Origin of the sequence: Nonomuraea recticatena, from assembly GCF_039533245.1 — a bacterium.
GTDB classification, from domain to species: domain Bacteria; phylum Actinomycetota; class Actinomycetes; order Streptosporangiales; family Streptosporangiaceae; genus Nonomuraea; species Nonomuraea roseola.
Genome location: NZ_BAAATE010000011.1, coordinates 115,344 through 170,212 on the forward strand (window position 1 = coordinate 115,344; position 54,869 = coordinate 170,212).

Here is a 54,869-nt window from a genome sequence, read left to right on the forward strand (position 1 = left end):
GCGGCGGCGGGCGCCGACGGCGTGATCCCCGGCAGCTTCGTCTACGGCGCCCCCGACCCCGCCGCCCGCCTGGCCTGGCTGCACGGCCTCCGCTGAGCCGCGCCCCTGCCGCCCGCTCGGGGCTCAGGCCGAGTCGCGGATCACGAGGTGGGTGTCGAGGATCACCACGGGCTGCTCGAGCCGTTCGCCGTTGATGCGGGAGACGAGGAGATGGGCCATCTGGCGGCCCATCGCCTCCGAGGGGTTGTGGACGGTGGTGAGCGCGGGCGAGGAGTGCGCCCCCGCGGGGGAGTCGTCGAAGCCGATCACCGCCACGTCTCCCGGCACGTCCTTGCCGCTCTCCTTGAGCACCCTGATCGCGCCCAGCGCCATGGGGTCGGAGGCGGTGAAGACGGCGTCGAGCTCGGGATGCTCGGCCAGCAGCGTGCGCATGGCCGTCATGCCGCTCTCCTCGCTGAAGTCGCTGCCGTAGATCACGATCTCCTGCAGCCCCGTGGCCAGCAGCGCGTCGCGGTAGCCGGCGAGGCGGTCCACGCCCACGCCCATGTCCTGAGGACCCGCGATCGTGGCGATCCTGCTGCGCCCCTTGGAGACGAGGTACTTCACCGCCTGCCTGGCCCCGCCCCTGTTGTCCATGTCGACGTAGCTGTAGGGAGCCAGGCCGACAGGCCGGCCGCCGAGCACGGTCGGCACGCCCAGCGCCTCGAGCCTGCCGGGCAGCGGATCGGCGCCGTGCAGCGAGATCAGCAGCGCCCCGTCGACGTGCTGCCCGGTGAGGTACTGCTCCAGGCGCTGGTGCTCCTCCTGGGTCTGGGCCATCGCCAGGATGAGCTGCAGCCCCGTCTCGGCCAGCGCCGAGCCGATGCCGCGGATCGTGCCGGCGAAGAACGGCTCGTCGAACAGCCGCTGCTGGGTCTCGGAGACCACCAGCGCGACGGTGTCGGTGCGGCGCGTCACCAGCGTGCGCGCCGCCCTGTTCGGCACGTAGCCCAGCTCCTCGATGGCCTGCAGGACGGCCGTCCTGGCCCTGTCGCTGACCTTCGGCGAGCCGTTGATCACCCGTGACACCGTGCCGCGGCCGACTCCTGCGAGTGCGGCGACCGCCTCCAGCGTTGGGCGCACTGCGGCGTGGCGGTCCCCGTTCATGGATGTCTTCCCCTGTCCCTGAGTGTCAGCGCCTATTCTGCCGGAACGCGCAAGCCACCGGCCTTGATGGTCTCGGCATACCAGAGCGCGCTGTCCTTGGGAATCCTCCGTAGCGTCTCCCTGTCGACGTAGACCAGGCCGAAGCGCTTGCCGTAGCCCCACGCCCACTCGAAGTTGTCCATGAGCGACCAGGCGAAGTAGCCGCGCAGCGGCACCCCCGCCATGATCGCGGCATGGCAGGCGCCCAGGTGGGCGTCGAAGTAGGCCAGCCGGTCCCCGTCGTGGACGGCGTCCTCGGCGGTGAGCTCGTCGTCGAAGGCGGCGCCGTTCTCCGAGATCACCATCGGGATGGCAGGGTACTCACGGGCCACCCAGGTGAGGATCTCCAGCAGGCCCGAGTCGTCGATCTCCCATCCCATCGAGGTGACAGGCCGTCCTGCGTTGACGAAGGAGACGTGCTCGCTGCCCACCCACGGCGAGCCGGAGTCGGTCGGCGCCGCGGCCGCCGAGGCAGCGCCGCCCGGCGTGCCCGACACGGTGAAGCGGCTGTAGTAGTTGACCAGCAGCAGGTCGAGCGGCGCCGAGATGGTCTCCATGTCGCCGTCCCTGATGAAGTCGAGCTCACCCACCGCCCGCAGGTCCTCCAGGACGTCCTGCGGGTAGCGGCCCTTGAGCAGCGCGTCCAGGAAGAAGCGGTTCTGCAGGCCGTCGATGCGGCGGGCGGCGTCCAGGTCGGCGGGCGAGCCGGTCTCCGGCGTGATCGCGTACAGGTTGACGCAGCCGCCGATCTGCGTGTCCTTGCCCTGCGCCCGCATCGCCCTCACGGCAAGGCCGTGCGCGAGGTTCAGGTGGTGCGCGGCGCGGACGGCCTGCGCGGGCTCGCGTCGCCCCGGCGCGTGCTCGCCCGAGGCGTACCCCAGGAACGCCGCGCACCACGGCTCGTTGACCGTGCTCCAGTGCCGTACGCGGTCGCCCAGCGCGTCGTGCATGGTGGCCGCGTAGTCAGCGAAGCGCAGCGCGGTGTCGCGGGAGGGCCAGCCGCCCGCGTCCTCCAGCGCCTGGGGCAGGTCCCAGTGGTAGAGCGTCAGCCACGGGTCGACGCCGTGGTCGAGCAGCTCGTCGGTCAGGCGGCGGTAGAAGTCGAGGCCGGACTGGTTGATGCGGCCCTTGCCGTCCGGCTGGATCCTCGGCCACGAGACGGAGAACCTGTAGGCCTTGAGCCCGAGCTCGGCCATCAGCTTCACGTCGTCGCGGTAGCGGTGGTAGTGGTCGACCGCCAGGTCGGCGTGCTCGCCGTTCAGCACCCGCCCCGGCCTGGAGACGAAGGTGTCCCAGATCGACGTGCCCCTGCCGTCGGCCGAGACCGCGCCCTCGATCTGGTAGGCCGAGGTGGCGGCTCCCCAGACGAAGCCGGTGGGGAAGTCCAGGATGGCCGGTCCGGCCGAGGTCTGAGTCTCCTGCGTGGTCACGCAGCCTCCTCCTTCGTCGGTCGCATGACCGAGCTTCTGTTCTGGTGTCGGACCGCGAGGCGCGGGTTCGGGCGAGCAGCCGCGGTGCCTGCCCCGCTCACGACTTGACCGCGCCGTCCATGAGGCCGCCGATGATCTGCCGGCCGAAGAAGACGAACACGAGCAGCAGCGGGATGATCGACAGGGCGGTGCCCGCGAAGACGAGCACGTAGTTGGTCGAGTACTTCTCGTTCAGCGCCCTGATCGCGACCTGCACGGTCGGGTTGTCGGCGCGCAGGATGATCAACGGCCACAGGAACTCGTTCCAGATCAGCATGAACGTCTGGATCGACAGGACGGCCATGCCAGGCCTCACGGCCGGCACGACGACGTTCCACCAGATGCGCAGCGTGCTCGCGCCGTCGACCCTGGCCGCCTCGATCAGCTCGCGCGGTACGGCCTGGCGGGTGTACTGGGTCATCAGGAAGACGCCGAACCCGTTGACCAGGAAGGGCAGGATCACCGCCTGCAGGGTGTTCGTCCAGCCCAGCGTGACCATCATCTGGTAGAGCGGCACGACGCCCATCTGCTGCAGCGGCACCATCATGGTCAGCACCACCGACAGCAGCAGCACGTTGCGCCCGCGGAACTGCAGCGACGCGAACGCGAACCCGGCCAGCGTGGAGATGAGCACCACGGCCGCCGTCACGCTCGCCGTGACGATCACGGAGTTGATGATGCCGGTCATGAAGTGGGCGTTCTCCGCCGCGAAGACCGCCCTGACGTTCTCCCCGAGGTTGCCGCCGGGCAGCAGCGGCGGCGGGATGCTGTGCACGTCGGCGTTCGACCGCGTCGCGATGATGATCATCCAGTAGATCGGGAAGATCGACAGGATCGCGGTGAAGCCGAGCATGACCTTGGTGAGCACCGTGGCCTTGAACACGTCGCCGGCCGCGGGCGTGGACGCCCTGCGGCGTCGTGCTCCCTGCCTGCTGTGCTGGAGGGTGGTCATCGTGATCTCCCAAGGCCCCGGGTGATGGCGAAGTTGATGAGCGCGGCGATGAGGATCAGCAGGAAGAGGATCCAGGCGGCCGCGGCGGCGTAGCCGTAGTCGAAGTCGCGGAAGGCCTCCTTGACGATGAACATCGCCACCGTCTGGAACTGGCCGACGGTGCCTCCCGTCATGCCGCCGCCACCGAAGATCACCGGCTCGGCGAAGAGCGTGAACCCGCCGATGGTCGACACGATCACGGTGAAGATGATCGTCGGCTTGAGCAGCGGAACCGTGATCGTCCAGAACTGGCGGCGGGGCGTGGCCCCGTCGATCGAGGCCGCCTCGTAGATGTCCTTGGAGATGGTCTGCATCCCGGCGAGGTAGATGATCGCGTTGTAGCCGGTCCAGCGCCAGTCGACCATGGTGGCGATGGCGATCCACGACGACCACTTCTGGTTCTGCCAGTGGATGGGCTCCACGCCCAGCGTGCCGAGCAGCCAGTTCACCAGGCCGTAGTCCCTGGCGTACAGCTGGGTGAAGATGACGCCCACCGCGACCACCGAGGTGACCAGCGGGATCAGCACGCTCAGTCGCAGCACCAGCCGGCCGCGCAGCCGCTTGTTCAGCGCGTTGGCCAGCAGGAGGGCGATCAGCAGCTGCGGCACGGTCGCCAGCACGAAGATGCCCACCGTGTTGCCCACGGCGTTCCAGAACTTGGTGTCGGCGAGCAGCTGGGTGTAGTTCTCCATGCCGATGAAGTCCCTGTCGCCGGCCAGCTGCCACTCGTGCAGCGACACCCAGAGGGTGAAGACCAGCGGGAACAGTCCGAACAGGGCGAACAGCACGAAGTACGGGGAGACGAACAGGTAGGGGGTGGCCCGCATGTCCAGCCACGACAGCAGGTGTCGCCTGCCGGACTGGCGGTGCCGATGCGGGCCTGGAGGCACCGGACGGAGCCTGGTGCGGCCCGCGTCAACGTCGAGGCTCATCGCTGTCCCTTTCGTGGGATGGCGGCTGTGATGGTTCGTGAATGGCTTGTGGTGGGGTCGCGGCTTCGGCGGACGGCTTCTCGTGGGATGTGGCGGCCTTCGGGGAAGAACGCTTCCGCGGGCTGACCGTGTCCGCGGCTTCCGATCAGGGACAGGCCCTGGCCGGGCGAGCGCTTTCGGGAAGCTCGCCTCCCGCGAGAGGTGCGCTTCTGCGGCAGGCCGGCGTCCGCAGGAGGTCGGTCGGCTGTGGAAAGACGTTTCGGGACAGGACTCCGCGAGGAGGCCGGTGCCTTTGAGAAAGGGCGCCTTCCGTAGGGGTGATCTCCGGGGGAGGGGCGCCTCGGGTTGTGCGGATGGCTGGTTGCCGTGGGAAGGGTCTCCGTAGGCGGCTGGTCTCCGTGGGAAGGCGGCCTCGCTTTGTGTGGATGGCTGGTTGCCGTGGGAGGGGTCTCCGTAGGGGTGATCTCCTGGGGAAGGCCGCCTCGCCCTCCACCGACGGCCGATTCCCACGGGAAGGGTCTCCGTTCGCGGGCGATCTCCGTAAGACGGGTGCCTCGCCCTCCACGGACGGCAGGTTCCCTTGTGGGCACCGTCCGCAGGCGGGCGGCTCCGTGCGTGGGAGGAGCGCCTTCGCCTTCATGGACGGCGGTTCCCGCGGGAAGGGTCTTCTCAGGAAGTCGCCTGTCAGGGATGGCTTCCCCGGGGGCTCTTCGTGGGAGGGCGGCCGGAGGCGGTGACCATGCCCGCTCCGGCCGCCCCGATCGGGGGGCGTGGGGCTGCCGGGTCAGCCGGCCGCCATCTGTCCCTCAGCCACGAACTTCGCCCAGGCCTCGCCCCACTTCACCGAGCCCTGGTCGGCGCCCAGCAGCACCTGCTCGACGGCCGCTCGGACCTGGGTGTGCTTCTCTCCGAAGAAGATCGGGCTCACCGACTGCGTCGACTCGGCGAAGATCTTGCCGCTCGGCGCCTTGCTGAAGTAGTCGTTGACCGCGTCGGCGACCACGGGGTCCTTCTGACCGGCGAGGGTGCTCGGCACGCCGCCCGCCTCCTTGAACGCGTGCAGCTGACCCTCCTTGCCCGTGAGGTAGTTCAGGACCTCAGCGGCCTCCTTGGGGTGCTTGCTCTGCGCGGGGATCGCCAGCCAGGAGCCGCCCCAGTTGCCCGCACCGCCGGGCACGGCCGCGACGTCCCACTTGCCGGCGTTCTCCTCGCCGGCGTTGCCCGAGATCACACCCAGCATCCAGCTCGGGCAGGCCATGGTGGCGAAGGAGCCGTTCTTCTGGCCCGCCGCCCACTCGTCGGTCCAGGCGGCGAGCTTGGCGCTCAGCCCGGCCTCGCTCAACTTCTTGGTGAATTCGAAGGCCGTCTTGACCGCGGGGTTCGACTCGACGACGAGGTTCTGCTCCTTGTCGAAGTAGGTCAGGTTGCCGGCCTTGCCCGCCTCCTGGACCATCAGCGTGTTGAAGATGGTGACGGGGCCGTCGACGAAGCTGGTCTTCGGCAGCTTGGCCTTGAGCTGCTGGCCGACCTTCAGGTAGGAGTCCCAGTCGGGCCAGAGCTTGGCGACCTCCTCACGGTCGGTCGGCAGCCCCGCCTTCTTGAACAGGTCGCTGCGGTAGCACATGGCCATGCCGCCGACGTCGGTGCCGAGGGCGAACAGCTTGCCGTCCTTGTTGACGCCGGTGTTCCACTTCCACTCGGGGAAGTCGGCCTTGCGGCTGTCGAGGCCGTACTGCGCGAGGTCGACGAAGTGCTGCGGACGGGCGGCCATCTGGCCCATGCCGCTCTCGTCGATGCCGATGATGTCGCCCGCGCCGCTTCCCGCCTCCAGCCACTGGTTGACCTGCGGAAGGTACTCGGACTCGAAGTTGCCCGCGAGGTTGTCGTACTTGATCTGGATGTTCGGGTGGCTCTTGTTCCACTCCGCGACCGCGGAGTCGTAGCCGAAGTTCTCACCGCTGCCGAAGGTCTGCACGGTGATGGTGACCTTCTCGGCGGGAGCGGACGCCGAGGACGTGGTGGCGGCGGTGCCGTCCCCCGTGGAGCCCGAGCCGCACGCGGCGGCGGTGACGGTCAGCACGCTCACGACGGCTGCGGCCGCGAGCGGCCTGCCGCGGTTCTTGCTGTTCAACATTCCGAACCCCTCATCCGAGTCATGGAAGGCGCGCCGCGATCGGTCCCCGATGCCACGATCAGGCCGCACTGTGTATTTGGGAGCGCTCCCACGAAGATTGGCGGAACTGTGCGAGAACGTCAATGTCCCGAGATGTAACCGTTACTGTTTCGGCGAGTTGTCGGCCCGAATCGCCACTGCCAGTAACAATCGGCGACGCGGGTTATTGGGAGCGCTCCCAGATCATGACCGTTCAGTGGACGGTCTCACGAGGCCCTGCCTGCGGTTTCACGGCGTGACGGCGGCGGCGCGCTGTTCGTCTCCACGAGGGCCGCCTGTCGCCGGTGGCCTTCGGGTGGTGTGGGTGCGGCGAATGGGGCCCGGGCATCGCCGAGGTGGGGCCGGTGACGGGGGCTGCGTTCGGTTGGGTCGGTCTGAGCGGGCCCTCGGATGGCGTGGCAGACCCGGTGAGGTGTGCACCGGGGTCGCCGTCGATTCCGGTGGCACGTAGATCGCGGTTGGGTGCTGGGGGTGGTCAGCTGGTTGTGGTGGGTCAGGCTGGGCGGATTTCGGTGGCGTGGCAGGCCCGGTGAGGGGTGCACCGGGTCTCCGTCGATTCGGGGCGGCACCTCAATCACCGCCGGGTGCCGGGCCTGCTCAGCCGGGGTAGTGGATCAGCCGGGACAGCCGTCCGGTCCAGGGGCAGCTGTTCAGCCGGGACAGCCGTCCGGTCCAGGGACAGTTGTTCAGCCGGGACAGCCTGTCAGCCGGGGTAGCCGTTGCGCTGGTTGGCCTTCACGGCGCCCTGGTAGGCGTCGATCAGTCCCCAGATCCACAAGGCGAAGGCGACGGGGAGCAGCAGGAATCCGACGATGACGAACGTGAGCAGGAAACCGAAGAACAGCGTCGCGAAGGAGCCCAGCAGGATGCCGACGCCCTTGCCCGTGTCGCCGTTGATCATCGAGCCGACGCCGGGGAAGAAGAACGACAGCAGCAAGGAGATCGCGGGCTCCTTGCGGGCGGCGCGTGGGACGGGCATCCCCCGGTGGCCGTAGGGGACGGCAGGGTGTCCGAACGGGCCGGGGATCTGCTGGCCATAGGGCACGGGCGCGCCGGACTGCGCCCCGTAGGCTCCCGACGCCTGCGAGCCGTATCCACTCGAGGGCTGGGGGCTGTAACCGCCTGCAGGGGTTGAGCCGTAACCCCCTGAAGGGGTCGCGCCGTAGCCCGCTGAGGGCGGCGATCCGTAGCCACCTGAGGACTGGGCTCCATGACCGCCTGAGGGTTGGGCTCCGTAGCCGCCTGAGGGCTGGGCTCCATGACTGCTCGAGGGCTGGGCTCCGTAACCGCCTGAAGGTTGGCCGTAGCCGTTCGCGGAGGGTGCGCTGTAGCCGCTGGCAGGCTGGGAGCCGTAACCGGATGACGAGGTCGCGCCGTAACCCCCGGAGGATTGCGCGCCGTAGCCTCCCTGTGCCGATGAGCCGTAACCGCTCGAGGGCTGTGCGCCGTATCCTCCCGGTGCGGGGGAGCCGTAGCCGCTCGACGGCTGCGCGCCGTAGCCTGCCGGAGGTTGGGCGCTACCGGATTGCGCGCCGTAACCGGATGCGGGCTGGGCTCCGGGCTGGGCTCCGTAACCTCCTGCGGGCTGAGCTCCGTAGCCCCCTGCGGGCTGGGAGCCGTAGTCGACCGGGGCCTGCGCGTCGTAGCCGCCGACGGGCTGCTGGCCGTAGCCGCTGGGAGGCTGCGCGCCGTATCCGCCCGGCTGGGAGGCGCCGTACGACCCGGAGGGCGCTTGCGTGCCGTACGGCTCCGCGGAGGCGCCCTGGGGATCAGGCGTGTGCGAAGGCGGTTCGCCGTACGGGTAGGACTGCTGGTCGGACAAGACGACCCCCGAGGAGGAGACGGATTTTTGTCCCAGACTATGCCCCCACCCAGCGAATCCACGGGAATCCCTGATCACCCTGGCCCTGTCCGTGGACTTCTGCTGCGGCTGTCGACGCTCGACGCGGGTGCCGAGAACGCGGTCAGCGGAGGAAGGCGCGACGCAGGGCGGTGATGCGGGCCGCTCCCGCCGCGCGGCTCACCTCCACGTCGGGAACCATCAGGTCGAACCCGTGGAAGGCGCCGGGGTAGAGGTGGAACTCGGTGGAGACGCCCGACTGGGCCAGGCGCTGGGCGTAGGTGAGACACTCGTCGCGGAACACCTCCAGCTCCCCGACGTCGATGAACGACGGCGGCAGCCCCGACAGGTCGTCGGCCCTGGCGGGAGCCGCGTAGGGCGAGACGTCGTCGCCGCCCCGCCTGTCGCCGAGCAGCGAGGTCCATCCGAAGACGTTGGCCGCCCTGTTCCACACCACGGCCGTCTCGAACTGCACCGTCGAGGGCGTGTTGTCGCGGTCGTCGAGCATGGGGCAGACCAGCAGCTGGAAGGCGAGGGCGGGGCCGCCCCTGTCCCTGGCCTGCAGCACCGTGCCCGCCGCCAGCCCGCCGCCCGCGCTGGCCCCGCCGACCGCTATGCGTATGGAGTCGATGCCCAGCTCGGCGGCGTTCTTGGCGGTCCAGAGCAGGCCCGCGTAGCAGTCTTCGATCGGCGCCGGGTCGGGGTGTTCAGGCGCGAGGCGGTAGTCGACCGACACCACCGCGCAGCCGACCTCCTTCACGAAGCGCCCGACGAAGGCGTCGTCGTATTCGGGGCTGCCGATGACCATGCCGCCGCCGTGGATCCAGTACAGGCAGGGCAGGGCGCTCCGATCGGACCCGGCGGGACGGTAGACGCGCAGCCGTACGTCGGGGGCGCCCTCGGGACCGGGCACCCTCAGGTCCTCGACGGTGACGAGCGGGTCGTCCACCGCGGACGCGGCGACCATGGCGGCGGCCTGGGCCCGCAGTGAGGGCAGGTCGGCGGGCGTCAGCGAGGCCGCGTCAGGCATCACCAGCTCCCCGATGGCGGCGGCGAGCTCGGGGTCGAGGTTGGGGTGGTGGGTCATTCGCGTGCAGCCTTCCGGTCGGGGACGTGCACCTCGATCGTGCGTGGCGGGGGCGTTCCTCACAACCGCAAGGCGGAGATGAACCGCCATCCGCCCCGCCGAATGGCGGGGAACCAGCAGGGAACCGCCATAGAACCGCCATGGAACCGGCATGGAGCCGCCATAGAGCCGACAGGGAGCTGCCATGGAGCCGGCCGCGGAGCGGCCCGAATGACCCGCACGGCCAGGCGTCGAAGGCCAGCGGGGGATCGGGCGGCGGTGAGCCGACGAGGCCCTGCCGGAGGTCAGGGGGAGCTGGTGATCACGGAGAACCTGGCGCCGAACGGGTCGGCGAGGGTGGCGAACCTGCCCACCCCCTGAACCGACTCCGCCGGCACCACGACCGTGCCGCCCAGCTGCTGGGTCATGGACACCGTGCCGTCGCAGTCGGAGACCTCGACGTACGGCCTCCAGTGCGGCCCCTCGTCCCCCATCAGCTCGACGAGCCCGCCGAAACTCGTGTCCTCGCTCTCACCCGTCGACAGCACCGTGTACGTCACGGGACCCATCGGCACCGCCTCGGCCCTCCATCCGAAGACCGCCTGGTAGAACGGCAGGACCGCCTCGGGATCCGCGACGTGGAGCTCGAGCCAGCCCAGCGAGCCCGGCTCGGTGACCAGGTCGAGGCCCACCAGGTCGCCGGCCTGCCACACCCCGAACTCCGCGCCCGCGGGGTCGGTGAAGAGGGCCAGCCGCCCTCTGGTGAAGACCTCGGACGGCGCGGCGCGCACCCTGCCGTCGTGCCGCTCGACCAGCTGCGCCGTGGCGTCGGCGTCGGGAGTGGCGAAGTAGGTGGTCCAGGCCGGCCTGGCGCCCTCCTCGGTGAGGGGCCCCATGGCCGCGACCGTCTTGCCCTCGTGTCGCAGGAAGCCGTAGTCGCCGCTGTAGGGGCCGGCGGGCTCGAACGACCAGCCGAAGACCCCCGAGTAGAAGGCGGCGGCCGCCTTCACGTCAGGCGTGCCGAGATCGAGCCAGTTCGGCGCTCCTGGAACGAACCGTGTGGTGAGCATGTCCCCAGCTTGACATCGCGCTCCGACAGATTGCGGGAGCGGCTAGGGACGCAGCGGGTCGTGCCCCACCGACATCAGGGCGTGGCGCCTGCGGTCGTCCTCGGCGGGTCCTTCGGTGTGGTCCTCGACGAACTCGATCGTGGTCCGCATGGTCGCCAGATCGTCGTCGGTGAGGTCGGCCTTGCGCTTGCCCAGCACGTGCAGCACCTTCCTGCCGAGCTCGGCCGCCCCGAGCGACGGGCCGGGCCGGAAAGCCTCCTCGTCGGAGGCGTCCGTCAGCAGCCAGACCCTCAGCTCCTCCGAGGTCATGTTGACGACCCGATGGAACTCCTCCCACAGCAGTTCACCGTCCGGGTCCACGCGTTCGCTCGTCATGTCCACCCGCTACCCGCGTTTTCCCGCCGAAACCGGGTAGGTGGTCGCGGTCAACGCCACCGCGAGCGGGGAGGATGACGATGCCGCTCATCGACAGTGAGTGCGTCAGGAAGCTTCTGGAGTCGGGAGACCCGGACGCCACGCTGGTGTTCGTACGAGGCGACTGCGTCGTCATGCCAGGCGGCGAGGTCGACGACGCCCACCGGGGCCTGGTCATCGCCAGGCGGTCCGATCTGAGGGAGTTCGTCCCCGGGGAGCACGCCACCGAGCAGGAGCTCCAGACGCTCGCCGATCGTCTCGACAACGTGGTGAGAGATCTGGGTGCATAGTCGCCACTGAATGTGGAACTTGCATGCGTAATACGCCATAGTATTGCGCATGCTGCAAGTGAAGATCGAGCGAGTGGACACCTTCGTGGTGAAGCTCGTGCCCCCCGAGGCGTACCTGGGAGCCCACCCAGGGGAGGCGGAAGGGGGCTACTTCCTGCGCCCGCCATGGCGCAGCCTCTACTCCTCCCGCTTCGAGACCGTGCTGACGAGGATCACCTGCTCCGACGGCTCGTACGGCTGGGGAGAGGGGCTGGCCCCCGTCGCGCCCGAGGTGCTCAAGGAGATCATCGACAGGCTGCTCGCGCCCGCCCTGCTCGGACAGGACCCTCGCAGGGTGCGTCCGCTGTGGACCAGGCTCGGCGGCCTCATGCGCGAGCGCGGCCACCTCGTCGGGCACCAGGCCGACGCCATGGCCGCCGTCGACATCGCGCTGTGGGACCTGGCGGGCAAGCTGCACGGCGCGCCCGTGCACGCCCTGCTCGGCGGCGCCTTCCGCGACGAGGTGCCGACCTACGTCTCGGGACTGCCGCGCCCCACCGACGCCGAGCGCGCCGCGCTGGCCGCCGAATGGGCGGGCCGCGGGGTCAGGGCCGTCAAGCTGCACCTGGGCAACGGCGTGAAGGAGGATCTGGCGACCTACGACGCGGTGGCGGCCGCGCACCCCGACCTCAGGATCGCCATCGACGCGCACTGGGCCTACGACCTGTCGCAGGCGCTGCGCCTGGGCAGGGCGCTCGACGAGCGCGGCGCCTGGTTCCTCGAGGCGCCGCTCGTCCCTGAGGACCTCGCCGCGCACCGCGAGCTCGCCGCCGCGCTGGCCACCCCCGTCGCCGTCGGCGAGGCGATGCGCAACCGCTACGAGTTCCGCGCCTGGCTGGAGGCCAGGGCCGTGGACCTGTGCCAGCCCGACGTCGGCCGCACCGGCATCACGGAGGCCATGGCCATCGCCGAGGTCGCCGCCGCCCACCACGTCCCCGTGGCCCCGCACCACTCGGTGGGGCTCGGCGTCATGGTCGCGGCGGGCGTGCACCTCGCCGCCGCCATCGAGGCGATGCCCGCCCTGGAGTACCAGCCGGGCACGATGGCCGTGGCCGACCGCGTCCTGACCGCCCCGACCGTGGGCGGCCCCGTCAGCTACGCCCTGTCCGACACCCCTGGCCTCGGCGTCGAGGTCGACCTCTCCCAGATCGAGGAGCACCAGTGAGCCGCGGACTGATCCCCGTCCTCGCCACCCCCTTCTACCCCGACGGCACGCTCGACCTGCCCTCGCTGCGCCGCCTGGTGGACTTCCAGCTCGAGTCGGGCGTGGACGGCATGGCGGTCTTCGGCTTCGCCAGCGAGGGTTTCGCCCTCACCGCGGCCGAGCGCGCCGAGATCCTCGGCGTCGTCGTGGGCAACGGCGTCCCGGTGGTCGCCGGCGTCGGCTCCACCGGCACGCTCGACGCGATCGAGCAGGTCAGGGCCGCGGCCGAGCACGGCGCCGACGTGGTGATGCTGCTCCCGCCGTACCTGGTCAAGCCCAGCGGCTCGCAGGTGATCGACTTCTTCGGCGCGGTGGCCGCCGAGGGCGGCCTGCCGGTGATGATCCAGGACGCGCCCGCGCAGACCGGCGTGCCGATGCCGGTCTCGCTGCTGGTGGAGCTGCTGAAGCTCGAGGGCGTCGAGTCGGTCAAGATCGAGACCCAGCCGACCGCCCCCAAGGTCGGCGCGCTCGCCGCCGACTTCGCCGTCCTCGGCGGGCAGAACGCCCTGTTCGTCCTGGAGGAGTACGCGCGCGGCGCCGTCGGCACCATGCCCGCCTGCGAATTCCCCGACCTGCTCGTTCCCGTCCTGCGCACCTGGTCGGAGGGTGACCGCGCGGGGGCGCGCGCGGCCTTCACCCGGCTGCTGCCGCTCATCAGGTACGGCCTGCAGCCCGGCATCGCCTGGTCGATCCACAAGCACGTGCTGGTCCGCAGAGGCATCATCGCCTCGGCCACGGTCAGGCCGCCCGCGCTCGACGCCGACGCCGCCACCCTGGCCTGGCTCGACGACATCCTGGACGACCTGGCATGAGAGGCGTGCTGGTGATCGGCTCCAGCTCGCCGATCGGCCGCGCCATCGGCAGGGCCTTCGCCGCCGACGGCGACACGGTCGTCGGCGTGGCGCTCGAGGAGGTCGACGAGCCCGCCTTCACCAGGAGCCTGGTGCTCGACTGCGCGAGCGCGGAAGGGGCCGAGGCGGCCGTCGACGCCGTGGCCGACGCCGCCGGCCGCCTGGACGTGGTCGTGCTCGCCGCCGCCGTCATGCCGGTCGCGCCGATCGCCGAGACCACCGACGAGCAGTGCCGCGCCGCGCTCGACGCCGTGCTCGGCACCGCCGTCGCGGTCAGCCGCGCCCCGCTCCCCCGGCTGGCCGCCGGCCGCCAGGCTGACGGCGGCGCGATCGTCGCCGTCAGCTCGGTCAACGCCTTCCTCGCCGCGCCGGGACTGCCCGCCTACGCGGCGGCCAAGGCCGGGCTCGAAGGGCTGGTCAGGCAGCTGGCCCTGGAGTACGGCCCGCACGGCGTCAGGGTCAACGCGGTGGCCCCCGGCATGATCGGCGGCGAGGACGTCCCCGACGCGGCGGCAGGCTATCCGCTGGGCCGTACCGGCACCGCCGAGGAGGTGGCGCAGGCCGTGCGCTTCCTCGCCGGCGCCGGATTCGTCACGGGGACGGTCCTGCCCGTCGACGGCGGGCTGTCCATCGCCTCGCCCGCCGCCTTCCTGCGCGAGGACCTGCGCGGACGCTGGCTCTGACGGCTGAGCGTCCCCGTCCCCTTCACCCGGGGGACGGGACAGGATCCGATGTATCATCCGTCATCTGGATGACTTTCCTACGCATGAGATCGGAGGCCGATGCCCAGGCCCAGCACCCGCGAGGTCGGCGGCGGCACCCAGAGCGTCGAGCGCGCACTGTCGCTGCTGCAAGCGTTCACGGCAGAGAGCCCCGAACGGAGGATCTCCGAGCTGGCCCAGCTCTCCGGCCTGGGCCAGTCCACGGTCTCGCGCCTGGTCGGCACCCTGGAGGCCCTCGGCTTCGTCACCCACGACGAGCGCAGCGGCCTCTACCGCCTCGGACCCACCGTCGTCGGGCTGGCAGGCGTCGCGCTCAACCAGTCGCCCGTGCACCGGCAGGCGCGCAGCCTCGCCCAGGAGCTGGCGGGGGAGCTGGGCCTCGGCGCCAACGTGGCCGAACGGCACGGCGACGCGCTGTTCTACCTGTGCCACTTCGAGGGCAGGCTGGCCCCCAGGGCGTACACGATGATCGGCAGCAAGGGGCCGCTGCACGCCACCGCGATGGGCAAGGCGCTGCTATCGGACCTCGGCGCGGACGACATCGAGGCCCTGATCGGCGCCGCCTACCCCGCCTACACCCCCAGGACCGTCCGCGACCTGCGGGCCCTGACGGCGGAGCTGGACGAGGTCAGGACCCGCGGCTACGCCACCGAGGTGGAGGAGCTGGCCTTCGGGAGGGCGTGCCTGGCGGCTCCGCTGCGCGACCGCTCGGGCAGGGTGGTCGCGGCGCTGTCGGTGTCGGGGCCGCTGTCGGCCGTGGACCTGCCCAACCGCCAGGACGAGCTGGCGCTGAAGGTGATCGAGCGGGCCGACCAGATCTCCACGGGGCTCGGTTACTCGGCCGTCTCGCCGATGCTCACCCGCTGAGCGCACGTTCGAAGGCGGCCAGCGCGTCCGCGCCGAACAGGACGAACCGCACCTCCTCCACCGAGGTGCTCGCCGCCCTGACCGTGGTGACGGCGACGCGGGCGGCGTCGTCCATCGGCCATCCGTAGATGCCTGCCGAGATCGCGGGGAAGGCCACCGTCGCCGCGCCCAGGGAGTCGGCGACCTTGAGCGACTCGCGGTAGCAGGAGGCCAGCAGCGCGCTGCGGTCCTCGTCGCGCGAGTGGACCGGGCCGACCGTGTGGATCACCCAGCGGGCCGGCAGGTTCCCCGCGGTCGTGGCGACGGCCTGGCCCGTCGGCAGGCCCCTGCCGTACCTGGAGGCTCTGAGAGCGCGGCACTCGTCGAGGATGGCAGGACCGCCGCGCCGGTGGATGGCGCCGTCGACCCCGCCGCCGCCCATCAGCGAGGAGTTGGCGGCGTTGACGACGGCGTCCACCTCCTGCTCGGTGATGTCCCCCTGCACCGTCGTGATCCTCATACGGCGACACTATCCCCCGCGGCGAACGGCGACCGGCTGCCACGGGCGGGAGATCCCGCCGCCACGGCCGAGCAGATCACTGCCGAGCAGATCACTGCCGAGGCGACGCGTCAGAGCCCGTACTCCTCCAGCAGGCGCAGCCAGATCTCGCTGACGGCGGGGAAGGCGGGAACGGCGTGCCACAGCGTCTCCAACGGCACCTCGGCCGTGACCGCGATGGTGGCCGCGTGCAGCAGCTCGGCGACCGCGGGCCCCGCGAAGGTGACGCCGAGCAGCACCCTGCGGCGCTCGTCGACGACCGCCTTCGCGCGGCCCTTGTACCCCTCGCCCATCAGCGAGGCGCCCGCCACGTTGCCCAGGTCGTACTCCACCACCCGTACCTCGAAGCCCTCGGCGCGGGCCGCCTCCTCCGTACGGCCGACCGCGCACACCTGCGGATCGGTGAACACGATCTGAGGAGCGCCGCGCCCGTCGGCGCTGTCGCGCAGCGAGGGGGCGTCGTCGGGGCGGCCGGCGGCGCGGGCGGCGATGACGTCGCCGCACACCCGCGCCTGGTACTTGCCCATGTGGGTGAGCAGGTTGCGGCCGTTGACGTCGCCCACGGCGTACAGCCAGTCGGAGCCGGGGACCCGCATGCTGTCGTCCACCTCGACGGCGCCGTCGAGGTCCAGGCCGAGGCCGTCGGTGGCGGGACGGCGGCCGGTGGCCACCAGCAGCTCGTCGGCCTCCACCTGCTCCCCACCCGCCAGATGGACCGTGACGGGCCCGCCGTCCGCCGCGCGCTCGACCCCCGTGACCTTCGCGCCCATGCGCACGTCGACGCCCGCCTCGCGCATCGAGTCGGCCAGCAGCTCCCCGGCGAAGCGCTCCATCCGCCCGAGCAGCCGGTCGCCGCGCACCAGCAGCGTCGTCTCGGTGGCACCGAGGGCGTGCAGGGCCTGGGCCATCTCGCAGGCCACCACCCCGCCGCCGAGGACCACCAGCCTGCCCGGCACCTCACTCACCGTCGTGGCGTCCCTGCTGAACCAGGGCCGCGCCGCCGCCAGCCCGGGAACGTCGGGGACGACGGGGACGCTGCCGGTCGCCAGGACCACCGCGTGCCTGGCGCGCAGCCGCGTCACCGTGCCGTCGTGGCCGCTCACCTCCACGAGCCGCTCGCCCGCCACGCGTCCCCTGCCGCGCACGAGGGTGGCAGGCAGGCCGGTGATCCAGCCGGCCTGGCCGCTGTCGTCGAGCCCGGCGACCGCCTTGTCCCTGGCGGCCAGGACGGCGGGCACGTCGATCGGGCCCTCCAGCCTCAGCCCGCGCACCCTGCCCACCTCGGCGGCCAGCTCCACGGGGCGCAGCAGCGCCTTGCTGGGGATGCAGGCGTAGTAGGAGCACTCACCACCCGCCAGATGATCCTCCACGACGGCGCACGACAGCCCGCCGCGCACCACCCGCCCTGCCACGTTCTCACCCGCGGGACCGGCGCCGATGACGACGACGTCCACGTCCGTGCTCTGTTCCGTCATGCCTTCGAAGGTACGGCCTCAGCAGCCGGAGGGTCAGACGAGGGTCCGTGGCCGTCGAGGTCCGCCCCCCGCGGGGGACAGCAGAAAGCCCCAGGTCGCTGACCTGGGGCTGCTCTGGTGGACGATACTGGGATTGAACCAGTGACCTCTTCCGTGTCAGGGAAGCGCTCTCCCGCTGAGCTAATCGTCCGAGGTGGAGACGGGATTTGAACCCGTGTGGACGGCTTTGCAGGCCGCTGCCTCGCCTCTCGGCCACTCCACCGAGCGAGGCCTACGATGTGGCCTCTCCGAGCGGAAGACGGGATTCGAACCCGCGACCCTCACCTTGGCAAGGTGATGCTCTACCACTGAGCCACTTCCGCGTTGCCGCACGTTCGCGGCGACAGAGAAAACTCTAGCGGAGTTTCCGAGCGGATGCGTCATCACTCGCCCCTGCGGAGCTGCCGTGCCACCATCCGCTCGGTCGACGGCAGGGTCAGGAAGATCTCCAGGATCCTGGTCAGGCGGTGCACCTCCATGCGGTGGAAGGCGGGCCCCTCCGAGCGGGCCAGCATGAGGGTGAGCGCCAGCGGGGGCAGGGGAGCGGCGATGATGTGCAGGCCCGACTCGAGCGTGGAGGCCACGGGCCTGGGCGGGACGGCCTCGGGCAGCGGCACGTCGGCAGGGGCGCGCCAGCTGGAGTAGACCAGGGAGCGGGGCTCCTTGTCGGTGCCCGCCGCCGCCCAGTCGGCGCTGAAAAGGACGGGCATGGAGTCGATCAGCGTGGACAGCGCCCTGTCGCCCGCGGTGGTGATGTACTTGAGGATCTCCAGCTCGGGATAGGTGCCGGGGGCCTCGCGGGTGGTCCACACGCCCTCGACGGTCACACCGGGCACGCTCAGCAGGCTCTTGGCCAGCGCCTCCTTCGAGGTGCCTTCGGGGCAGAAGAGCGTGAAGTCGTCGAGCGCCCTGCCGCCACCGCGTTCGAGCACGGTGACCTGGGTGATGTCGGTGCCTGCGACGCCCAGCACGCGGGTGATCTGACCGAGGGCCCCTGGCCTGTCGGGCAGCGCGATGCGCAGTCGCAGAAGCATCCATGGCCTCCGAATGTCGCTGGACGATCCCTGGCCACACCCTATCCGCGAATAACACTCACGGCTCGACGTGCGCTAGAACTTAACAGGTGAAGATTGGGCCCTTTGAGGTGTGGCCGCCGGTGGTGCTCGCGCCCATGGCGGGCATCACCAACGCGCCGTTCAGGGTGCTCTGCCGCGAGCAGGGCGCCGGGCTGTTCGTGTGCGAGATGATCACGACCAGGGCCCTGGTCGAGCGCAACCCCAAGACCATGCGCATGATCCGGTTCGCCGACTCCGAGCGCCCGAGGAGCATCCAGCTCTACGGCGTCGACCCCGACATCGTCGGCAGGGCGGCCAGGATGATCGCCGAAGAGGACCTCGCCGACCACATCGACCTCAACTTCGGCTGCCCGGTGCCCAAGGTGACGCGCAGGGGCGGCGGGTCGGCGCTGCCGTACAAGCGCAACCTGCTGCGGCGCATCCTGCGCGCGGCCGTCGCCAACGCCGGCGCGCTGCCCGTCACGATGAAGATGCGCAAGGGCATCGACGACGACCACCTCACCTACCTCGACGCGGGACGCATCGCGGTGGAGGAGGGCGTGGCGGCCATCGCGCTGCACGGCCGTACGGCCAGGCAGCACTACGGCGGCGTCGCCGACTGGGAGGCGATCAGGCGCCTGAAGGAGGCCGTCACCGAGATCCCCGTGCTCGGCAACGGCGACATCTGGAGCGCCGACGACGCGCTGCGCATGGTGGCCGAGACCGGCTGCGACGGCGTGGTGGTCGGGCGCGGCTGCCTGGGCAGGCCGTGGCTGTTCAGGGATCTGGAGAACGCCTTCAACGGCAGCGACGAGCGGGCCAGGCCCACTCTGGGCGAGGTGGCCGACACGATGGCCAGGCACGCCGAGGGCCTCACCGAGTGCTTCGACATCGAGCGCTACGCCATCGCCGACTTCCGCAAGCACGTCGGCTGGTACCTGAAGGGCTTCACCGTAGGCGCCGACCTGCGGCGCGAGCTGGCGACGGCCGAGTCGCTCGAAGGACTGCGCTCGAGCTTGGCCAAGCTCGAGCGCGACCAGCCGTGGCCGCCCAACACCGACACCCCTCGCGGCAAGTCCGGCGAGCGCGACAGGGTACACCTGCCCGACGGCTGGCTCGACGATCCCTACGACTGCGTCGTGCCCGAGGACGCCGAGTCCGACATCTCAGGCGGCTGAGCGCCCGGCGTGCCCGCCGGCAGACGATCTCTTGACTTACTGTCGGTTCACGTGGGTAACTTGCCCACCGTGAGCGCCTCTTCCACCGAGGACCTGATCGCCGAATACGACGCCGAACGGCCCGTGCGCAAGCTCGGCGGCCGGGTCTCCGCGCTCGTCACCGTCATCTCGCTCGGCCTGGCCCTCTACGTCCTGTGGTGGACGTTCTTCCCCGGCGCGATCCAGCCGTACAGGATCGGCTTCCTCGCCGTCGTGCTGCCGCTGGTGTTCGTGTGCTTCGGACGCGACAAGGAGCGGCCCTCGGTCCTCGACTGGCTGCTGGCGGCGCTGGCGCTGGCGGCCTGCCTCTACCCGCTCGTCGTCTTCGACGAGTTCATCAGGCGCGCCTTCGACCCGACCACGCTCGACATCGCGGCGGGGCTGGCGATCACCGTGCTGGTGCTCGAGGCGGCGCGCAGGACCGTCGGCTGGATCCTGCCCGCGGTCTGCCTGGCCTTCGTCGCCTACGCCTACTGGGGTGGCTGGATCCCCGTCGGCTGGTCGATCGGGCACAAGGGCTACGACCTCGACCGCATCGTCGTCGCCTTCACCATGGGCACCGAGGGCGTCTACGGCGTGCCGCTCGACGTGGCGGCCACCTACATCATCCTGTTCACCATCTACGGCGCGGTGCTCGACCACTCCGGCGCGGGCAAGTTCTTCGTGGACGTGTCGATGGCCGCCTTCCGCAGGTCGCGCTCCGCCCCCGGCCGTACGGTCACCCTGGCGGGCTTCCTGCTCGGCACGGTCAGCGGCTCGGGCGTGGCCACCACGGTGAGCGTCGGCAGCGTGGCCTGGCCGATTCTCAAGCGCGCCGGCTACCCGAGGGAGCAGGGCGGCGGCGTGCTGGCCGCCTCGGGCATCGGCGCGATCCTGTCGCCGCCCACACTGGGCGCCGCGGCGTTCATCATCGCCGAGTACCTCAGGGTCAGCTACCTGCAGGTGCTGCTCTACGCCACGATCCCGACCGTGCTCTACTACCTGGGCATCTTCCTGGCCATCGAGATGGACGCGAGGAAGTACGGCACGCGGGCCGTCCAGGTCGACGCGCCCCGGCTGTGGCCCCTGGTCAGGCGGTTCGGCTACCACTTCAGCTCGCTGTTCGTGATCGTCATCCTGATGGCGATGGGCCAGTCGCCCTTCCGCGCGGTGGTCTACGCGACGCTGCTGGCCTTCGCGCTGTCCTTCCTCGACCGCGAGCACGCGCTCACCCCGCGCAGGGCCGCCGAGGCCCTGGCGGCGGGGGTCAAGGGCGTGCTGCCCGTGGCGGCGACCTGCGCGGCGGCCGGCACGATCGTCGCGGTCGTCACGCTGACGGGGCTCGGCCTGAAGGTCAGCTCGCTCATCGTCGGCCTGTCGGGCGGCAACCTGATCGCCACGGCCGTGATGTGCGCGGTGGCGGTGCTGCTGCTCGGCCTCGCCGTGCCGGTGACCGCGTCGTTCGTCATCGCGGCCGTCATCATCGGGCCCGCGCTGACCAAGCTCGGGGTCAGCTTCCCCGAGGCGTACATGTTCATCTTCTACTACGCGGTGCTGTCGGAGGTGAGCCCGCCGACCGCGCTGTCGGCGTTCGCCGCCTCGGCGCTGACCGGTGGCAACGCCTACCGGACGATGATCGCGACGTGGAAGTACTCCCTGCCCGCCTTCCTGGTGCCCTTCGCGTTCGTGCTGACGCCGGCTGGAGGGGCGCTGCTGGGGCAGGGGACACCCTGGCAGATCGCCTGGACGTTCGCGGCCTCCGCGCTGGCGGTCGTGGTGCTCGCCGTGGCCACCGGCGGGCTCGCGGGCCCTGTCGAGCGGGTGCTGTGCGGGGTGGCCGCGCTGCTGCTGCTGGTCCTGTCGCCGGTGCCGATCGCGATCGGGTCGGGTCTCGCACTGCTGGCGCTGGCCGTCCATCTAGTGAGGAGACGCACATGAGGGTTCTGTCCATCGTGGTGGCGGCGGCGCTGGCCGCCGCCCTGACCGGCTGCGGCGGCGACCGAGGCGCCGAGAGGGCCGAGCAGAGCACCACCGGAGCGGGGAAGCGGCTGTCGATCGCCACCGGCAACACCACAGGCGTCTACTACATCCTCGGCGGCGGCCTGGCCGACCTGATCACCAAGCACCTGCCCGGCTACGAGGCCACCGCGGAGGCGACGGGCGCCTCGGTGGAGAACATCCAGCGCGTGGTGAAGGGCGACTCCGACATCGGTTTCTCCCTCGCCGACTCGGCCGCCGACGCCGTGCAGGGCAAGGGCGCCTTCACCTCGCCGCAGCCGATCAGGGCGATCGCCAGGCTCTACAACAACTACACGCAGGTCGTGGCCACCGCCGACTCGGGGATCAAGAGCATCGCCGACCTCAAGGGCAAGCGCGTCTCCACCGGCTCGCCCAACTCGGGCACCGAGGTGATCGCGCTGCGCCTGCTCAAGGCGGCGGGCCTCGACCCCGACAAGGACGTCACCAGGCAGGCGCTCGGCCTGCCCGAGAGCGTCGACGCCATGAAGTCGGGCGGCCTCGACGCGCTCATCTGGTCGGGCGGCCTGCCCACGCCGGGCATCACCGACCTGACCACCAGCCTGAAGGCCGAGGCGGTCTTCGTGCCGCTCGACGACGTGCTGCCCAAGCTCCAGGCCGAGCACGGTCAGGTCTACGCGGCCGGCAGCATCGGCAAGGACGTCTACCAGGCGCCCGCCGACGTGGCCACGATCGTGGTGCCCAACCTGCTGGTGGTCAACGAGTCGATGGACGCCGCGCTGGCCGAGAGCATCACCAAGCTCATCTTCGACCACCACGCCGACCTGGTCGCCGTCTCCAAGGCGGCCTCGGAGATCACCAAGGAGACCGCCGTCAAGACCGATCCCGTGCAGCTGCACGACGGCGCCAAGAAGTACCTCGGCGGTTAGGCGGCAGGCGGCGGCCGGGGCCCGCTACAGGTCCACGGGGCCGCCGCTGCGCCAGTAGACGTTGGCCTCCCTGGACAGCAGCTCTGACTCGACGAGGTAGCGGCGCAGGGCGGCGTGGTCGTCGTGGAAGGCGCGCAGCAGCACGTTGACGTCCTTCTCGGGGTAGCGGACGCCGGGCTCGAAGACCCTGGAGATGTGGCGCAGCACGACCATCCGCTTCTCCCACCTGGCGGGGATCTCCTTCAGCCGCCCGTCGACGAGGAAGGCCTCCAGCACCCGCTCCTCGCCGGTCAGCCTGCGCGCCGGCGGGGCGGCGGCCTTCAGCAGCTCGCGGAAGCGCTCGGGCCGCGCCCGCCAGCCGCCGTCCTCGTCCCTGACGGCGAGCCCGCCGCGGCCCAGCCGCTCCAGGCACTCCTCACCCTGCTCAGGGGGCTGGCCGAGCACCAGCGAGGCGAACGCCCTGAGCGTGTCGTCCTGGTGGAGGAGCCCGAGGACCCGCCGGATCTCTTCGTCGTTCATACCGCCATTTTGAACCATTCGACGACCTTGAACGTCTGACCCTGCGTGATGACCAACCTCCTGCTCGCCGGGGCGCTCGCGCTCACCGCCACTCCCTCGGCCACCATCCCCCAGGGCTTCCTGCTGTGGGAGAAGGCCGCGGCCACGAAGGACGACAACCCGGAGACCAACTGGGCCGTCAGCGGCCGCACGTCGGCGCGGCTGACCGTGAACCCCTGCGACAAGGCGAAGCTCGCCTCGGCGGGCAGGGTCGCGGCGCGGACGATCGTCTACACCTCCGTGCCCGACTTCCAGAGGTCCGAGCAGGTGATCCTCTTCTCCTCCGCCGACCTCGCCACGCAGGCGATGGCGGGGCTGCGCTCGGCGCTGCGGACGTGCGCCACGGTCAAGTCTCAAGGACCCGACTACCGGTACGCGGGCAAGAAGGCGGCGCTCGGGGACGAAGGGCTCGCGGTGACGGGCCAGAGCTACGACGGGCGCAGGGCGGCGATCGGCGGTGAGCGGGCGATCGTGACGCGCAGGGGGAACGCCCTGGTGCTCTACTCGCAGGCGGGGGAGTGGGGCAAGCCGGCGGCGAGCGACTTCGCGGCCCAGACCAAGGACGCCAGGAAGATGCTGGCGAAGATCTGCTCGATCGCCTCGTGCTGATTGTCACGACCTTGAGACGTGATCATGACACGAACGCAAGGTCTTGACGGCGACCCTTGAGGGAGACGTGTGCCGGAACGTCCTTGCCAGTCCGTTCCGGCACACGTTCACCGCCCTCTGAACCCCGCCGACGCCGGGGTCACAGCCGGTTCAGGCCCATGACGTGCAGGACGGCGCGGCCCTCCTCGTCGGAGGCGGCCAGGTCGACCTGCGCGTCGATGCCCCAGTCGCCGTCGCCCGCGGGGTCCTTGACGACCTGCCGCACCTTCCAGAGCTCCTTCTCCTCCGTGATGCGCAGCAGGCCAGGCCCGCGCGCGTCGGCGTCGGTGAGGATCTCCTCGTGCTCGTCGTAGTAGGCGTCGAGCGCGGCGCTCCAGTCGACATCGGGGGCGAGCTCGGCCAGCTCGGCCTCCTTCTCCACGGCGCACAGCTCGACCAGGCGGAACATCGCGTTCCTGACCAGGACCCTGAAGGCGCGGGGGTTGCCGGTGACCGGCCTGACCTTGGTCTCCAGCGCCTGCGACTCCTCCAGCGCGCTCTCGGGGTTGCTGAGCTTCTCCCACTCGTCGATCAGCGACGAGTCGACCTGACGCACCAGCTCGCCGAGCCACTCGATGAGGTCGACGAGGTCTTCGGTCTTCAGATGCTCGGGGATCGTACGGCTCAGCGTGCGGTAGGCGTCGGCCAGGTAGCGCAGCACCGCACCCTCCGACCTGGACAGGTCGTAGACCTGGATGTACTCGGTGAAGGTCATCGCCCGCTCGTACATGTCGCGCACCACCGACTTGGGGCTGACGGTGTAGTCGCCCACCCACGGGTGACCGCGCCTGTAGGTCTCGTAGGCGCCGAGCAGGAGCGTCTCGAGCGGCATCGGGTACATGACCTCCTGCAGCGCCTCCATCCGCTCCTCGTACTCGATGCCGTCGGCCTTCATCTCCGCGACGGCCTCACCCCTGGCCTTCTTGAGCTGGGCGGCGAGCACCTGGCGCGGGTCGTCGAGGATGGACTCCACGATCGAGACCATGTCGAGGGCGTAGCTGGGCGAGCCGGTGTCGAGCAGGTCGAAGGCGGCGAGGGCGAAGGTGGACAGCGCCTGGTTGAGCGCGAAGTCCTCCTGCAGGTCGATGGTGAGCCTGGCCCTCCTGCCCTGCTCGTCGGGCTCGGCCAGCTGCTCGACCACGCCGCCCGCCAGCAGCGAGCGGTAGATCGCGATGGCCTGGCTGATGTGCCGCCGCTGCCACTTGCGGTCCTCGTGGTTGTCGGTCAGCAGGTGCTTCATCGCGGCGAAGCAGTCGCCCGGCCTGTTGATGACGGCCAGCAGCATGGCGTTGCTGACCTTGAAGCGGGAGGCGAGCGGCTCAGGCTCGGCGGTCTGCAGCTTCTCGAAGGTCTCCTCGCTCCAGCCGACGAAGCCCTCCGGCGGCTTCTTGCGGGCGTAGCCGCGGCGGCGCTTGGGATCGTCGCCGATCTTGGCGAGCGCCTTGGCGTTCTCGATGTCGTGCTCGGGGGCCTGGCAGGCGACGTAGCCGATCGTGTCGAAGCCCGCGCGGCCCGCCCTGCCCGCGATCTGGTGGAACTCGCGGGCGCGCAGGCGGCGCACCTTGTTGCCGTCGTACTTCGACAGCGCGGTGAAAAGCACGGTCCTGATCGGCACGTTGACGCCGACGCCGAGGGTGTCGGTGCCGCAGATGACCTTCAGCAGCCCGGCCTGCGCCAGGCGTTCGACCAGGCGGCGGTACTTCGGCAGCATGCCGGCGTGGTGGACGCCGATGCCGTGGCGCACCAGCCGCGACAGGGCCTTGCCGAACCTCGTGGTGAAGCGGAAGCCGCCGATCATCGCGGCGATGGCCTCCTTCTCGGCCTTGGAGCACATGTTGATGGACATGAGCGCCTGGGCCCGCTCCATGGCGGAGGCCTGGGTGAAGTGCACCACGTAGACGGGGCCCTGCCCGGTGCTGAGCATCTCCTCGAGAGACTCGTGAAGAGGCGTCATCCGGTAGGAGTAGACGAGAGGGACGGGACGCTCGGTGTGCTTGACGACCGAGGTCTCCCTGCCGGTGCGGCGGGTGAGGTCGTCCTTGAACATCGTGACGTCGCCGAGCGTGGCCGACATCAGGACGAACTGCACATTGGGCAGCTCCAGCAGCGGCACCTGCCACGCCCAGCCCCTGTCGGGCTCGGCGTAGAAGTGGAACTCGTCCATGACGACCTGACCGATGTCGGCCGCCGCGCCGTCGCGGAGCGCGACGTTGGCGAGGATCTCGGCGGTGCAGCAGATGATCGGGGCGCCGGGGTTGACGCTGGCGTCGCCCGTCATCATGCCGACGTTCTCGGTGCCGAACAGCGACACCAGGTCGAAGAACTTCTCCGACACCAGCGCCTTGATCGGCGCGGTGTAGAAGGTGCGCTGGTCGCGGGTGAGCGCGGCGAAGTGGGCGCCGGCCGCCACCAGGCTCTTGCCCGACCCCGTCGGGGTGGAGAGGATCAGGTTGTTGCCGGAGACCACCTCGATGAGCGCCTCCTCCTGGGCGGGGTAGAGAGTGAGCCCCCGTTCGGAGTTCCACGCGACGAACGCGTCGAAGATGGCATCGGGATCGGCGTCGATCTCTTCGGGAAGGCGGTCTATGAGGCTCACCCTCTCCATCTTGCCAAGTTCAGCGGGCAACCGGTTAACGAGATCTTGTCAAGGGACACCCGGTGGACAGCCCAGCGTAACGATTTGATTCCATAGTGTGATGAGACCTCGACCGCTCGTGGCCGTCGTGCTGGCCGTCGTGCTCGCCGGGTGTGGAACCACGCAGCCCACGCGGGAGACCCCGGTCACCCCGACCGTCACGACCGCCGCGCCCGCCACGCCCACGCCCACGCCCAGTGCGACGGGCACGTTCGCATTCGTCCCCTCGTACGAGACGCCGCGGGACAAGGCGCTGCTCCCGACGGAGAAGAAGATGCGGGAGAACCGTCTGGTCGAGAAGTGGGCCGAGGCGGCCAACGACGGGTTCGTCCCGCCGCAGAACATCCCGGTGATCGCCAAGCAGTGCGACACGGCCAACGCCTTCTACGACGAGGAGGAACGGACGCTCACCATGTGCTACGAGATGGCCGACTACCTGGCGGAGCTGTTCTCCAAGCCCGCGAAGGGGGAGGAGAAGCCGACCGCGCAGGAGGTCGGCGAGCACGTGGTGGGCGCGCTCAACGGCATCTACTTCCACGAGCTCGGGCACGCCCTGATCGACCTCTACGACCTGCCGACCACGGGCAAGGAGGAGGACGCCGTCGACCAGCTGTCGGCGCTGGTGCTCATCACCGAGGCCGAGGACGACAAGGACTACGGCTCCATCATCAGCACGATCGAGGCGTGGGGGAGGATGTCGAAGGAGACGGAGACGGGGCCGCTGGAACAGGACGACTTCGCCGGCGACCACTCGCTGAGCGGCCAGCGCTACTACAACGTCATGTGCTATCTGTACGGCTCGAACCACAACGCCTTCCTGCCCCTGGTCGCCGACGGCTCCCTGCCGGTGGAACGGGCGATGCGCTGCGAGCAGGAGTACGCCAAGATGGCCAGGGCGTGGGCCACCCTCCTCGGGCCGCACCTGCGAGAGGAGCCGCCGTCCCTCACCCCCTCGGCGGTGCCCACCTCCACCCCCTCGGTGAGGCCCCCCGGTGAGGCTCAGAGCCGGGCGCGGGGAGCGGTGAGCAGCAGGCCGCCCGCGATGGCCAGCGTCGACAGGACGGGCGCGCCCCCCGGCGCGAAGCCGTAGACGGTCAGGCCCAGCAGACCGCCGCCCACCAGCGCCGCCGCCGCCAGCGACGTGCCCCACGTGGCCCTGCCGTACGGCAGGGCGGGCGGCTCCTCGAAGCGCGCGAAGCCGCGCAGCAGCGGCCAGAGCACCAGGCAGAGCGCGCCGAACCACGCCGGCCAGCCGAGCAGCCAGCCCACGCTCCCCGGCGAGGGGGTGTCGGCGCCCAGCGCCACGACCACCACTCCGGTCACCGCGAACAGCGCCGGCATGTGCCAGAGGTAGACGGTCATCATCCTCGGCCCCGCCCACGCCACCAGCCGGTCGGTACGCAGCCGGGTGATCCACGGCCGCAGCAGCGTGGCGAGACCCACCTGGCCGAGGGAGACGGCCAGCATGGCGAGCGTGGGCGGCGCCATGTTCGACATCTCGGCCCCCGGCAGGCCGATCATGCTGCCCGGGTAGGGGCCGAAGGCCACCAGGAGGGCCGCCGCGCCGAACCCCGCCACGGCCAGCAGCCCCGGGCGCGTGATGCGGCGGTCGGCGTAGAGGAAGCCGAGCTGGTGGACGGCGAGCCAGACGAACAGGATGTTGAGGTAGCCGATCGCGTCGAGGCCAGAGGTGAACCTGACCAGGTCGGTGACGACCGCGCCGCCGGCCAGGGCCAGGGGGGCGAGCAGGCCGTACCTGTCGTGCAGCCTCAGCATCAGCGGCGTCGCGGTGACGGCGATCACGTAGACGGCGAGGAACCACAGCAGCTGACCGGTCAGCCGCGAGCCCACCTCGAGCGGCTGCTCGGGCACCCCGAGCGTGGCCAGAACCTGGGGGAAGGGGATCCACACCGCCGCCAGCGGCAGCACGGGCCAGGCCAGCCGCCGCAGCCGTACCGCCAGCCACGCGGGCGCCGTGCCGTGGGCGCGGCGGAAGCTGATCGCGTTGGCCGCGCCGCCGGCGAAGAACACCAGGGGCATGACCTGACTGATCCAGGTGATCACCCACACGCCCGGCGTGGACAGCGCGTTGCCCGTGGTCAGGCGGACACCGTCGTAGGCCAGTACGGGGATCGTCCAGTGCTGGAGCACCACCAGGGCCATCCCGGCGATCCTCAGGACGTCGATGAAGGTGTCCCTGGACTTGACCGGTGTCGCCGGTCGTTCGAGCAGGACGGTCATGGGGGGCCTCGATTCGGAAGGTGATGTCCCAAGGCTTCCGTCTCGCGGCCGCGCGCACAGTGACGCCGTCCGCCTTCTTCACGTCAAGATCGCACTACCGGGGATGGTAGGGCTGGCACTACCCCCTGACGCCTGCCCGCAGGGTCGAGTCCACACCTGCGAGACTCGTAGCGTGATGCCATGCGCTCCCTGACGAGGCGTGTCCTGCTGGACACCCGCTACCTCCTGGTCGGCTTCCCCGCGGCCGTCATCGCCTTCATCCTCCTCGTGACGGGTTTCGCGGCCGGGCTCGGCACCGTGGTGGTGTGGCTCGGCGTGCCGATCCTGAGCGGCACGCTGCTCATCGCGAGGGGCTTCGCCGACGTGGAGCGCGGCTGGCTGTCCGACGTGCTCAACCGCCCCGCCGTACGGCCCCGCTACAAGGGCGCTCCCGAGGGCGCGGGACGCTTCCGCCGCTTCGTGCACCCGCTGACCATCGGCCAGTCGTGGCTGGACCTGCTGCACGGGATCGTCAACTTCCCCGTCGCCGTCGTGACCTTCGTGGTGACCGTGGTGTTCTGGGCGATCACGATCACCGGCCTCACCTCTCCGCTGTGGGTCGCGTTCACCTCGCAGATCCCCGGCAACATGGAGCTGCCCGAGCTCCTCGGCCTGGGCGACACCTATCTGATCAACGCCACCTTCTACCTCGCGATCGGCCTGCTCGGGCTGCTGCTCCTGCCGATCATGGTCAGGGGAGCCGCGCTGCTGCGCTCGGGCCTCGGCAGGGCGCTGCTGACCACCGTGGCCGAGCTGCAGGAGCGCATCGACGACCTGGCCCAGGGCCGCGCCGCCGCGGTCTCGGCCGAGGCCGACGCGCTGCGCAGGCTGGAGCGCGACATCCACGACGGTCCCCAGCAGCGCCTGGTCTCCCTCGCGATGGAGCTCTCCCGCGCCCAGCGGCAGCTGAGGAAGGACCCCGCCGCCGCGCACGACACGATCGCCGAGGCCATCGCCGCCACCCGCGAGACGCTCGACGAGCTGCGCGCGCTCTCGCGCGGCATCGCCCCTCCGATCCTGGCCGACCGCGGGCTGCCGTCCGCGCTGGCCGCGCTGGCGGGCCGCTGCACCGTCCCCGTCGAGCTCGACGTGCAGATCGCCGAGCGCTACACCGCCGCGGTGGAGAACACGGTCTACTACGTGGTGGCCGAGTCGCTGACCAACATCGCCAAGCACAGCCGCGCCACGACCTGCTCGGTCCAGCTCAGCCGTACGGGGAACGTGCTCATGCTGACGATCGGGGATGATGGTGTCGGCGGCGCACACGTCGCCAAGGGACACGGTCTGGCCGGGCTGGCCGACCGGCTGCGCGCGGTCGACGGCGAGCTGGTCGTGAACTCACCCATGGGCGGGCCGACAGTGATCGTGGCGGAGGTACCGTGCGGGTAGTCGTGGCCGATGACGCGGTCCTGATCAGGGAAGGCCTGATCAGGCTGCTGGAGGAGTTCGGCTGCGAGGTGGTGGCGGCGGTCGGCGACGGCGACGCTCTCGTCGAAGCCGTGGCCTCGTTGAAGCCGGACGTGTCGGTGGTCGACGTGCGGATGCCGCCGTCCTTCACCGACGAGGGCCTGCGCGCCGCCGTGACGGCGCGTGGCAGGGTGCCGGGGGCGCCGGTGCTGATCCTGTCGCAGTACGTGGAGGTCTCCTACGCCGACGACCTGCTGGCCGACGCCCGTGGCGCGGTCGGCTACCTGCTGAAGGACAGGGTCGTCGATGTCGAGGAGTTCATGGAGGGGCTGCGGCGCGTCGCCTCCGGCGGCACGGTCTTCGATCCGCAGGTGGTGGCCCAGCTCATGGTGCGCAGGCGCAAGGATGATCCGCTGGCCCAGCTGACCCCGCGCGAACGGGAGGTGCTGGAGCTGATGGCCGAGGGGAAGTCGAATCCCGCCATCGGCAGGCAGCTCGTGGTGAGCGACGGCGCGGTGGAGAAGCACATCCGCAGCATCTTCTCCAAGCTCGGCCTCTACGCCGACGACGGTGACCAGCACCGCAGGGTGCTGGCCGTACTCGCCTACCTGCGAAGCTGAGGCGCTGAGGCGCGCGGCCGGTCCGCGAGGACCGGCCGCGAGGGGATCAAGCCCCGAGCGCGTCCACCAGCTTCTTGCGCTGCTGGGCGCCCAGGCCGCCGAGACGGCGCTTCTCGTCGACGCCCGCCTCCTCCATGAGCGCGGTGGCCTTGGCCGGGCCGACGCCCTTGACGGCGCGGAGCGCCTGCGACACCTTGATCTTCTTGGCGATGTCGTCGTCACGCTCCAGCAGGTCGGCGAAGGTCAGCTCGCCGGCCTTGACCTTGGCGAGCAGTGCGGTGCGGGCGGCGCGGGCCTCGGCGGCCTTCTCCAGCGCCGCCTTGCGCTGCTCCGGGGTCAGAGTGGGAAGTGCCATCTCAATCTCTCCTCGGGGAGTAATGCTTCGGGACTTTGTTACCCGTGGTGTCGCGGCTAATCATGGCGGATGCCAGCGGCTTGTGTTGCGGAAAGCCGCCGCTCAACCGGTGCGCCAGACGGAAGCGGCCGCCTCGGCGCACGCCACGTCCTGTGCGACGGTGCCTCCGCTGACCCCCACACCGCCGACCACGCGTTCTCCCTCACCGTAGCCCGCCCACAAGGGGATGCCGCCTCCGAAGCACACGAAGCGGTCGCCCGCGAGGCCGTAGAGCTCCCCTCCTGGAGCGGCCAGCGGGGCCAGGTCGGCGGTCGTCATGCGGTGGGCCACCGAGGTGTAGGCCTTGCCGGGAGCCAGGACGGGACCTGCGATCTCGGCCCCTTCCATGCGCTGGAAGGTCACCAGGTGTCCACCTGCGTCGACGACCGCGACAGAGACGAGCGCGCCTTCTCTGGCCGCCTGCCTGATCGCCGCCTCGCACATGCGAAGCGCGATCTCCAACCCCACCGCGTCCCGAAATTTCATGAACTCATGGGTATCGTCCGAAGTGTCCCCGTTGCAAGATCATCGTGGTTTCTGTCACATTTCGTTCTTCGGGCGTGTCGCACGCCAGCATTCGACCCCCTCGCGGGTCAGGAAGGCGTCAAACACCGACTCCATCGCCCCGACAAGGGGGCCTCTGTCGCCCAGCGCCGAGGGCAGGATCGGCGGCGGACGATCTCTGCGCATCGCCATGAGCGCGCCGTGGCAGGCTCGCTGGAGCGTGTCGCCGGTCAGCGCGACGCCGAGCCCTGACAGCGTGACGGTCGCGGGGTCGAGGGCGTTGATCAGAGCGCCGATGCCCTTGCCGAGAGCTCCTGCGTTGCTCTCGACGGCCTTGACGGCCTCGGGCTCCCCTCCTGCCGCGGCCTCGATGATGCGCTCGGCCTCGTGACGGCCCCGCCCCCGCCCCGCGGGCAGGCCCAGGTGGCGCAGGAGCGCGTTGCGGCCCACCGCGAGGCTCAGGCACCCTCGCGCGCCGCAGGGGCAGGGGTCGTCGCCGCCGGTGAGTGGCATGTGGCCGAACTCGCCCGCCGTACCGCCCGCCCCTGTCAGCGGGGTGCCGCCGATCAGCAGCGTGCCGCCGGGATCGAAGTCGACGTGCAGGTGCAGTCCCACGCTGACCCCTCGCAGGTGGCCCCTGCGCGCCTCGGCCAGCCCCGCGAGCCTGGCGTCGTTGCCGATCCGCAGCGGGACGCCGCCCAGGCCGAGCGCCTCGGCCACGGGGACCTCACGCCAGCCCAGGTGTGAGATGTCCAGCAGGCCGTCCTCGCGCACGGGACCGGAGGCCGACAGGCCCACGCCGACCACGCGCGGCCCCAGATGCGCCCGCAGAGCCGCGCCCAGGTCGTTCAGCGCGGCGGGCGTGCCGTCGTGCCCGCTGGCGGCCAGGACGGTCGACCCGCCGCCCAGCTCGCACGCGGCGATCGTCCAGGAGTCCTCGCGCAGGTCGGCGGCGAGGGCGAGAGGGCCGCGCGGATGCGGGCCTGGGATCTGCGTCGGGCGCCCCCTGGCGTGCTCCCCGGCCGGCTTCTCCTGGAGCAGTTCGTCCTCGACCAGCCCTGCCACCAGCACCGAGGCCGTGCCGCGGGCCAGTTCGAGATCGCGCGTCAGCTGCGAACGCGTACGGCTGGCGCCGCCGTCGTGGACCTCGCGCAGCAGTCGCAGCCTGTTGAGCGCCCGCAGGTCTCCCACATCCATGGAAGACAGTTTATGCTCTAGCCGTGAACAAAAGAGCGCGTATCGGTGTATTCGGTTTCTTCTTCCTCAACGGCTTCGTCATGGGGATGTGGGCCGCGGGACTGCCCGGCCTCAACGAGCGGCTCGACCTCGGGCCGGCCAAGCTCGGCGTCGCGCTGCTGCTCGTCTCCTTCGGAGCGCTGGTGTCGATGCTGGTCGCGGGGCCCCTCGTGGACCGGTGGACGAGCCGCAGGGTGTGCTGGATCGCGGGGCCCGCGTCGGGTGTGGTGCTGCTCGGCCCCGCGCTGGCGCCGAACTACGCGATGCTCTGCGTCATGGCCGTCGTGTTCGGACTGGGCCTCGGCTGCGTCGAGGTGGCGATGAACGTCCACTCGGTCGAGGTGGAGCACGCCTACGGCAGGCCGATCATCTCGGCCTTCCACGGCACGTGGAGCCTGGGCGGCGCGAGCGCGGGCGCGCTGACCGCCCTCGGGCTGCGGCTGGGAGCCGACGGGCAGGTCCTGCTGGTGGTGGCGGCGGTGACGGTCCCGCTGCTGTTCCTGCCCGCCGCGCGGCTGCTGCTGCCAGGAAGGCCCGCCGCCGCGTCGGAGCAGGGCTCGGGCGGGGGTGGCATGGGGGCGATGAAGTGGGGGCTCGTCGCGCTCCTCGGCGTGGTCGCCTTCGCGGGGCACCTGAGCGAGGGCGCGGCGATCGACTGGGCCGCCCTGCACGCGCGCTGGGTGCTCGACGCCGATCCCGCGGCGGCGCCGCTGGCGTACACGGTCTTCGCCGTGGCGATGACCTCGATCAGGCTGCTCGGCGACCCGATCAGGGCGCGACTCGGAGCCGTCAGGACGATCCAGCTGGCGGGCGGGTTCGCGACGGTGGGCTACCTGCTGGTGCTCCTGGTGCCGAACATCGTCGGGGCCTGGATCGGGTGGGCGCTCGCGGGCGTCGGCCTGGCCACCGTCGTGCCTGTGGTGTTCAGCGCGGTGGGGGCGGCGGGCGGCTCCGTCGGCAGGGCGCTGTCGGTGGTGACCGCCTTCGGGTACTCAGGACTGCTGGTGGGGCCCGCGGTGCTGGGGTTCGTGGCCGACAGCGCCTCGCTGCCGGTGGCGCTGATCATCCCCGCGGTGATGGCGGCCGTGGTCGGACTGGCAGGCACCCCCGCGATCCGCGCGATCACCACCGCCGCCCCCGAGAAGGTCCCGGTCTCGTCCTGACCGCCGCGGGTCACGGGACAATGGGCCGGTGGAGCTACATGATCTGTCCGCAGGCGGCGGCGTCCTCGACCAGGTGGGCGACGCGGCGCGCGCGGCCCTTGACCGTTACGCCGTCTCGCGGGCCGCCACCGTCACCCTGATCAATGTCTCGGAGAACGCGACGTTCCTGGTGGACGACTCCGGTACGGGGGAGCGGTCGATCCTGCGGGTGCACAGGCTCGGCTACCACGCGGCGGAGGCGATCCACTCGGAGCTGGCCTGGCTGACGGCCTTGCGCGCGCAGGCGGGCGTCAGGACCCCGGAAGTGATCCCCGCGAGGGACGGAGCCGGGGTCGTGCACGTCGCGGGCCGGCACGCGGTGATGTTCGAGTTCCTGCCCGGCGTCGAACCCCCCGCAGAGCGTCTGGTCGACGGCTTCAAGCAGCTCGGCGCGGTCACCGCCCGCATGCACAGGCACGCCAGGCGGTGGCGGCGGCCGCCCGGCTTCACCCGGTTCGCCTGGGACTGGGACGCGGCCTTCGGCGGGGAGGCGCGCTGGGGACGCTGGCAGGACGGCGTGGGCGTCGACGCGGAGGCGCGTGCCGTACTCGATCGGCTGGAAGGTCGCCTGCGCCAGCGCATCGGACGGTACGGCGACGGACCGGAGCGCTTCGGGCTGATCCACGCCGACATGCGCCTGGCCAACCTGCTGGACGACGGCGGACCCGAACCGAGCGTGATCGACTTCGACGACTGCGGGTTCGGCTGGCACGTCTACGACCTCGCGGCGGCGCTGAGCTTCATCGAGCACGAACCCGTGGTGCCCGAGCTGATCGACTCCTGGCTGGACGGCTACCGCGGCGAGGAGCCGTTCGGACGGGAGGACGAACGGGAGATCTGGACGTTCATCCTGTTCAGGCGGTTGCTGCTGACGGCGTGGATCGGCTCGCACCAGGGCGTGGAGATCGCCAGAGAGCTCGGCGCCGGCTACACCCTGGGCACCTGCGACCTCGCCGAGCGCTACCTCACCAGCTGACCTCCGGCTCCGCCTGGTCGCACCCCGCCGCCGGTGGCGGCGCCGGCGTTCGCGGGGGCTCCCGCTCGTCCATCAGACGCCCTCTGACCGGTCACCCACGGTGACGTGATGACGTTCGCCTGGCGCAGGCAGGGCTCTGACCTGGTGTTATGTGATCGTGACTTGACCGCCACGTTACGTGCATGTTTCATGTGGCCAGCGCCGTAAACGTTTACAGCGAAGGTGCTGTAAACGTTTTCATCCGAGTGGGGGGACTGTCTTGGCCGAAGGACCCACGATCAACACGATCGCAGAGCGGGCCGGGGTGTCCATCGCCTCCGTCTCGCGGGTGCTCAACGGCCTGCCCACCAGGCAGGAGACCGTGCGCAAGGTGCTGGCCGCCGCCGAGGAGCTCGGCTACGTGCGCAACGCCGTCGCCAGGAGCCTCAAGTCGCGCCGTACCCACCAGGTGGCCTTCGCCATGGCCGACATCGGCAACCCCGTCTACCTCGCCATGGTCAGGCAGATCCAGCCGGTGCTCAAGGCGGCCGGATACCGGCTGGTGCTCCACTCCACCGACGCCATCGTCGCCGACGAGATCGACGTGCTGCACAGCCTCGGGGAGCGCTACGTCGACGGGCTGATCATGAGCCCGCTGCGCGTCACGAACGAGCACCTCAAGATGATCGCGACCGCGCGGGCGCCTGTCGTGATCATCGGTTCGGTGCCGGAGGGCACGCGGGTCGACAACGTCAGGGCCGACTCCCGCACCGGCGTCAGGCTGGCCATCGACCACCTGTACGAGCTGGGCCGCCGCCGCATCGGTTTCGTCAACGGCCCGCTCGACACCGTGCCGGGCGCCGCCCGCGCCGCCGCCTACGGCGAGGCGCTGAAGGAGCGCGGCCTGCCCTACGACGAGGAGATCGTCGAGGTGGGCGACTTCTACCGGGCCGAGGGAGCGCGCGCGGCTCGCGCGCTGCTTGACCGGGCGCCCGGCGTGGACGCGCTGATGTGCGCCAACGACCTGATCGCGCTGGGCGCGCTCGACGTGCTGCGCGCGGCGGGCCTTCGGGTCCCCGAGGACGTGGCCGTGGTCGGCATGGACGACACCGACCTGGCCGCCGCCTCGTGGCCGTCCCTGACGAGCGTGTCGCTCGGCTCGGCCGAGCGCGGCAAGGCCGCGGCCGAGCTGCTGCTCGACCGGCTCAACGACATGGACAGCCAGCCGCGCGTGGTCACGGTCGCCCCCCGGCTGGTGATCAGGGCCTCCACGGCGGGCGAAGCCGCGGTCCTCGGCGTCCGCGGCGAAACCTCGGGCGAAACCGTGAACATCCCACCCCAGTCGAAGGGAGGCACGCCATGACGGCGGTCGCGACCAGACCCCCGCGGACCTCACCCCACAAGCGCCGCAAGCCCCGCTCGCGGCAGGGCCGCGAGACCCTGCTGCTGATGCTCCCGGCGCTGGTGCCGGTCCTGCTGTTCAGCGTCGGCCCACTGCTGTACGGCATCGGCCTGGCCTTCACCGACGCGCGCGCCGGCCGCAACGCGGTCTACGAGTTCGTGGGCCCCCAGAACTTCATCGACCTGCTGTCCGACGCCGACTTCTGGGCCTCCTTCAGGATCGGCCTGATCTGGGCGGTCTCCGTCACGGGCCTGCAGTTCCTGCTCTCGCTCGGCCTCGCGATCCTGCTGAACCAGAACCTGCGGTTCAGAGGGGTGGCCAGGGTGCTCGCCGTCGTGCCGTGGGCGATGCCGCCCGTGGTGATCGGCCTGATGTGGCGCCTGGTCTACCACCCCGACGCGGGCATCCTCAACAGCATGCTCGGCACCGACATCGACTGGCTCGCCGACTTCTCACTGGCGCTGCCCGCCGTCATCGTGATGGGCATCTGGAGCGGCATGCCGCAGACCACCGTGGTCCTGCTGGCCGGGCTCCAGGGCGTGCCGAAGGAGCTGTACGAGGCGGTCGAGGTCGACGGCGCGGGCACCTGGCGCAGGTTCTGGAACATCACGCTGCCGCAGCTGCGCCCCGTGATCGTGGCCATCACCTCGCTCGACTTCGTGTGGAACATCAACCAGTTCAGCCTCGTCTACGTGCTGACCCAGGGCGGCCCCGGCGGCCAGACGCGGCTGCCGATGCTCTTCGCCTACGAGCAGGCCTTCCGCTACGGCTTCTTCGGCTACGCGGCGGCCCTCGGAGTGGCGACCATGATCGTCGTGCTCGCGGTGCTCGGCATCTATCTCTGGCGGCAGATGAGGGAGGCGTCATGAAGCAGATCCCGAAGTACGCGGCGCTGCTGGCCTACATGATCTTCCTGGTGTTCCCGCTGGTCTGGCTGGTCTCGACGGCGTTCAAGACGCCGCAGGAGATGGCCAACCTGAACCCCTCGTGGATCCCGCGCGAGCCGACCCTGAGCAACTTCGAGGCCGCCTTCACCGAGCAGGACCTGGTGGGCGCGGGCGTGCGCAGCCTCATCGTGGCGCTGTGCAGCGCGGTGCTCACCGTGGTCGTCGCCCTGCCCGCCGCCTACGCCATCGCGCGCCACCGCAGCCTGGTCAGCAAGATCGCGGTCGGGTGGGTGCTGGTCAGCCAGGTCTTCCCGTTCATCCTGATCATCATCCCGCTCTTCATGGTGCTGCGGAACCTCGATCTGGTGAGCACGCTGCCCGGTCTGATCATCGTGCACGTGACCTTCACGCTGCCGTTCGCCCTCTGGATGCTGCAGGGCTACGTGCGGGCGGTGCCTCCCGAGCTGGAGGAGGCCGCCTCCGTCGACGGCGCGGGACGCGTGCGCTCGATCGTGAGCGTGGTGGCGCCGCTGCTGGCCCCCGGCGTGGTGGCCACCTTGTTGTTCTCGTTCATCTCCTCGTGGAACGAGTTCCTCTTCGCGCTCGTGGTCCTGAAGGACCCCGACGTGATGACACTGCCGCTCACTCTGGTCCGCTTCACCGGGCCCGAGGGGGTGTCCAGGCTGGGCCCGCTGGCCGCCGCGTCGGTCGTGGCGACGATCCCCAGCCTGATCTTCTTCGCAATCATCCAGCGACGGCTGAGGTCCGGCCTCATGGCCGGAGCGGTCAAGGGCTAGGAGGCTCTTATGCGTATCAAATCCGCTTTGGCGGCCGCGGCGATCGTCGCGATGGCGGCCGCGTGCGGCTCCGGTGGCGGCGGCGGCGACGCCGCCGAGCCCGCCAAATCGGGCGGCGAGCCCGTGAAGCTGAACTTCCTCAGCCTGGCCTGGCAGAAGGAGTCCGTGGCGGCCAACAAGGAGATCGTGGAGGCCTGGAACAAGGCCAACCCGAACATCCAGGTCACCTACGTCCAGGGCAGCTGGGACAACGTCAACGACCAGCTCGTCACCTCCTTCGAGGGCGGCGACGCCCCTGACGTGATCCACGACGACTCGCCCGCGCTGTCCGGCTTCGCCTCGCGCGGCTACCTGCTGGACCTGAAGGACAAGCTGCCGGCCGAGCTGAAGAGCGACATCCCGCAGTCGGCGTGGGACACCGTCACCTTCGACGACGGCAAGGGCAACCAGGGCGTCTACGGCGTGCCGTTCCTGCAGGAGTCGCAGGTCATCATCGCCAACAAGAAGCTGCTCGACGCCGCGAAGGTGCGCGTCCCCACCGCGGACGCCCCCTGGACGTGGGACGAGTTCGCCGAGGTCAGCAAGAAGCTGACCAAGGGCGAGGCGTTCGGCGTGGCCTGGCCGATGAAGTCGCCCGTCAACAAGACGCTCAACCTGGCGCTCAACTTCAACGGCACCTTCTTCCAGACCGGCGCGGACGGCAAGACCACGGTCAAGGTCGGCCCGGAGGAGAAGCAGGTCCTCCAGCGCATCCACGACCAGCTCTACAAGGACAAGTCGGCCGACCCCTCGGCGCTCGGCATGGGCACCGCCGACCCGCTGCCCGGCTTCTTCGCCGGCAAGTACGCCCTGCTGCCCGTCGGCGTCTACCTGCGCCAGCAGGTCGTCGAGCAGGCGCCCGACGGCTTCGAGTGGGTCACCCTTCCCCCGCTGAAGGGCGAGACCACCAACCAGGGCGCGGTCTCCCAGACCCTGTCGGTCTCGGCCGACAGCAAGCACCCCGACGAGTCCATCAAGTTCATGTCGTTCTTCCTGAACGGCCCGAACCAGGCCAAGCTCGCCAAGGGCGACTGGCTGCTGCCGACCTCGCAGAAGGCCGCCGCCGACCCGTCGATGACCACCAAGGAGAACGGCTGGGACATCGCCACCGCGTCCGCCAAGGACCTCGTGGTCGCGCCGTTCCTGAAGGTCAACGGCTTCGACGAGTGGAAGAGCAAGGTCGCCACCCCGACCCTGCAGCAGTACTTCGCCAACAAGATCTCCCTTGACGACGCGGCCAAGCAGCTCGTCGAAGAGGGGAACAAGGTGCTGGAGCGGTACTCCCGGTGAGTCTGCTCAAGGATCGCGCCCGGGGGTGTCTGCTCGGCCTGGCGGCCGGCGACGCCCTCGGGGCACCTGCCGAGAACATGGAGCCCGCCCAGATCCGCGAGAAGTGGGGCCGGCTCACCGAGATCGAGGGCGGCGGCACCGACGACACGGAGTACGCGATCTTCGCTGTCTCCCTGCTCGTGCGGCACGGCCACGACCTCACCAGTGACGACGTCGCCGACGCCTACCGCAGGGAGATCATCCCCTTGGTGCTCGGCCCCATGAAGGGCGCGGGCTTCTCCGAGCTCGGCACCGTGTCGGCACTGCGGCGCGGGCTCGAACCGCCCATGACCGGGATGATCCACGCGCACGGCTGGTCCGACGGGCTGGCGATGCGGGCGGCGCCGTACGGCATCTTCTGCCCAGGCGACCCCGCTGAGGCGGCCAGGCTGATCGAGCAGGACGGCCTGGTCAGCGGCGAGGGCGAGGGCATCAACGGCGGCAGGGCGGTCGCGGCTGCCGTCGCGGTCGCCATGAGCGGCGCAGCCCCCGGCGAGGTGGTGAGAGCAGGGCTCTCCGCGATCCCCCAGGACTCGTGGACGGCCAGGACCATCTCCAGGGCGCTGCCCCTCAAGGACTCGCCCGAAGGGCTGCACGAGGCCGTGGTGATCAGGCACTACCCGTGGACCGACCTCGCGCCCGAGGCCGTGGCGCTGGCCTTCGCCGCCTACCTGCACGGCGACGGCGAGGTGGAGGAGTCGGTGACCTACGCGGTGAGCCTGGGCAGGGACGCCGACACCATCGGCGCCATCGCGGGCGCCATGGCGGGGGCAGGACGCGGCGAGGCGGGTGTGCCCGGCAGGTGGGCCGAGCGCATCGGCCCCGCCACCGGCAAGTGCCTGCCCGTCGTGGCGGGCAAGCACGTGCTCGACGTCGCGGATGAGCTCGCGAGACGACTGTAAGGACAGCACATGTCGGGGGACAGGATCACAGGAGCCTTCGTCGGGCTGGCCGTGGGCGACGCCGCCGGCTGGCCCGCGGCACGGCACCGCGCGGCGCTGCACGCGCCATGGAGCAGACGGCTGCACCGCGAGCTCGACGCCTTCGCCGAGGAGCACAGGGTCACGACGCTGCCCGTGCCTTTCGCGCTGAACCAGCCGACCGCGCCGCTGGCCGTCGGCCCTTCCGACGACGCCGAGTGGCTGGCGTGGACGGCGCTGACGCTCTCGCAGGACAGGGTGCGGGCCTTTCTCGACCTGTCGGGGCGAGACGACCTGCGGGCGCGGATCTCGGTGACCACCGCGCTCGGCAACCTGCGCGGCGGCCTCGAGCCGCCCGCCAGCGGGCACGACAACCCGCACTTCTTCGACGACGCCGCGGCCGTCAGGGCCGTGGCCTTCGGCGCCGTGGGACAGGACCCCACGCGCGACGCGCAGATCACCAACGCGGGTGACGGCGTGCTCGGCGCGAGGGCGATGGCCGCGGCGGTGGCGGCGGCGGTGTCGGGCGGCTCGGCCGCGCTGGCCGTCGAGGCGGCGCTGGCCCAGCTGCCCGAGGACAGCGCGATCGGCGTCAACGCCAGGGCGGCGCTGCGGGTGGCGCGCAAGGCGGGAGGGGCCTTCGCCGCCGTGCCCGCGCTCGACGCCGAACTGATCGACCATGTCTACAGCTACGCCGTCTCCGCGGCGGTGACCGTGCCCGTGGCGCTCGCGCTGGCGGAGGTCTCGGGCGGGTCGCTGGTCGAGGCCGTGCCCGCCGCCGCGTGCCTGGCGGCGGTGGCCGACTCGGCGCCCGCGCTCACCGGGGCGCTCACGGGCGCCTGCGGCGGATACGGCGGGATACCTGAGGGGTGGGCCGCCTCCGCACGGAGGCTGGCCGGGTGCTGCCTGCCTGAACTGGCCGGCAGGGATCTACTGGATATTTCGGAGGGAATCGCATGACGCCGCTGGAGGACAGGGCCACTGGTTGCGTGGCGGGAGCGGCGGTGGGTGACGCGCTCGGCGGCGCCACCGAGGGCTGGACTCCCGAGCAGATCACGCAGCGCTACGGTGGGACGGTCGAGGGGGTCGTCCCGCCCTTCAACGCCGACTGGCGCAACGCCCGGCCCATCGCGCCGTACCACAAGGGCGACGGCCACATCACCGACGACACCCTGATGACGCACGCGCTCATCCGCGTCTACCAGAAGGCGGGCGCTCACCTCGACGCCTACTCCATGGCCGAGCACATGGTGCCCGAGATGATGGGCGAGAAGCAGTGGATCCCCGAGCTGGAGGCCGACGCGCTGCCGCTGCAGCGGGTGTTCCTGGCGGAGAAGTGGATCGTCGCGCGGCTGCACTACGGGCACAACGACCCGCGTGAGGCGGGCGTCGGCAACATCGTCAACTGCGGCGCGGCGATGTACGTCGCGCCCGTCGGCATCGTCAACGCCGGCGACCCCGACGCCGCCTACGCCGAGGCGATCGACCTGACGGGCGCCCACCAGTCCTCCTACGGCCGCGAGGCCGCGGGCGTGATGGCAGCCGCCGTCGCTGAGGCGATGCGACCCGGCGCGAGCGCCGACTCGGTCGTGGCGACCGCCATCAGGCTGGCCAAGGACGGCACCAGGGCCGCGATCGAGGCCGTGTGCTCCAGAGCGCGCGACTTCGGCCACTGGGAGGGGTCGTTCGAGGGGTTGCGCGCGGCCATGCGTCCCTACGACACTGTCGCCGACACCTACCGCGACCAGGGGCTCGGCGCCCGGCGGCCCTCGCGGGTGCACAGCATCGAGGAGCTTCCCCTCGCGCTGGCGTTCCTGCTCATCGCCAAGGGCGACGTCAGGGACACGGTCCTGGGCGGGGTCAACTACGGGCGCGACGCCGACTCGATCGCCTCCATGGGCGGGGCGATCGCGGGCGCTCTCGGCGGGCTGTCGGCCGTGCCGTCCGACTGGGTCGAGCAGATCGGCACCGCCAGCCGTACGGACCTGGTCGCCCCCGGGCTCGCCATCGCCGAGGTCGCGCTGCGGATCCACCGCGACGACCTGGCCAGGCGCAGGGCCCACGAGGACGCCTTCGCCGAGCTGGCCGGCCAGTGATCAGGCTCACCTGGGTGCAGCCCGAGGACCTGGTGGGGCACGAGCTGCGCCAGGCCGCCGAGGACGGACGCGACGTGCGGGAGATCACCGCCCGCTGGCACGCGGCGGGCGGCCACGACGCGCCGCCCAGGGCGGGGGCCTCCGAGGCCGGCGCCCTGCGGCTGCGCGGGCTGGCCGAGGAGCTGCTGGACGAGCTGGCCACGCTGAGGTCGCCCCTGGAGGAGCCCACGGAGCTGGCCGACATCATCGCCGCCTGCCCGAGCTGGCCCGCCCGTCAGGCGGACCTCCTCCAGGACGGGAGGCCGGCGGCCAGGCCCGAGCCCGCCCGCGTGCTCGGGGCGTGGCTCGGCAGGGCGGCGGGCTGCGTGCTCGGCAAGCCGGTGGAGAAGATCCCGCGCGAGGGCATCAGGCAGATCGCCGAGGCCACGGGCAACTGGCCCATCCAGGGGTGGTTCACCGCGGTCGGGCTGCCCGACGAGATCGCCAGGCGGTGGCCGTGGAACCGGCGCAGCGCGGTCAACTCCCTCGCGGAGAACATCGACGGCGTCCCCGAGGACGACGACCTCAACTACCCGCTGCTGGCCCTGACGGTGCTCGAGCGGCACGGACGCGGCTTCACCACCGACGACGTCGCCAAGCTGTGGCTCGACGAGCTGCCTGCGGGCCGTACGTTCACCGCCGAGCGGGTCGCCTACCGCAACCTGCTGGCCGGGATCGAGCCGCCGCTGACCGCGACCTATCGCAACCCCTTCCGCGAGTGGATCGGCGCGCTGATCAGGACCGACCTCTACGGGTGGGTCAACCCGGGCGACCCCGCGACCGCGGCGGAGTACGCCTGGCGCGACGCCCGCCTCACCCACACCGCCAACGGCGTCTACGGCGCGATGTTCGTGGCCGCCATGTGCGCCCAGTCGCTGGTCGCCACCTCGGTGAAGGAAGTGGTCGAGGCGGGCCTGTCCGTCGTCCCTCCGCGCTCCAGGCTGGCAGGCGCCGTACGGCAGGCGGTCGAGGACGCCTCGGCCGCCGCCGACTTCGAGCAGGTCCTCGACCGCCTGCACGAGCGGCACGGCGACCTGCACTGGGTGCACACGATCAACAACGCCGCCCTCGTCGCCGCCACCCTCGTGCACGCCCAGGGTGACTTCACCGCCTCGATCGCGGGCGCGGTCGCGGGCGGCTGGGACACCGACTCGGCGGGCGCGACGGTCGGCTCGATCGCCGGAGCGCTGAACGGAGGCGTGCCCGAGCGGTGGAGGATGCGTGACAGCCTGGCCTCCAGCCTGACCGGGTTCGACGGCATCGCGCTGGGTGAGCTCGCCGAGCGCACGGAGAGGATGATGGAGTCATGATCTCGGTTTTCGGCAGCGCGAACATGGATCTGGTCGCCTACGTCCCCTCGGCGCCCAAACTCGGAGAGACGGTCACGGGGCGCGCCTTCCGCACCATCCCCGGCGGCAAGGGGGCCAACCAGGCGATCGCCGCCGCCCGAGCGGGCGGCCAGGTCGCCTTCCTCGGCGCGGTGGGCGACGACTCCTTCGGCGCCGCGTTGCGCGCCACCCTGGAGGAGGCGGGGGTCGACGTCGCCGCGCTGCGGCGGGTCGAGGGCCCGAGCGGCATCGCGCACATCGTGGTGGAGGACGCGGGAGGCAACTCGATCATCGTCGTGCCCGGCGCGAACGGCAGGGTCACCGAACCCTCCGGCGACGACCTGAGCGTGATCGCCGGCTCCTCCGCGCTGCTGCTCCAGCTGGAGCTGCCCATGGAGGCCGTCATCGGCGCGGCCCAGGCCGCCCAGTTGTCGGGCGTCGCGGTGATCCTCACCCCCGCGCCCGCCCAGCCGCTGCCGGAGGAGCTGCTCGACGCGGTCAGCCTCATCGTCCCGAACGAGCACGAGGCCGCGGCGATCACCGGGCTGACCGACCAGGACAAGGCGCTGGACGCGCTGCTCGAGCGGGTCCCCGAGGCGGTGATCACCCTGGGCTCCGAGGGCGGCCTGTACGGCTCTCGCGAAGGCGCGCGCCTGCGCGTGCCCGCGGTCAGGGTGAAGGCCGTCGACACGACCGCCGCGGGCGACACCTTCGTCGGCGCGCTGTCGGTGGCCCGCTCGGAGGGCATGGCGCCCGCCGACGCCCTCCACTTCGCCTCGGTCGCCGCGTCGATCTCGGTCCAGCGCGAGGGCGCGAGCACCTCGATGCCCACCCGCGCCGAGATCGACGCCGCGCTGAACACCGGCTGAGCCTTCAGGGAAGGAGCGCGCCGTTGGCGCCCCCAGGGAGATCGACCTGCGACCACGCGGTTTTTGTTCCTGAGGGGGCCAGGCCCCGTCGCCCAGAGCTCGCAGCTACCGTGCGCCTGGTGGTACGGGCCCGAGTGGAGGGCCGTCGTCGTGTGATCATCACTCTTAGGAGTGATGATTTCGACCACTCTGAGGTATAACGCCACCTGCGCCGCAATCGCCTAAAATAGGTAAGTGATCTTGCGCGACGGCCTCAGGCAGCTGACCCGGCCGATCATCCTAGCCCTGGTCAAGGGAGAATCCGGGCCGTCGTTCCCTCGATCACGCCGTCTGGGGCCACCCATGCCCGCCTTCTTGGGCCTGCTGCCGTTCCGGACCATCGATCTGGTCCTGCTGGCCGAAATCCTGCTCGCCTGGGGCCTGTTCAGCACCGGGCTCTCGGACCTCCTGGAGGGGCAGAGGCGGCTGGTGGCGTTCTCTCCCGGCGGCCCGGCGAGCGTGTTCCCCGAGGCGTTCCTGTGGTTCGCGGCGGCGGCGTCCTCCTTGCCCCTGCTGTTGCGCACCTGGTGGCCGCTGGCGGCCTGGCGGCTGGCCACGGTGAGCATGCTCCTGAGCGTCCCGATCGTGCAGACGTTGGTCTCCACCCCCTACTCCGTGGCGGCGGTCATCACCTACCCGCTGGTCGTCTACTCCGTCGCCACACGCTGCGAACGGGAGACCACCCTGGGCGTGTGGGTCCTCTCCGTGCTTGCCGCGGGGGCGCTCGACCCCTCCCACGCCCCTGATCTGCTGTGGAGCCCTGAGATCCTGGGCGGTGCGGCCCTGCTGGCCGTCGCCGCGATCCTGGGCTACAACGTGCGCGCCCGGCGGCTGGCCGCCACGCGCCTGGCCGAGGAGGAGCAGCGCAGCGAGCGGGCGCTGGCCGGGCAGGCCGCGCTGGAGGAACGGGCCAGAATCGCCAGGGAACTACACGACGTCGTGGCGCACCACATGTCGGTGATCGCCATCCAGGCGGAGGCCATCCCGCTGAAGGCGGGCGGGGAGCCCAGGCAGTTGGAGGAGGGCATGGCGGAGATCCGCACGCTCTCGCTCGCGGCCATGACCGAGATGCGCCGCGTGCTGGGCGTGCTGCGGGACGAGGACGGGCGCACGGACACCGCGCCGCAGCCCGGCCTCGGCCGCCTGGAGGAGCTCGTCGCCACCGCGCGCTCCGCCGGGCTCACCGTGACGCTCAAGCTGGTGGGCGACCTGCTCGGGCTGCCCACGGCGGTGAGCCTGTCCGCCTACCGGATCGCGCAGGAGTCGCTCAGCAACGCCATGCGGCACGCGCCCGGATCGGCCGTCTCGATGAGAATCGCCCGTTCCAGAGCCGAGCTGCACATCCAGGTGACGAACAGCGCCGGGCGCGGCTCCCCGGCGAAACCGGGACACGCAGGACACGCGGGACACGGCCTGATCGGGATGAGGGAGCGGGTGTCCATGCTCGGCGGAAGCCTGTGGGTGGGGCCTGCCGGGACGGGGTTCGCGGTCACCGCCATACTCCCGATCGTGGAGAACGCGTGACGATCCGGGCTCTCGTCGCCGACGACCAGGGACGCTCCAGCCAGGAGATCGCCGAGGAGCGCGTGCCTGCCGGAGCAGACCGTCAAGACTCACGTGAGCCGCATCCTGGCGAAGCTGGATCGTCCACGCCTACGGGACGGGCCTGTTGCGGGCAGGCGGTCAGACCCTCTCCCTCCGTGGAGGGACACGGAGGTGGGCACCCCAGTGTGATGTGATCGACGATCATGAATTCTAGCGTTCTGACTGGTTCTTCCATCCAGTCAGAAAGGCTCGCATGTTCCGCCGCGCACGCACAGTGGCCGCCGCCGCAGCGTTGACCTACCTCATCGTCCCCGCTCCCCAGGGTGACCGGATCGTCAAGGTCTATGGGGATCTGGGCACGGCGGAGCACGTCGCCGTCATCGTCCCGGGTTCCGACACCACGGCCGCCACCTTCGACGGCGGCAGGGCCAAGCCGTACAGCACGCCGGGGGGAGGTGCCCGCGCGCTGCTGGCCGAGGCGCGGGCGCTGGACCCCGGCTCCAGACTGGCCGTGGTCGCCTGGCTCGGCTACGACAGCCCGGCGACCGTCAGCCTCGCGGTGGCGACGGACACGTCCGCCGTCGCAGGGGGCGGGGCGCTGAGGCGCTATGTCACCGAGACGCTCAGGGGCAGGCGGGTCAGCCTGCTGTGCCACAGCTACGGATCGGTCGTGTGCGCCAAGGCCGCTCCGGGGTCGGGCGCCGCCGAGCTGGCCGTCTTCGGCAGCCCAGGCCTCGGCGTCTCAGCCGCCGCCGACCTGGGCGGGCCCCGGCTGTGGGCGGGAAGCGGCGCCCAGGACTGGATGCGCGGCGTGCCCAAGCTCCGGCTCGGACCCCTCGGGTTCGGTCCCGATCCGGCCGCCCCCGCCTTCGGCGCCCACCTGTTCGCGACGGGTGAGGCCGGACACAGCGACTATCTCAAACCGGGCAGTGAATCGCTGCGCAACCTCACTTTGATCGCCCTCGGCCGGACCGGCGAGGTGTCCCGTGGCTAGCGTCGCGACGCGGATCGCGACGGCCACTCCGGCGGACAGGGACCGGGGGGTGGACGCGCTGCGCGCGCTGGCGATCCTGGGGGTGGTCCTGGGGCACTGGATGGTCACGGCGTGGGCGCGCGGACCCGGCGGAACGATACGCGTCTCCAGCCCGCTCATCCACCTGCCGGAGTTCACGCCGGCGTCATGGGTGCTGCAGACCCTGGCGGTGTTCTTCTTCGTGGGCGGCTACGCGGCGGCACGGAGCCTGCGCGCGGCGAAGGGGCGTCCGGCCTGGGTGCGGGCCAAGATGGGGCGGCTTCTGCGACCGGTCGGGGCACCTGCGCTGATCTGGGCGGGGATCGCGGCCGGGCTGATGCTGAACGGCATGCCGCCCGGTTCGATCAGGGCGCTGGTGCTGCCGGTGGCCGCGCCGGTATGGTTCCTCGCGGTCTTCGCCGCGCTCACGTCAGCCACTCCTCTGCTGGTGCGTGCGCGGCCGGGCGTTCTGATCGTCTCGGCGGCCGGGGTCGTGCTCGCGGTGGACGTGGGCAGGTTCGCCCTCGGCGGGCCGGCCTGGCTGGGGTGGGTGAACCTGGCGGCCGGCTGGCTGGTGCCGTACGCGCTGGGCATCGCCTGGGGTCAGGGCGCGTTCACCTCCCGCCGGGCGGCGGTGGGCTTGCTGGCGGGAGGTACGGCCGGGGCCGTGGCGCTGGTCGCCGGGTTCGGCTATCCGGCCAGCATGGTGGGGGTGACCGGCGCGAAGGTCTCCAACCTCAGCCCGCCCACGCTCGCCGCGGTCTGCTTCGGGATCGCCCAGGTGGGGCTGGCGCTGTTGCTGCGCGGGCCGCTCACCCGCCTGATGCGGCGGCCCCCGCTGTGGGCGGCGGTGGCGATGGTAAACCTGTCCGCGATGACGATCTTCCTGTGGCATCAGACCGCGCTGCTGGTGACCGTCCTGGTGGCGCTGCGCTTCGGCGACCTTCCCGGCCTGCTGACATCTCCCGCCGAGCCCGTCTGGCTGCTGCAGCGGCTGGCCTGGCTCCCGGTCCTCGCCCTGCTGCTGGTCCTCGGACTGCTGCCGGGCATGCTCCGCGGCTTCTTCAACGACCGGACCTCGTCATCGAGCTCTAGCCTCTCAGGTGCTCCACGCACTCGTCGCGGTAGCGCTCGACCTGGCTCCTGACGCGCGAGGGGTCGGTGAGCACCGCCCTCGACACCGAGGGCAGCACCGCGTGCCGTACGCCGGAGAAGAGCCTGGCCACCGCGGAGGGAGAGCCGCCCTGGGCGCCGAGACCAGGCGACAGGATGGGCCCGCCCAGGCGGTCGAGGGGGTGGCCGACCTTGTCCAGCGTCGCGCCCACGACCACTCCGACCGAGCCGAGGTCGTCCTCGCCCTCGTTGGCGGCCGCCACCCCTTCGAAGATCTGGTCGGCCACGGCCGACTGCAGGGTGAGCGCCTCGGGGTTGGAGGTGCGGGCCAGCACGAACACGCCGGCGTCGTTGGCGCGCGCGGTGGTGATCGCGCCCGCCAGCGAGCCGAACCCCAGGTACGGGCTGACGGTCATCGCGTCGGCGGCCATGGGGCTGCCCTGCTCCAGGTACGCCTCGGCGTAGCCGGCCATCGTGGAGTCGATGTCGCCCCTCTTGACGTCGAGGATCACCAGCGCTCCCGCCTCGCGCAGGGAGGGGATCACCCGCTCGAGCACCGCCACGCCCCTGCTGCCCCACCGCTCGAAGAAGGCCGACTGCGGCTTGACCGCCGCGGCCACGCCGGACACCGCCTCGGCCACGGTGAAGGTGAAGCGTTCGAGCCCCGCGGGGGAGTCGTCGAGGCCCCACGCGGTCAGCAGCGCGGGGCTCGGGTCGATGCCCACGCACAGCGGCCCTCGCCGCTCCATCTGCGCGCGCAACCGCACGCCGAACGGCTCGCTCATGCCCGCGACTCTACTGGACGGTTCCCTCGGCGAGCTCGGCCTCGGCGCTGTCAGCCGCCTTGACCAGGGCGGCAAGGGCACGCGCTACCGTGGTGGTCTCCATGCTCGGCCGTCCGGACCCGGTGACCTGGTGCGGCGCGTACGGCACGTGCACGAAGCCGCCCCGCAGGCCGGGCCGCTCGGTCGCGATCAGGTGCGCCAGGCCGTAGGCCACCTGGTTGCAGACGAACGTGCCCGCGGTGTAGGAGACCTCGGCGGGGATCCCCTCCTCGCGCACGGCGCGCGCCATCGCCTTGACCGGCAGCGTGGACAGGTAGGCGTCGGGGCCGCCCTCCACCACCGGCACCCCGTACGGCCTGCGCCCCTCGTTGTCGGGGATGCGCGCCTCGATGAGGTTGATCGCGACCTTCTCCACCGAGATCGCCGTCCGCCCTCCCGCCTGCCCTGTGCAGAGCACCAGCTCGGGATCGTGCAGGTCGACGGCCTCGCGCAGCGCCGTCAGCGCGCCCGAGAACGTGCAGGGCAGCTGGGCCACGCTCACCCCGGGGACCAGCACGACGGCGTCGTAGGACGGGTTCGTCGTCTCCCCGCCGAAGGGCTCGAACCCGGTCAGCAGCACACGCGTCATGTCATCCATCCTCGAGGTGGTCTCGTCGCCTTCCGAGGACGAGTGTCGGGCATGGCGGTCACCGGACGAAACGGTGCGGACCGCTTCATGGTGATCACTTTCGCCAGGGGGCCGACTGGGTAGATCACCTGACATGTACGAGATCGCCCAGCGTGTTCTCACGCTGCTGACCGAGCCGCAGCGCGAGGTCACGGTGACCGTCGGCCTGCCGTACGAGGAGCCGACGGGGGAGTGGTCGTGTCCCTACCGCATCGACGGGCTGGCCGGATGGGAGCACGAGAGGAAGGTCTCCGGCGTGGACTCGATCCAGGCCCTGGAGATCGTGCTGACCGTCGTGCGCAGCGCCCTGGAGGGCTCGCCAGAGGCGCGCGACGGGCTGCTGGTCTGGGAGGAGTTCACCTGAGCAGGCGGCGCCAGCGGGGCAGCTCGGTCACGACGGTCGCGGCGGCGAGGAGCGACACGACGACCGCGACCGCGGGGGCCCACGCCAGCCATGACGACGCCACGGCCGCGACCAGCTGGAGCAGCACGAGCAGGATCGTGACGACACCGGGTACGGCCACGATCACGTGACGCTTGTCCCCGGGCGTGGAGAACAGGGTCGGGAGCCCGATCAACACGATCACCGACAGTACGGCCAGCGGCACGGAGTGTGGCGCCAGGGCCCACGGCGTGGCGATCCAGGCGAGCAACTCGGTGGCGAATCGAAGTGCAGAGCCGATTCCGGCTTTTTCAGGCACCCGGAAACCCTACTATGTGCCGTTATGTCTGACACAAGACTGCTGGAGCTCAGGGCGCGTACCCCTCAACGCCCACCGGGACCGGAGCTGGCCCAGGTTCTCGACCTGACCAGCCCCTCAGGGCTGCGCCTGCGCCGCTACCGTCCCGCCGAGCGCCCCCGCCCGCTGATGGTGTACCTGCACGGCGGCGGCTGGGTGATCGGCGATCTGGACTCCCATGACAGGACCTGCCGCAGGATCGCGCTGGAGTGCGACGTCGAGGTGCTGGCGGTGGACTACAGGCTCGCCCCCGAGCACCCGTGCCCCGCGGCGCTCGACGACGCCGTGGAGGTGCTGCGCTGGGCCAGGCCCGTCGCCGTCGCGGGCGACAGCTCCGGCGGCTACCTGGCGACGATGGCCTGCCTGCGCCTGCGCGACGAGGGCTGCGCGGTGCCCGCTCTCCAGGTGCTGCTCTGCCCCAACACCGACCTCACGCTCTCCTGCGCCAGCGTCGCCTCGGGCTCAGGGCTCGACGCCGACACGCTCGCCTGGTTCGTCGCCCAGTGGGTGCCGGAACCCGCCGCTCGCGCCGCCGCCAGCCCGCTGCTGTCGCCCAACCTGTACGGCCTGCCGACCACGCTCCTGGTCACCGCCGAGAACGACGCCCTGCGCGACGAGGGCGACGCCTACGCCGCCAGGCTCGCGGCGGCCGGTGTGAGGGTGGTGCACAGGCAGGAGCCGGGGCTGGAGCACGGCTTCATCCAGGACGCCTCCCCCGAGGCGGCCGCGGCCCACGACAGGGTCTTCTCCGACATCAAAGCGCTGATCCCGCGCTGAGCCTCATGCCGGATCATGCCCGGCATGAGCCATCCCCACCTGATCGCGACCGACCTGGACGGCACGCTCCTCGACGCCGAAGGCGGCCTCTCCCCGCTCACCCGCCGCGCCCTGCGGCTGGTCAGCGAGGCGGGGGCCGTCACGTCCTGAAGCCGTCCTGGGCGGCCATGACCTCCTCGGCGTGCTCGAAGGCCCACACGCCGAACGCCTCGATCGGCTCCAGCATGCTGAGGCCCAGCTCGGTCAGCGCGTACTCCACCCTCGGCGGCGCCTCGGCGTAGGCCGTGCGGGAGACGATCCCGTTGAACTCCAGGCGGCGCAGCGTCTCGTTCAGCACCTTAGGACTGATCCCGCCGATGGTGGCCCGCAGGTCGGCAGGGCGGCTCGGCCCGTGCCGCAGCGCCCACACCACCACCGCGTTCCAGGTGTTGGCGAGCAGGTCGAAGGCCAGCCTGGCCTGGCAGTCAGCGAGGAACATCCCGGCACGCACCAATCGGTATCTATTGATTTTTCTATCTTCGTCCTTACCTACACCCTTGAGGAGGACGGATGCGTATCGGCATTCTCGGCGCGGGCGGCATGGCCGACGCCCTCGGCACCCAGTGGACGCGCGCGGGCCACCAGGTGAGGACCAGCGGCAGGAGCTCGGGCTCCTTCGCCCAGGCGATGGCGTACGGCGACGCCGTGCTGCTCGCCGTCCCCGCCCACGCCGCGCTCGGCGTGGTCGACGAGTCGCTGCGCGGCAAGGTGCTCATCGACTGCACGAACCCGATCGAGGACGGCGAGCTGACGGCCGACCATCCCATGGCCGAGCGGCTCGCCGCCGCCACGGGAGCGCACGTGGTCAAGGCGTTCAACCTGTGCCACGTGGACGTCTGGCGGATGACGCCGCCGGTGTTCGGCGGTCGCCCGCTGGCCGTGCCGCTGTGCGGGGACGACGAGGGGGCGCTGGCGGTGGTGCGGCGGCTGGTCGAGGATCTGGGCTGCACGCCGTACGACGGGGGAGGGCTGGCCAGGGCCGCACTGTTGGAGGCGACGGCCGCCTTCATGATCGGCCTGTGGTTCAAGGGCCTGGACGCCCAGGCCATCGCGCCGCCGCTGTGACAGGACTACACCCGCCGATGTAGTCGCGATGACGACCGGTGGCGGATGCGCGGGTCCGCCGCTCGCCCGATCCTGGTCCACATGGTCAGATTCCGCACCCCCTTCAAGATCTTCACCGCGGTCAACGTGGTGGCGGTCCTCCTGCAGGCCTTCACCGCCGGTCAGCTGCTCGGTGGCGCGGGCAGCGCGATGCACGGCACGGGCGCCGGAGCCGTCCATGTCGCCGGGTTGCTCCTGCTCGTCACCGGCGTGCTCATGTGGCGCCCCGGCAGGGGCCCGGGCTGGCCCGCACTGGCCAGCCTGGTAATCGTCCTGCTGGGCTTCGTTCAGTCGGCGACAGGCGGCTCGGGCGCCGTCGCCCTGCACGTGCCCCTCGGTATGGTGATCATGGGCAGCAGCGTGTGGCTGGCGGTCTGGGCGTTCACACCCTCCCGTTCGGCACGCAGTGTGTCATCGTGAGCCCCGCGACGTCGCGGGGGCCGTTCTTGCCGAGCTGTGAGAGCCTCTTGGTCTCCTCCTCGTTCAGCTCCTGCTTGGGCAGGGGCTCCAGGTGGGCGACGTCCGCGGGCGTGATGCCCAGCCCCTGGCCGACGCGCAGGCCGAGGTCGTCCTCCACCATGAGGAAGTGCCAGACCATGCGCTCCTGGATCGGCCGGTCGCACTGCTTGAGGTTGGCGACGAGATTGGTCACCAGGTCGTCGCGCTCCCACTCCTGCATGAGCAGGTAGCGCTGGCCCGCCTGCAGGTAGTCGTTGGTGCGCGGGATGCGCTTGCGGGTGAGCCGTCCCGTCAGCACGGGACCCTGCTCGTCGTGCGTCGGGTACTCCGCCTCCCGCAGCCCGCCGGTGATCGACGGCTCGTAGTTGACGTGCGGGTTCTCGCCCTCGCCGTCGACGTGGTAGGTCATCAGGCCGTCGCGCTGGTTGGTCCGCACGTCGGCGTGCTTGGCCTGGTTCACCGGTAGCTGCAGGTAGTTGGGCCCCACCCGGTAACGCTGGGTGTCGCTGTAGGAGAACGTCCTGCCGACCAGCATCTTGTCGTCGGAGAAGTCGAGCCCGTCCACCAGCACACCGGTGCCGAAGGAGATCTGCTCGTTCTCCGCGAAGTTGTTGGCCACGTTGCGGTTGAGCACCATCTTGCCGACGGGCATCGGAGGGAACTCGTTCTCCGGCCAGACCTTGGTGTCGTCGAGCGGGTCGAAGTCGAGCTCGGCGTGCTCGTCGTCGGTCATGATCTGCACGAGGAGCTCCCACTCGGGGTAGTCGCCCCTGTCGATCGCCTCGTGCAGGTCCCTGGTCGCGTGCCCCAGATCGAGCGCCTGCACCTTGGAGGCCTCTTCCTGGGTCATGCTCTTGACGCCCTGCTTCGGCATCCAGTGGTACTTCACCAGGTGCGTCTCGCCGCGGGCGTTGACCCACTTGTAGGTGTTGACGCCGAAGCCCTGCATGTGCCGGTAGTCGGCCGGGATGCCTCTCGGGCTGAACAGGTTGACCAGCATGTGCATGCTCTCGGGCGTCTGCGACATGAAGTCGAAGATCCGGTTCGGCTCCTGCCTGAACGTCACGGGATCGGGCTTGAGCGCGTGGATGACGTCGGGGAACTTGATGGCGTCCCTGATGAAGAAGACTCCCAGGTTGTTGCCGACCAGGTCCCAGTTGCCGTCCTCGGTGTAGAACTTCACCGCGAAGCCGCGCGGGTCGCGGGCCGTCTCGGCGGAGTCGCGCCCCCCGATGACCGTGGAGAAGCGGATGGCCAGGTCGGTGCGCTTGCCCCGGTCCTGGAAGAGCTTCGCTCTGGTGTAGCGGGAGATCGGCTCGTCACCGAGCATGCCGTACGCCTCGAAGTAGCCGTATGCCGTCACGCCTCTGGCGTGGACCACCCGTTCGGGGATGCGCTCCCTGTCGAAATGGCTGATCTTCTCCAGGAACTGGTAGTTCTCGAGTGTCGCGGGCCCGCGGGCGCCGACCGTGCGCTGGTTCTGATTGTCGAAAACGGGGTGTCCCTGCCGGTTGGTCAGAAACTTGTCCGTCATGGCGCCGTTTTCCCTCCTCGTAGGGTGCCTGCCACCCCTCCATATCCGGAAGAAAGGTCGATAAAAGTCCATATGGGCTTTGACTCCAGCGGGTCCATCAGCATGCTTGCCTCATGACGGACGTACGGGTGATCGTCGGCCCCGGACTGCGGGCGGACAGGGCGCTGGTGGGGGAGGTCGCCGAACGGGAGTTCGCGGCCCTGGGAGTGCGCGGTGTGCTCACACACGCCCGCGACGCCACCGAGACCCACACTCTTCTCCGCGGTACGGCCGGCGCGGCCGAGGACGGGGCCGTCGTGGTCGTTCCCGGAGCTTCGCGGGAGACGCGCGCGCTCATGGAGCAGGGCGGCGAGATCGTCTGGTGCGACTTCGGCAAGGTCCGCAGGGTGGACGGCGCCGCGCACATCCACGGCAGGGGGATCGAGGGGCTCGCGTGGGCGATCAGGCACGCCGTCCACCGGTTGCGACACCGCCCGCTGCGCGTCCCGTACGGCCCGCACCCCGAGCAGTGGGGCGACCTGCACCTGCCGGACGCGCCGGACGCCGCGAGGGGAGCGGTGCCGGTCGTGACACTCGTGCACGGCGGAT

At 70.9% G+C, this 54,869-nt stretch carries 56 protein-coding genes and 3 tRNA genes (2 of these 59 cut by a window edge); 33 read left to right on the top strand and 26 right to left on the bottom strand.

Translation table 11 applies throughout. The annotated features are described in order from the left end of the window. On the top strand, nt 1-96 hold the 3' portion of the coding sequence (locus ABFX50_RS22265; RefSeq protein WP_346149194.1) for a ribulose-phosphate 3-epimerase. 546 nt of this gene lie to the left of the window's left edge; only the last 96 of its 642 coding nucleotides appear in the window; the start codon falls outside the window, past its left edge; its stop codon occupies nt 94-96. 27 nt (nt 97-123) lie between these two features. Here ABFX50_RS22265 and ABFX50_RS22270 read toward each other — a convergent pair whose 3' ends face one another. From ABFX50_RS22270 to ABFX50_RS22310, 9 genes are all read right to left on the bottom strand, one after another. Continuing rightward, on the bottom strand, nt 124-1,146 hold the full coding sequence (locus ABFX50_RS22270; protein ID WP_183659651.1) for a LacI family DNA-binding transcriptional regulator: 1,023 nt from the start codon (nt 1,144-1,146) through the stop codon (nt 124-126). A 32-nt stretch (nt 1,147-1,178) separates the two neighbouring features. Then, complete coding sequence (locus ABFX50_RS22275) at nt 1,179-2,615, bottom strand: GH1 family beta-glucosidase (RefSeq protein ID WP_346149197.1); 1,437 nt, start codon at nt 2,613-2,615, stop codon at nt 1,179-1,181. Between the two features lie 97 nt (nt 2,616-2,712). Continuing rightward, a complete protein-coding gene (locus tag ABFX50_RS22280) occupies nt 2,713-3,606 on the bottom strand; it encodes a carbohydrate ABC transporter permease (protein ID WP_183659653.1) in 894 nt (297 codons plus the stop codon). Next, entirely contained in the window at nt 3,603-4,577 is a 975-nt protein-coding gene (locus ABFX50_RS22285) for a carbohydrate ABC transporter permease (RefSeq protein ID WP_346149199.1), read from the bottom strand. Before ABFX50_RS22285 ends, ABFX50_RS22280 begins: the two co-directional genes overlap by 4 nt. A 784-nt stretch (nt 4,578-5,361) precedes the next feature. Beyond that, entirely contained in the window at nt 5,362-6,711 is a 1,350-nt protein-coding gene (locus ABFX50_RS22290; protein ID WP_183659655.1) for an ABC transporter substrate-binding protein, read from the bottom strand. Nucleotides 6,712-7,453: 742 nt separating this feature from the next. Further along, on the bottom strand, nt 7,454-8,572 hold the full coding sequence (locus ABFX50_RS22295) for a hypothetical protein (protein ID WP_346149201.1): 1,119 nt from the start codon (nt 8,570-8,572) through the stop codon (nt 7,454-7,456). Between the two features lie 142 nt (nt 8,573-8,714). After that, nucleotides 8,715-9,677, bottom strand: a complete 963-nt coding sequence (locus ABFX50_RS22300) for an alpha/beta hydrolase (RefSeq protein WP_346149203.1) — start codon at nt 9,675-9,677, stop codon at nt 8,715-8,717. Between the two features lie 284 nt (nt 9,678-9,961). After that, entirely contained in the window at nt 9,962-10,726 is a 765-nt protein-coding gene (locus ABFX50_RS22305; RefSeq protein WP_346149205.1) for a VOC family protein, read from the bottom strand. A 42-nt stretch (nt 10,727-10,768) separates the two neighbouring features. Then, complete coding sequence (locus ABFX50_RS22310; RefSeq protein ID WP_346149207.1) at nt 10,769-11,101, bottom strand: DUF3140 domain-containing protein; 333 nt, start codon at nt 11,099-11,101, stop codon at nt 10,769-10,771. Nucleotides 11,102-11,181: 80 nt separating this feature from the next. Here ABFX50_RS22310 and ABFX50_RS22315 point away from each other — a divergent pair, with 80 nt between their 5' ends. From ABFX50_RS22315 to ABFX50_RS22335, 5 genes are all read left to right on the top strand, one after another. Further along, nucleotides 11,182-11,430, top strand: a complete 249-nt coding sequence (locus ABFX50_RS22315) for a hypothetical protein (protein WP_183659660.1) — start codon at nt 11,182-11,184, stop codon at nt 11,428-11,430. A gap of 49 nt (nt 11,431-11,479) precedes the next feature. Next, a complete protein-coding gene (locus ABFX50_RS22320) occupies nt 11,480-12,634 on the top strand; it encodes a mandelate racemase/muconate lactonizing enzyme family protein (RefSeq protein WP_346149210.1) in 1,155 nt (384 codons plus the stop codon). Further along, entirely contained in the window at nt 12,631-13,485 is an 855-nt protein-coding gene (locus tag ABFX50_RS22325; protein ID WP_346149212.1) for a dihydrodipicolinate synthase family protein, read from the top strand. The genes ABFX50_RS22320 and ABFX50_RS22325 overlap by 4 nt, the downstream gene beginning before the upstream one ends. Then, nucleotides 13,482-14,207, top strand: a complete 726-nt coding sequence (locus ABFX50_RS22330) for an SDR family NAD(P)-dependent oxidoreductase (protein ID WP_346149213.1) — start codon at nt 13,482-13,484, stop codon at nt 14,205-14,207. Before ABFX50_RS22325 ends, ABFX50_RS22330 begins: the two co-directional genes overlap by 4 nt. Nucleotides 14,208-14,306: 99 nt before the next feature. After that, nucleotides 14,307-15,113 carry an IclR family transcriptional regulator gene (locus ABFX50_RS22335; protein ID WP_346149215.1) on the top strand — a complete coding sequence of 269 codons (807 nt, stop codon included), beginning with the start codon at nt 14,307-14,309 and terminating at the stop codon, nt 15,111-15,113. Here the strand turns inward: ABFX50_RS22335 and ABFX50_RS22340 are convergent. The 6 genes from ABFX50_RS22340 to ABFX50_RS22365 all read right to left on the bottom strand — a co-directional run bounded on the left by ABFX50_RS22340 (nt 15,103) and on the right by ABFX50_RS22365 (nt 18,199). After that, nucleotides 15,103-15,612, bottom strand: a complete 510-nt coding sequence (locus ABFX50_RS22340) for an O-acetyl-ADP-ribose deacetylase (RefSeq protein ID WP_346149217.1) — start codon at nt 15,610-15,612, stop codon at nt 15,103-15,105. The genes ABFX50_RS22335 and ABFX50_RS22340 overlap by 11 nt on opposite strands. 110 nt (nt 15,613-15,722) lie before the next feature. After that, entirely contained in the window at nt 15,723-17,126 is a 1,404-nt protein-coding gene (locus tag ABFX50_RS22345; RefSeq protein ID WP_346149219.1) for a dihydrolipoyl dehydrogenase family protein, read from the bottom strand. 115 nt (nt 17,127-17,241) lie between these two features. Next, nucleotides 17,242-17,316, bottom strand: a tRNA-Val gene (locus ABFX50_RS22350). A gap of 1 nt (nt 17,317) precedes the next feature. Next, nucleotides 17,318-17,388: transfer RNA gene (locus ABFX50_RS22355), tRNA-Cys, on the bottom strand. Nucleotides 17,389-17,416: 28 nt separating this feature from the next. Continuing rightward, a tRNA-Gly gene (locus tag ABFX50_RS22360) sits at nt 17,417-17,488 on the bottom strand. Nucleotides 17,489-17,548: 60 nt separating this feature from the next. Then, nucleotides 17,549-18,199: an ACT domain-containing protein gene (locus ABFX50_RS22365; RefSeq protein ID WP_346149221.1), complete on the bottom strand. Its 651-nt coding sequence runs from the start codon at nt 18,197-18,199 to the stop codon at nt 17,549-17,551. An 89-nt stretch (nt 18,200-18,288) separates the two neighbouring features. Here ABFX50_RS22365 and dusB point away from each other — a divergent pair, with 89 nt between their 5' ends. The 3 genes from dusB (at nt 18,289) to ABFX50_RS22380 (ending at nt 22,322) form a co-directional block, all read left to right on the top strand. Further along, on the top strand, nt 18,289-19,398 hold the full coding sequence (gene dusB, locus ABFX50_RS22370; protein WP_312895983.1) for a tRNA dihydrouridine synthase DusB: 1,110 nt from the start codon (nt 18,289-18,291) through the stop codon (nt 19,396-19,398). A 69-nt stretch (nt 19,399-19,467) separates the two neighbouring features. Next, complete coding sequence (locus ABFX50_RS22375) at nt 19,468-21,354, top strand: TRAP transporter permease (protein WP_346149223.1); 1,887 nt, start codon at nt 19,468-19,470, stop codon at nt 21,352-21,354. Then, a complete protein-coding gene (locus ABFX50_RS22380; RefSeq protein ID WP_346149224.1) occupies nt 21,351-22,322 on the top strand; it encodes a TAXI family TRAP transporter solute-binding subunit in 972 nt (323 codons plus the stop codon). The genes ABFX50_RS22375 and ABFX50_RS22380 overlap by 4 nt, the downstream gene beginning before the upstream one ends. 24 nt (nt 22,323-22,346) lie before the next feature. On the opposite strand, the gene ABFX50_RS22385 is transcribed toward ABFX50_RS22380, so the two are convergent. After that, entirely contained in the window at nt 22,347-22,841 is a 495-nt protein-coding gene (locus ABFX50_RS22385; protein ID WP_183659669.1) for a DUF2087 domain-containing protein, read from the bottom strand. A 45-nt stretch (nt 22,842-22,886) separates the two neighbouring features. Between ABFX50_RS22385 and ABFX50_RS22390 the strand changes: the two genes are divergently transcribed. After that, the gene (locus ABFX50_RS22390; RefSeq protein WP_346149226.1) at nt 22,887-23,489 is read left to right on the top strand and encodes a hypothetical protein; all 603 of its coding nucleotides are present in this window, start codon (nt 22,887-22,889) and stop codon (nt 23,487-23,489) included. A gap of 139 nt (nt 23,490-23,628) precedes the next feature. On the opposite strand, the gene ABFX50_RS22395 is transcribed toward ABFX50_RS22390, so the two are convergent. Further along, complete coding sequence (locus ABFX50_RS22395; protein ID WP_183659671.1) at nt 23,629-26,133, bottom strand: DEAD/DEAH box helicase; 2,505 nt, start codon at nt 26,131-26,133, stop codon at nt 23,629-23,631. A 91-nt stretch (nt 26,134-26,224) separates the two neighbouring features. Here ABFX50_RS22395 and ABFX50_RS22400 point away from each other — a divergent pair, with 91 nt between their 5' ends. Then, nucleotides 26,225-27,253, top strand: a complete 1,029-nt coding sequence (locus ABFX50_RS22400; RefSeq protein ID WP_346149228.1) for a DUF4344 domain-containing metallopeptidase — start codon at nt 26,225-26,227, stop codon at nt 27,251-27,253. On the opposite strand, the gene ABFX50_RS22405 is transcribed toward ABFX50_RS22400, so the two are convergent. Further along, a complete protein-coding gene (locus ABFX50_RS22405) occupies nt 27,163-28,404 on the bottom strand; it encodes an acyltransferase family protein (RefSeq protein WP_346149230.1) in 1,242 nt (413 codons plus the stop codon). The two genes, ABFX50_RS22400 and ABFX50_RS22405, sit on opposite strands and share 91 nt — an antisense overlap. 180 nt (nt 28,405-28,584) lie before the next feature. Here ABFX50_RS22405 and ABFX50_RS22410 point away from each other — a divergent pair, with 180 nt between their 5' ends. Further along, complete coding sequence (locus tag ABFX50_RS22410; RefSeq protein ID WP_346149232.1) at nt 28,585-29,832, top strand: sensor histidine kinase; 1,248 nt, start codon at nt 28,585-28,587, stop codon at nt 29,830-29,832. Beyond that, nucleotides 29,823-30,470, top strand: a complete 648-nt coding sequence (locus tag ABFX50_RS22415) for a response regulator (protein ID WP_183659675.1) — start codon at nt 29,823-29,825, stop codon at nt 30,468-30,470. The genes ABFX50_RS22410 and ABFX50_RS22415 overlap by 10 nt, the downstream gene beginning before the upstream one ends. A gap of 46 nt (nt 30,471-30,516) precedes the next feature. Here the strand turns inward: ABFX50_RS22415 and mihF are convergent, their stop codons facing one another. From mihF to ABFX50_RS22430, 3 genes are all read right to left on the bottom strand, one after another. Next, the gene (mihF, locus tag ABFX50_RS22420) at nt 30,517-30,825 is read right to left on the bottom strand and encodes an integration host factor, actinobacterial type (protein ID WP_183659676.1); all 309 of its coding nucleotides are present in this window, start codon (nt 30,823-30,825) and stop codon (nt 30,517-30,519) included. Nucleotides 30,826-30,927: 102 nt separating this feature from the next. Continuing rightward, nucleotides 30,928-31,350, bottom strand: coding sequence for a GlcG/HbpS family heme-binding protein (locus ABFX50_RS22425; protein ID WP_183659677.1), 423 nt, complete (start codon nt 31,348-31,350; stop codon nt 30,928-30,930). Between the two features lie 54 nt (nt 31,351-31,404). After that, on the bottom strand, nt 31,405-32,565 hold the full coding sequence (locus ABFX50_RS22430) for an ROK family protein (RefSeq protein ID WP_346149235.1): 1,161 nt from the start codon (nt 32,563-32,565) through the stop codon (nt 31,405-31,407). Nucleotides 32,566-32,588: 23 nt separating this feature from the next. Between ABFX50_RS22430 and ABFX50_RS22435 the strand changes: the two genes are divergently transcribed. From ABFX50_RS22435 to ABFX50_RS22500, 14 genes are all read left to right on the top strand, one after another. Further along, entirely contained in the window at nt 32,589-33,767 is a 1,179-nt protein-coding gene (locus tag ABFX50_RS22435; RefSeq protein WP_346149237.1) for an MFS transporter, read from the top strand. A 28-nt stretch (nt 33,768-33,795) separates the two neighbouring features. Further along, nucleotides 33,796-34,782 carry a phosphotransferase enzyme family protein gene (locus ABFX50_RS22440; protein ID WP_346149239.1) on the top strand — a complete coding sequence of 329 codons (987 nt, stop codon included), beginning with the start codon at nt 33,796-33,798 and terminating at the stop codon, nt 34,780-34,782. A 259-nt stretch (nt 34,783-35,041) separates the two neighbouring features. Then, nucleotides 35,042-36,124 carry a LacI family DNA-binding transcriptional regulator gene (locus tag ABFX50_RS22445; RefSeq protein ID WP_346149241.1) on the top strand — a complete coding sequence of 361 codons (1,083 nt, stop codon included), beginning with the start codon at nt 35,042-35,044 and terminating at the stop codon, nt 36,122-36,124. Further along, nucleotides 36,121-37,032 carry a carbohydrate ABC transporter permease gene (locus ABFX50_RS22450; RefSeq protein WP_183659681.1) on the top strand — a complete coding sequence of 304 codons (912 nt, stop codon included), beginning with the start codon at nt 36,121-36,123 and terminating at the stop codon, nt 37,030-37,032. The genes ABFX50_RS22445 and ABFX50_RS22450 overlap by 4 nt, the downstream gene beginning before the upstream one ends. Then, nucleotides 37,029-37,847 (top strand): carbohydrate ABC transporter permease, encoded by an 819-nt coding sequence (locus ABFX50_RS22455; protein WP_183659682.1) that lies wholly within the window; start codon nt 37,029-37,031, stop codon nt 37,845-37,847. The genes ABFX50_RS22450 and ABFX50_RS22455 overlap by 4 nt, the downstream gene beginning before the upstream one ends. 9 nt (nt 37,848-37,856) lie before the next feature. Further along, nucleotides 37,857-39,176 (top strand): ABC transporter substrate-binding protein, encoded by a 1,320-nt coding sequence (locus ABFX50_RS22460; protein WP_346149243.1) that lies wholly within the window; start codon nt 37,857-37,859, stop codon nt 39,174-39,176. Further along, the gene (locus tag ABFX50_RS22465; protein WP_346149245.1) at nt 39,173-40,117 is read left to right on the top strand and encodes an ADP-ribosylglycohydrolase family protein; all 945 of its coding nucleotides are present in this window, start codon (nt 39,173-39,175) and stop codon (nt 40,115-40,117) included. The genes ABFX50_RS22460 and ABFX50_RS22465 overlap by 4 nt, the downstream gene beginning before the upstream one ends. Nucleotides 40,118-40,126: 9 nt before the next feature. Further along, the gene (locus ABFX50_RS22470; RefSeq protein ID WP_346149247.1) at nt 40,127-41,095 is read left to right on the top strand and encodes an ADP-ribosylglycohydrolase family protein; all 969 of its coding nucleotides are present in this window, start codon (nt 40,127-40,129) and stop codon (nt 41,093-41,095) included. Continuing rightward, nucleotides 41,092-42,231, top strand: a complete 1,140-nt coding sequence (locus tag ABFX50_RS22475; RefSeq protein WP_346149249.1) for an ADP-ribosylglycohydrolase family protein — start codon at nt 41,092-41,094, stop codon at nt 42,229-42,231. The genes ABFX50_RS22470 and ABFX50_RS22475 overlap by 4 nt, the downstream gene beginning before the upstream one ends. After that, a complete protein-coding gene (locus tag ABFX50_RS22480; protein ID WP_346149251.1) occupies nt 42,228-43,580 on the top strand; it encodes an ADP-ribosylglycohydrolase family protein in 1,353 nt (450 codons plus the stop codon). The genes ABFX50_RS22475 and ABFX50_RS22480 overlap by 4 nt, the downstream gene beginning before the upstream one ends. Continuing rightward, complete coding sequence (gene rbsK / locus ABFX50_RS22485; RefSeq protein WP_346149253.1) at nt 43,577-44,467, top strand: ribokinase; 891 nt, start codon at nt 43,577-43,579, stop codon at nt 44,465-44,467. The genes ABFX50_RS22480 and rbsK overlap by 4 nt, the downstream gene beginning before the upstream one ends. Before the next feature lie 342 nt (nt 44,468-44,809). Next, nucleotides 44,810-46,030, top strand: a complete 1,221-nt coding sequence (locus tag ABFX50_RS22490) for a sensor histidine kinase (protein WP_346149255.1) — start codon at nt 44,810-44,812, stop codon at nt 46,028-46,030. Between the two features lie 274 nt (nt 46,031-46,304). Then, nucleotides 46,305-47,045, top strand: a complete 741-nt coding sequence (locus ABFX50_RS22495) for an alpha/beta hydrolase (RefSeq protein ID WP_346149257.1) — start codon at nt 46,305-46,307, stop codon at nt 47,043-47,045. Then, entirely contained in the window at nt 47,038-48,210 is a 1,173-nt protein-coding gene (locus ABFX50_RS22500) for an acyltransferase family protein (protein WP_346149259.1), read from the top strand. Before ABFX50_RS22495 ends, ABFX50_RS22500 begins: the two co-directional genes overlap by 8 nt. Here the strand turns inward: ABFX50_RS22500 and pyrF are convergent. Both pyrF and pcp read right to left on the bottom strand, forming a co-directional pair. Then, a complete protein-coding gene (gene pyrF, locus ABFX50_RS22505) occupies nt 48,155-48,961 on the bottom strand; it encodes an orotidine-5'-phosphate decarboxylase (protein WP_346149261.1) in 807 nt (268 codons plus the stop codon). The genes ABFX50_RS22500 and pyrF overlap by 56 nt on opposite strands. A 10-nt stretch (nt 48,962-48,971) precedes the next feature. Further along, complete coding sequence (gene pcp / locus ABFX50_RS22510; protein WP_346149263.1) at nt 48,972-49,589, bottom strand: pyroglutamyl-peptidase I; 618 nt, start codon at nt 49,587-49,589, stop codon at nt 48,972-48,974. A gap of 133 nt (nt 49,590-49,722) precedes the next feature. On the opposite strand from pcp, the gene ABFX50_RS22515 reads away from it, so the two are divergent. Then, nucleotides 49,723-49,992, top strand: coding sequence for a DUF6968 family protein (locus ABFX50_RS22515; protein WP_183659695.1), 270 nt, complete (start codon nt 49,723-49,725; stop codon nt 49,990-49,992). Here the strand turns inward: ABFX50_RS22515 and ABFX50_RS22520 are convergent. Further along, complete coding sequence (locus ABFX50_RS22520) at nt 49,985-50,329, bottom strand: hypothetical protein (protein ID WP_183659696.1); 345 nt, start codon at nt 50,327-50,329, stop codon at nt 49,985-49,987. The two genes, ABFX50_RS22515 and ABFX50_RS22520, sit on opposite strands and share 8 nt — an antisense overlap. Before the next feature lie 24 nt (nt 50,330-50,353). Between ABFX50_RS22520 and ABFX50_RS22525 the strand changes: the two genes are divergently transcribed. Further along, entirely contained in the window at nt 50,354-51,145 is a 792-nt protein-coding gene (locus ABFX50_RS22525; protein WP_346149266.1) for an alpha/beta hydrolase, read from the top strand. A 24-nt stretch (nt 51,146-51,169) separates the two neighbouring features. Next, nucleotides 51,170-51,295: an HAD family hydrolase gene (locus tag ABFX50_RS22530; RefSeq protein ID WP_346149268.1), complete on the top strand. Its 126-nt coding sequence runs from the start codon at nt 51,170-51,172 to the stop codon at nt 51,293-51,295. On the opposite strand, the gene ABFX50_RS22535 is transcribed toward ABFX50_RS22530, so the two are convergent. Continuing rightward, on the bottom strand, nt 51,285-51,623 hold the full coding sequence (locus ABFX50_RS22535) for a winged helix-turn-helix transcriptional regulator (protein WP_346149270.1): 339 nt from the start codon (nt 51,621-51,623) through the stop codon (nt 51,285-51,287). The two genes, ABFX50_RS22530 and ABFX50_RS22535, sit on opposite strands and share 11 nt — an antisense overlap. 71 nt (nt 51,624-51,694) lie before the next feature. On the opposite strand from ABFX50_RS22535, the gene ABFX50_RS22540 reads away from it, so the two are divergent. Together ABFX50_RS22540 and ABFX50_RS22545 are read left to right on the top strand one after the other, a co-directional pair. Further along, nucleotides 51,695-52,249 carry an NADPH-dependent F420 reductase gene (locus ABFX50_RS22540; protein WP_346149272.1) on the top strand — a complete coding sequence of 185 codons (555 nt, stop codon included), beginning with the start codon at nt 51,695-51,697 and terminating at the stop codon, nt 52,247-52,249. An 81-nt stretch (nt 52,250-52,330) separates the two neighbouring features. Continuing rightward, complete coding sequence (locus ABFX50_RS22545; RefSeq protein WP_346149274.1) at nt 52,331-52,708, top strand: hypothetical protein; 378 nt, start codon at nt 52,331-52,333, stop codon at nt 52,706-52,708. On the opposite strand, the gene ABFX50_RS22550 is transcribed toward ABFX50_RS22545, so the two are convergent. Further along, nucleotides 52,671-54,281: a catalase gene (locus ABFX50_RS22550; protein WP_346149276.1), complete on the bottom strand. Its 1,611-nt coding sequence runs from the start codon at nt 54,279-54,281 to the stop codon at nt 52,671-52,673. The two genes, ABFX50_RS22545 and ABFX50_RS22550, sit on opposite strands and share 38 nt — an antisense overlap. 113 nt (nt 54,282-54,394) lie before the next feature. Here ABFX50_RS22550 and ABFX50_RS22555 point away from each other — a divergent pair, with 113 nt between their 5' ends. Beyond that, nucleotides 54,395-54,869 carry the 5' portion of an alpha/beta hydrolase gene (locus ABFX50_RS22555; protein ID WP_346149278.1) on the top strand. 701 nt of this gene lie beyond the right edge of the window, so the window shows 475 of its 1,176 coding nt (coding positions 1-475); the start codon lies at nt 54,395-54,397; its stop codon lies off the right edge, out of view.

Coding starts and splice junctions, on each gene's coding strand:
- ABFX50_RS22270 (WP_183659651.1), bottom strand. CDS start 1,146: ATGAACGGGGACCGCCACGCCGCAGTGCGCCCAACGCTGGAGGCGGTC.
- ABFX50_RS22280 (WP_183659653.1), bottom strand. CDS start 3,606: ATGACCACCCTCCAGCACAGCAGGCAGGGAGCACGACGCCGCAGGGCG.
- ABFX50_RS22285 (WP_346149199.1), bottom strand. CDS start 4,577: ATGAGCCTCGACGTTGACGCGGGCCGCACCAGGCTCCGTCCGGTGCCT.
- ABFX50_RS22290 (WP_183659655.1), bottom strand. CDS start 6,711: ATGTTGAACAGCAAGAACCGCGGCAGGCCGCTCGCGGCCGCAGCCGTC.
- ABFX50_RS22300 (WP_346149203.1), bottom strand. CDS start 9,677: ATGACCCACCACCCCAACCTCGACCCCGAGCTCGCCGCCGCCATCGGG.
- ABFX50_RS22305 (WP_346149205.1), bottom strand. CDS start 10,726: ATGCTCACCACACGGTTCGTTCCAGGAGCGCCGAACTGGCTCGATCTC.
- ABFX50_RS22310 (WP_346149207.1), bottom strand. CDS start 11,101: ATGACGAGCGAACGCGTGGACCCGGACGGTGAACTGCTGTGGGAGGAG.
- ABFX50_RS22315 (WP_183659660.1), top strand. CDS start 11,182: ATGCCGCTCATCGACAGTGAGTGCGTCAGGAAGCTTCTGGAGTCGGGA.
- ABFX50_RS22320 (WP_346149210.1), top strand. CDS start 11,480: ATGCTGCAAGTGAAGATCGAGCGAGTGGACACCTTCGTGGTGAAGCTC.
- ABFX50_RS22330 (WP_346149213.1), top strand. CDS start 13,482: ATGAGAGGCGTGCTGGTGATCGGCTCCAGCTCGCCGATCGGCCGCGCC.
- ABFX50_RS22335 (WP_346149215.1), top strand. CDS start 14,307: ATGCCCAGGCCCAGCACCCGCGAGGTCGGCGGCGGCACCCAGAGCGTC.
- ABFX50_RS22340 (WP_346149217.1), bottom strand. CDS start 15,612: ATGAGGATCACGACGGTGCAGGGGGACATCACCGAGCAGGAGGTGGAC.
- ABFX50_RS22345 (WP_346149219.1), bottom strand. CDS start 17,126: ATGACGGAACAGAGCACGGACGTGGACGTCGTCGTCATCGGCGCCGGT.
- ABFX50_RS22365 (WP_346149221.1), bottom strand. CDS start 18,199: ATGCTTCTGCGACTGCGCATCGCGCTGCCCGACAGGCCAGGGGCCCTC.
- ABFX50_RS22380 (WP_346149224.1), top strand. CDS start 21,351: ATGAGGGTTCTGTCCATCGTGGTGGCGGCGGCGCTGGCCGCCGCCCTG.
- ABFX50_RS22385 (WP_183659669.1), bottom strand. CDS start 22,841: ATGAACGACGAAGAGATCCGGCGGGTCCTCGGGCTCCTCCACCAGGAC.
- ABFX50_RS22395 (WP_183659671.1), bottom strand. CDS start 26,133: ATGGAGAGGGTGAGCCTCATAGACCGCCTTCCCGAAGAGATCGACGCC.
- ABFX50_RS22400 (WP_346149228.1), top strand. CDS start 26,225: ATGAGACCTCGACCGCTCGTGGCCGTCGTGCTGGCCGTCGTGCTCGCC.
- ABFX50_RS22405 (WP_346149230.1), bottom strand. CDS start 28,404: ATGACCGTCCTGCTCGAACGACCGGCGACACCGGTCAAGTCCAGGGAC.
- ABFX50_RS22410 (WP_346149232.1), top strand. CDS start 28,585: ATGCGCTCCCTGACGAGGCGTGTCCTGCTGGACACCCGCTACCTCCTG.
- mihF (WP_183659676.1), bottom strand. CDS start 30,825: ATGGCACTTCCCACTCTGACCCCGGAGCAGCGCAAGGCGGCGCTGGAG.
- ABFX50_RS22425 (WP_183659677.1), bottom strand. CDS start 31,350: ATGAAATTTCGGGACGCGGTGGGGTTGGAGATCGCGCTTCGCATGTGC.
- ABFX50_RS22430 (WP_346149235.1), bottom strand. CDS start 32,565: ATGGATGTGGGAGACCTGCGGGCGCTCAACAGGCTGCGACTGCTGCGC.
- ABFX50_RS22450 (WP_183659681.1), top strand. CDS start 36,121: ATGACGGCGGTCGCGACCAGACCCCCGCGGACCTCACCCCACAAGCGC.
- ABFX50_RS22455 (WP_183659682.1), top strand. CDS start 37,029: ATGAAGCAGATCCCGAAGTACGCGGCGCTGCTGGCCTACATGATCTTC.
- ABFX50_RS22460 (WP_346149243.1), top strand. CDS start 37,857: ATGCGTATCAAATCCGCTTTGGCGGCCGCGGCGATCGTCGCGATGGCG.
- ABFX50_RS22470 (WP_346149247.1), top strand. CDS start 40,127: ATGTCGGGGGACAGGATCACAGGAGCCTTCGTCGGGCTGGCCGTGGGC.
- ABFX50_RS22475 (WP_346149249.1), top strand. CDS start 41,092: ATGACGCCGCTGGAGGACAGGGCCACTGGTTGCGTGGCGGGAGCGGCG.
- rbsK (WP_346149253.1), top strand. CDS start 43,577: ATGATCTCGGTTTTCGGCAGCGCGAACATGGATCTGGTCGCCTACGTC.
- ABFX50_RS22490 (WP_346149255.1), top strand. CDS start 44,810: ATGCCCGCCTTCTTGGGCCTGCTGCCGTTCCGGACCATCGATCTGGTC.
- ABFX50_RS22495 (WP_346149257.1), top strand. CDS start 46,305: ATGTTCCGCCGCGCACGCACAGTGGCCGCCGCCGCAGCGTTGACCTAC.
- pyrF (WP_346149261.1), bottom strand. CDS start 48,961: ATGAGCGAGCCGTTCGGCGTGCGGTTGCGCGCGCAGATGGAGCGGCGA.
- pcp (WP_346149263.1), bottom strand. CDS start 49,589: ATGACGCGTGTGCTGCTGACCGGGTTCGAGCCCTTCGGCGGGGAGACG.
- ABFX50_RS22515 (WP_183659695.1), top strand. CDS start 49,723: ATGTACGAGATCGCCCAGCGTGTTCTCACGCTGCTGACCGAGCCGCAG.
- ABFX50_RS22525 (WP_346149266.1), top strand. CDS start 50,354: ATGTCTGACACAAGACTGCTGGAGCTCAGGGCGCGTACCCCTCAACGC.
- ABFX50_RS22530 (WP_346149268.1), top strand. CDS start 51,170: ATGAGCCATCCCCACCTGATCGCGACCGACCTGGACGGCACGCTCCTC.
- ABFX50_RS22535 (WP_346149270.1), bottom strand. CDS start 51,623: ATGTTCCTCGCTGACTGCCAGGCCAGGCTGGCCTTCGACCTGCTCGCC.
- ABFX50_RS22540 (WP_346149272.1), top strand. CDS start 51,695: ATGCGTATCGGCATTCTCGGCGCGGGCGGCATGGCCGACGCCCTCGGC.
- ABFX50_RS22545 (WP_346149274.1), top strand. CDS start 52,331: ATGGTCAGATTCCGCACCCCCTTCAAGATCTTCACCGCGGTCAACGTG.
- ABFX50_RS22550 (WP_346149276.1), bottom strand. CDS start 54,281: ATGACGGACAAGTTTCTGACCAACCGGCAGGGACACCCCGTTTTCGAC.